41 protein-coding genes and 6 rRNA genes (2 of these 47 running past the window's edge) are annotated in these 57,671 nt (G+C 44.9%); 32 read left to right on the top strand and 15 right to left on the bottom strand.

Annotation, left to right across the window (positions count from 1 at the left end):
• The 8 genes from ileS to AC0L46_RS09530 form a co-directional block, all read left to right on the top strand.
• Nucleotides 1-1,910, top strand: partial view of an isoleucine--tRNA ligase gene (ileS, locus tag AC0L46_RS09495; RefSeq protein ID WP_473503139.1) — the 3' portion only. The gene continues 913 nt to the left of window position 1, outside the view; 1,910 of the gene's 2,823 nt are visible here — the last part of the coding sequence; its start codon lies off the left edge, out of view; it ends in the stop codon at nt 1,908-1,910.
• A 15-nt stretch (nt 1,911-1,925) separates the two neighbouring features.
• Entirely contained in the window at nt 1,926-2,414 is a 489-nt protein-coding gene (lspA, locus tag AC0L46_RS09500; RefSeq protein WP_473503141.1) for a signal peptidase II, read from the top strand.
• Nucleotides 2,411-2,842, top strand: a complete 432-nt coding sequence (locus AC0L46_RS09505; RefSeq protein WP_317005356.1) for an FKBP-type peptidyl-prolyl cis-trans isomerase — start codon at nt 2,411-2,413, stop codon at nt 2,840-2,842. The genes lspA and AC0L46_RS09505 overlap by 4 nt, the downstream gene beginning before the upstream one ends.
• Nucleotides 2,839-3,789, top strand: a complete 951-nt coding sequence (ispH, locus tag AC0L46_RS09510; protein ID WP_473503143.1) for a 4-hydroxy-3-methylbut-2-enyl diphosphate reductase — start codon at nt 2,839-2,841, stop codon at nt 3,787-3,789. The genes AC0L46_RS09505 and ispH overlap by 4 nt, the downstream gene beginning before the upstream one ends.
• Nucleotides 3,790-4,229: 440 nt before the next feature.
• Nucleotides 4,230-5,768, top strand: a 16S ribosomal RNA gene (locus tag AC0L46_RS09515).
• A gap of 271 nt (nt 5,769-6,039) precedes the next feature.
• Nucleotides 6,040-8,923: ribosomal RNA gene (locus AC0L46_RS09520) — 23S ribosomal RNA — on the top strand.
• Nucleotides 8,924-9,082: 159 nt separating this feature from the next.
• Nucleotides 9,083-9,197 (top strand): 5S ribosomal RNA (gene rrf / locus AC0L46_RS09525).
• Together the 16S, 23S and 5S rRNA genes form the textbook arrangement of a ribosomal RNA operon.
• 547 nt (nt 9,198-9,744) lie before the next feature.
• Nucleotides 9,745-10,740, top strand: a complete 996-nt coding sequence (locus AC0L46_RS09530) for a phosphotransferase (RefSeq protein ID WP_473503145.1) — start codon at nt 9,745-9,747, stop codon at nt 10,738-10,740.
• Here the strand turns inward: AC0L46_RS09530 and hrpB are convergent.
• On the bottom strand, nt 10,726-13,236 hold the full coding sequence (gene hrpB, locus AC0L46_RS09535; RefSeq protein ID WP_473503147.1) for an ATP-dependent helicase HrpB: 2,511 nt from the start codon (nt 13,234-13,236) through the stop codon (nt 10,726-10,728). The two genes, AC0L46_RS09530 and hrpB, sit on opposite strands and share 15 nt — an antisense overlap.
• Before the next feature lie 168 nt (nt 13,237-13,404).
• Between hrpB and AC0L46_RS09540 the strand changes: the two genes are divergently transcribed.
• The 3 genes from AC0L46_RS09540 to AC0L46_RS09550 all read left to right on the top strand — a co-directional run bounded on the left by AC0L46_RS09540 (nt 13,405) and on the right by AC0L46_RS09550 (nt 15,280).
• The gene (locus tag AC0L46_RS09540; protein WP_473503149.1) at nt 13,405-13,956 is read left to right on the top strand and encodes a mechanosensitive ion channel domain-containing protein; all 552 of its coding nucleotides are present in this window, start codon (nt 13,405-13,407) and stop codon (nt 13,954-13,956) included.
• Nucleotides 13,957-14,043: 87 nt separating this feature from the next.
• Nucleotides 14,044-14,319: a hypothetical protein gene (locus tag AC0L46_RS09545; protein ID WP_414682833.1), complete on the top strand. Its 276-nt coding sequence runs from the start codon at nt 14,044-14,046 to the stop codon at nt 14,317-14,319.
• Between the two features lie 118 nt (nt 14,320-14,437).
• The gene (locus tag AC0L46_RS09550; protein ID WP_473503151.1) at nt 14,438-15,280 is read left to right on the top strand and encodes an ion transporter; all 843 of its coding nucleotides are present in this window, start codon (nt 14,438-14,440) and stop codon (nt 15,278-15,280) included.
• A 2-nt stretch (nt 15,281-15,282) separates the two neighbouring features.
• Here AC0L46_RS09550 and AC0L46_RS09555 read toward each other — a convergent pair whose 3' ends face one another.
• Together AC0L46_RS09555 and AC0L46_RS09560 are read right to left on the bottom strand one after the other, a co-directional pair.
• A complete protein-coding gene (locus AC0L46_RS09555; RefSeq protein ID WP_473503153.1) occupies nt 15,283-16,179 on the bottom strand; it encodes an EamA family transporter in 897 nt (298 codons plus the stop codon).
• A gap of 195 nt (nt 16,180-16,374) precedes the next feature.
• Nucleotides 16,375-17,187, bottom strand: coding sequence for a helix-turn-helix domain-containing protein (locus AC0L46_RS09560; RefSeq protein ID WP_317004988.1), 813 nt, complete (start codon nt 17,185-17,187; stop codon nt 16,375-16,377).
• A gap of 229 nt (nt 17,188-17,416) precedes the next feature.
• Here AC0L46_RS09560 and AC0L46_RS09565 point away from each other — a divergent pair, with 229 nt between their 5' ends.
• Both AC0L46_RS09565 and AC0L46_RS09570 read left to right on the top strand, forming a co-directional pair.
• Nucleotides 17,417-18,820: a Na+/H+ antiporter NhaC family protein gene (locus tag AC0L46_RS09565; RefSeq protein WP_473503155.1), complete on the top strand. Its 1,404-nt coding sequence runs from the start codon at nt 17,417-17,419 to the stop codon at nt 18,818-18,820.
• 9 nt (nt 18,821-18,829) lie between these two features.
• Nucleotides 18,830-19,528: an aspartate/glutamate racemase family protein gene (locus tag AC0L46_RS09570; protein ID WP_473503157.1), complete on the top strand. Its 699-nt coding sequence runs from the start codon at nt 18,830-18,832 to the stop codon at nt 19,526-19,528.
• 84 nt (nt 19,529-19,612) lie between these two features.
• Here the strand turns inward: AC0L46_RS09570 and AC0L46_RS09575 are convergent, their stop codons facing one another.
• Genes AC0L46_RS09575 through AC0L46_RS09585 form a run of 3 tightly spaced genes read right to left on the bottom strand, consistent with a single transcriptional unit; the run spans nt 19,613 to nt 22,211 of the window.
• Nucleotides 19,613-19,747: a hypothetical protein gene (locus tag AC0L46_RS09575; protein ID WP_473503159.1), complete on the bottom strand. Its 135-nt coding sequence runs from the start codon at nt 19,745-19,747 to the stop codon at nt 19,613-19,615.
• Nucleotides 19,747-20,760 (bottom strand): cytochrome d ubiquinol oxidase subunit II, encoded by a 1,014-nt coding sequence (cydB, locus tag AC0L46_RS09580; RefSeq protein WP_317004985.1) that lies wholly within the window; start codon nt 20,758-20,760, stop codon nt 19,747-19,749. Before cydB ends, AC0L46_RS09575 begins: the two co-directional genes overlap by 1 nt.
• Nucleotides 20,760-22,211, bottom strand: coding sequence for a cytochrome ubiquinol oxidase subunit I (locus AC0L46_RS09585; protein WP_473503161.1), 1,452 nt, complete (start codon nt 22,209-22,211; stop codon nt 20,760-20,762). Before AC0L46_RS09585 ends, cydB begins: the two co-directional genes overlap by 1 nt.
• 365 nt (nt 22,212-22,576) lie before the next feature.
• On the opposite strand from AC0L46_RS09585, the gene AC0L46_RS09590 reads away from it, so the two are divergent.
• Nucleotides 22,577-24,487: a sensor histidine kinase gene (locus AC0L46_RS09590; protein WP_473503163.1), complete on the top strand. Its 1,911-nt coding sequence runs from the start codon at nt 22,577-22,579 to the stop codon at nt 24,485-24,487.
• Nucleotides 24,477-25,844: a sigma-54-dependent transcriptional regulator gene (locus AC0L46_RS09595; protein ID WP_473503165.1), complete on the top strand. Its 1,368-nt coding sequence runs from the start codon at nt 24,477-24,479 to the stop codon at nt 25,842-25,844. The genes AC0L46_RS09590 and AC0L46_RS09595 overlap by 11 nt, the downstream gene beginning before the upstream one ends.
• 145 nt (nt 25,845-25,989) lie before the next feature.
• Here AC0L46_RS09595 and AC0L46_RS09600 read toward each other — a convergent pair whose 3' ends face one another.
• From AC0L46_RS09600 to AC0L46_RS09610, 3 genes are all read right to left on the bottom strand, one after another.
• Nucleotides 25,990-27,564: a KAP family P-loop NTPase fold protein gene (locus AC0L46_RS09600; RefSeq protein WP_473503167.1), complete on the bottom strand. Its 1,575-nt coding sequence runs from the start codon at nt 27,562-27,564 to the stop codon at nt 25,990-25,992.
• 186 nt (nt 27,565-27,750) lie between these two features.
• Nucleotides 27,751-28,122: a DUF4260 family protein gene (locus AC0L46_RS09605; RefSeq protein WP_473503169.1), complete on the bottom strand. Its 372-nt coding sequence runs from the start codon at nt 28,120-28,122 to the stop codon at nt 27,751-27,753.
• The gene (locus AC0L46_RS09610; RefSeq protein ID WP_473503171.1) at nt 28,123-28,650 is read right to left on the bottom strand and encodes a hypothetical protein; all 528 of its coding nucleotides are present in this window, start codon (nt 28,648-28,650) and stop codon (nt 28,123-28,125) included.
• Nucleotides 28,651-28,812: 162 nt separating this feature from the next.
• On the opposite strand from AC0L46_RS09610, the gene AC0L46_RS09615 reads away from it, so the two are divergent.
• A complete protein-coding gene (locus tag AC0L46_RS09615) occupies nt 28,813-29,709 on the top strand; it encodes a LysR family transcriptional regulator (protein WP_473503173.1) in 897 nt (298 codons plus the stop codon).
• 76 nt (nt 29,710-29,785) lie between these two features.
• Here the strand turns inward: AC0L46_RS09615 and AC0L46_RS09620 are convergent, their stop codons facing one another.
• The 3 genes from AC0L46_RS09620 to xseA all read right to left on the bottom strand — a co-directional run bounded on the left by AC0L46_RS09620 (nt 29,786) and on the right by xseA (nt 34,692).
• The gene (locus tag AC0L46_RS09620; protein WP_473503175.1) at nt 29,786-31,123 is read right to left on the bottom strand and encodes an ABC transporter substrate-binding protein; all 1,338 of its coding nucleotides are present in this window, start codon (nt 31,121-31,123) and stop codon (nt 29,786-29,788) included.
• A gap of 6 nt (nt 31,124-31,129) precedes the next feature.
• Nucleotides 31,130-33,160 carry a methyl-accepting chemotaxis protein gene (locus tag AC0L46_RS09625; RefSeq protein ID WP_473503177.1) on the bottom strand — a complete coding sequence of 677 codons (2,031 nt, stop codon included), beginning with the start codon at nt 33,158-33,160 and terminating at the stop codon, nt 31,130-31,132.
• A gap of 182 nt (nt 33,161-33,342) precedes the next feature.
• The gene (gene xseA / locus AC0L46_RS09630) at nt 33,343-34,692 is read right to left on the bottom strand and encodes an exodeoxyribonuclease VII large subunit (RefSeq protein ID WP_473503178.1); all 1,350 of its coding nucleotides are present in this window, start codon (nt 34,690-34,692) and stop codon (nt 33,343-33,345) included.
• 93 nt (nt 34,693-34,785) lie between these two features.
• Between xseA and guaB the strand changes: the two genes are divergently transcribed.
• The 11 genes from guaB to ehuA all read left to right on the top strand — a co-directional run bounded on the left by guaB (nt 34,786) and on the right by ehuA (nt 48,606).
• Nucleotides 34,786-36,252 (top strand): IMP dehydrogenase, encoded by a 1,467-nt coding sequence (gene guaB / locus AC0L46_RS09635; RefSeq protein ID WP_414682849.1) that lies wholly within the window; start codon nt 34,786-34,788, stop codon nt 36,250-36,252.
• A gap of 136 nt (nt 36,253-36,388) precedes the next feature.
• Nucleotides 36,389-37,966: a glutamine-hydrolyzing GMP synthase gene (guaA, locus tag AC0L46_RS09640; RefSeq protein WP_473503180.1), complete on the top strand. Its 1,578-nt coding sequence runs from the start codon at nt 36,389-36,391 to the stop codon at nt 37,964-37,966.
• A gap of 106 nt (nt 37,967-38,072) precedes the next feature.
• On the top strand, nt 38,073-38,792 hold the full coding sequence (sfsA, locus tag AC0L46_RS09645; protein ID WP_473503182.1) for a DNA/RNA nuclease SfsA: 720 nt from the start codon (nt 38,073-38,075) through the stop codon (nt 38,790-38,792).
• Between the two features lie 275 nt (nt 38,793-39,067).
• Nucleotides 39,068-39,334 (top strand): hypothetical protein, encoded by a 267-nt coding sequence (locus AC0L46_RS09650; RefSeq protein WP_473503184.1) that lies wholly within the window; start codon nt 39,068-39,070, stop codon nt 39,332-39,334.
• A gap of 475 nt (nt 39,335-39,809) precedes the next feature.
• Nucleotides 39,810-41,348 (top strand): 16S ribosomal RNA (locus AC0L46_RS09655).
• A gap of 271 nt (nt 41,349-41,619) precedes the next feature.
• Nucleotides 41,620-44,503: ribosomal RNA gene (locus tag AC0L46_RS09660) — 23S ribosomal RNA — on the top strand.
• A gap of 129 nt (nt 44,504-44,632) precedes the next feature.
• Nucleotides 44,633-44,747: ribosomal RNA gene (rrf, locus tag AC0L46_RS09665) — 5S ribosomal RNA — on the top strand.
• Between the two features lie 974 nt (nt 44,748-45,721).
• Nucleotides 45,722-46,486, top strand: a complete 765-nt coding sequence (ehuB, locus tag AC0L46_RS09670) for an ectoine/hydroxyectoine ABC transporter substrate-binding protein EhuB (RefSeq protein WP_473503185.1) — start codon at nt 45,722-45,724, stop codon at nt 46,484-46,486.
• A 16-nt stretch (nt 46,487-46,502) separates the two neighbouring features.
• Complete coding sequence (gene ehuC / locus AC0L46_RS09675) at nt 46,503-47,162, top strand: ectoine/hydroxyectoine ABC transporter permease subunit EhuC (RefSeq protein WP_473503187.1); 660 nt, start codon at nt 46,503-46,505, stop codon at nt 47,160-47,162.
• The gene (ehuD, locus tag AC0L46_RS09680) at nt 47,162-47,839 is read left to right on the top strand and encodes an ectoine/hydroxyectoine ABC transporter permease subunit EhuD (RefSeq protein WP_473503189.1); all 678 of its coding nucleotides are present in this window, start codon (nt 47,162-47,164) and stop codon (nt 47,837-47,839) included. Before ehuC ends, ehuD begins: the two co-directional genes overlap by 1 nt.
• Nucleotides 47,836-48,606, top strand: coding sequence for an ectoine/hydroxyectoine ABC transporter ATP-binding protein EhuA (gene ehuA, locus AC0L46_RS09685; protein ID WP_473503191.1), 771 nt, complete (start codon nt 47,836-47,838; stop codon nt 48,604-48,606). The genes ehuD and ehuA overlap by 4 nt, the downstream gene beginning before the upstream one ends.
• Before the next feature lie 99 nt (nt 48,607-48,705).
• Here ehuA and AC0L46_RS09690 read toward each other — a convergent pair whose 3' ends face one another.
• Nucleotides 48,706-49,665: a class 1 fructose-bisphosphatase gene (locus AC0L46_RS09690; RefSeq protein WP_473503193.1), complete on the bottom strand. Its 960-nt coding sequence runs from the start codon at nt 49,663-49,665 to the stop codon at nt 48,706-48,708.
• Between the two features lie 147 nt (nt 49,666-49,812).
• Here AC0L46_RS09690 and AC0L46_RS09695 point away from each other — a divergent pair, with 147 nt between their 5' ends.
• Nucleotides 49,813-50,781 (top strand): zinc transporter ZntB, encoded by a 969-nt coding sequence (locus tag AC0L46_RS09695; protein WP_473503195.1) that lies wholly within the window; start codon nt 49,813-49,815, stop codon nt 50,779-50,781.
• Nucleotides 50,782-50,840: 59 nt separating this feature from the next.
• Here AC0L46_RS09695 and rpiA read toward each other — a convergent pair whose 3' ends face one another.
• Nucleotides 50,841-51,512 (bottom strand): ribose-5-phosphate isomerase RpiA, encoded by a 672-nt coding sequence (rpiA, locus tag AC0L46_RS09700; protein WP_473503197.1) that lies wholly within the window; start codon nt 51,510-51,512, stop codon nt 50,841-50,843.
• Nucleotides 51,513-51,793: 281 nt separating this feature from the next.
• On the opposite strand from rpiA, the gene ilvA reads away from it, so the two are divergent.
• The 4 genes from ilvA (at nt 51,794) to AC0L46_RS09720 (ending at nt 57,201) form a co-directional block, all read left to right on the top strand.
• Nucleotides 51,794-53,299 carry a threonine ammonia-lyase, biosynthetic gene (gene ilvA, locus AC0L46_RS09705; RefSeq protein ID WP_473503199.1) on the top strand — a complete coding sequence of 502 codons (1,506 nt, stop codon included), beginning with the start codon at nt 51,794-51,796 and terminating at the stop codon, nt 53,297-53,299.
• 136 nt (nt 53,300-53,435) lie between these two features.
• On the top strand, nt 53,436-55,169 hold the full coding sequence (argS, locus tag AC0L46_RS09710) for an arginine--tRNA ligase (RefSeq protein WP_473503201.1): 1,734 nt from the start codon (nt 53,436-53,438) through the stop codon (nt 55,167-55,169).
• A gap of 126 nt (nt 55,170-55,295) precedes the next feature.
• Nucleotides 55,296-56,282 carry a type I asparaginase gene (locus AC0L46_RS09715; protein WP_473503203.1) on the top strand — a complete coding sequence of 329 codons (987 nt, stop codon included), beginning with the start codon at nt 55,296-55,298 and terminating at the stop codon, nt 56,280-56,282.
• A gap of 52 nt (nt 56,283-56,334) precedes the next feature.
• Nucleotides 56,335-57,201, top strand: a complete 867-nt coding sequence (locus AC0L46_RS09720; RefSeq protein ID WP_473503204.1) for a DMT family transporter — start codon at nt 56,335-56,337, stop codon at nt 57,199-57,201.
• Here AC0L46_RS09720 and AC0L46_RS09725 read toward each other — a convergent pair.
• Nucleotides 57,088-57,671 carry the 3' portion of a ubiquinone biosynthesis accessory factor UbiJ gene (locus AC0L46_RS09725; RefSeq protein WP_473503206.1) on the bottom strand. 148 nt of this gene lie beyond the right edge of the window, so the window shows 584 of its 732 coding nt (coding positions 149-732); the start codon falls outside the window, past its right edge; the stop codon is at nt 57,088-57,090. The genes AC0L46_RS09720 and AC0L46_RS09725 overlap by 114 nt on opposite strands.

The raw sequence follows: 57,671 nt of genomic DNA on the forward strand, positions 1-57,671 counted from the left end.
TAAAAGGCACTTTGCTAGATCATCCATTCTTGGAGCGCGATATCCCCGTAATTCTTGGTGAGCACGTAACGACAGAAGCTGGTACAGGTTGTGTTCATACAGCACCAGATCATGGTGTAGATGACTTTAATGTTGGCCGTGAAAATGGCATTGGTACGATCAACCTTGTTCAAGACAATGGTGTGTATTCCGATGCGGCTGGCGAATTTGCTGGTTTGCACGTTTATAAAGTGGATGGTGCTATTTTAGAAGCGCTTAATCGCAATGATGCTTTGGTGTTTGAATCGAAGATTTTCCACAGTTACCCACATTGTTGGCGTACAAAAACACCGCTTATCTTCCGTGCTACGCCACAATGGTTTATCAGCATGACCAAAGAAGGTTTGTTGGATGCGGCTAAACACGCTGTTGAAGGTGTTAAATGGGTGCCAAGCTGGGGACAAAACCGCATGGAAGGGATGTTGAATAACAGCCCTGACTGGTGTGTGTCTCGTCAGCGTACTTGGGGTGTGCCGATTGCTTTGTTTATCAACAAAGAAACGCAAGAGCTTCACCCTGAAACGCCTCGTTTAATTGAAGAAGTAGCGAAGCGTATCGAAGTAGAAGGTATCGACGCTTGGTTCGAAATGGAAGCAGAAGAGTTGTTAGGTGCAGATGCGGATAAATACAGCAAAGTCACTGATACGCTCGATGTTTGGTTTGATTCTGGTGTAACGCATTATTCTGTTATCGATCAGCGTGAAGAGCTAAGCTTCCCAGCAGATTTGTATTTGGAAGGTTCTGATCAGCATCGTGGCTGGTTCCAGTCTTCTTTGAAAACATCGATTGCTGTTCGTGGCGTGCCTCCGTATAAGCAAGTACTTACTCACGGTTTCACTGTTGATGGTGATGGCCGCAAAATGTCTAAGTCTTTAGGGAATGTCTTATCTCCTCAAAAAGTGATGGACACTTTGGGGGCAGACATCATTCGTCTATGGGTTGCAGCGACAGATTACACAACTGAGATGACGGTTTCTGACGAGATTCTTAAGCGTGTTGCTGACTCTTATCGCCGTATTCGTAATACTGCTCGTTTCATGATGGCGAACTTGAATGGCTTTGATCCAGCAAAAGACATGGTTCCTGCTAGTGACATGCTTGCATTAGATCGTTGGATTCTTGACCGTGCTTCCTTGTTGCAAAAAGAATTGGACACAGCTTATAACGAATACCAATTCCACACGGTTAATCAGAAAATTCAGAACTTCTGTTCGGTTGATTTAGGTGGTTTCTACCTTGACGTAATCAAAGACCGTCAATACACAACGCAAGAAAACAGCTTGGCTCGTCGCTCAGCACAGACTGCTTTGTATCACGTTATGGAAGCCTTCACTCGTTGGATTGCGCCAATTTTGAGCTTTACTGCCGATGAAATTTGGCAAACATTACCGGGTAAGCGAGGAGAGTCAATCTTCTTAGAAACTTGGTATGAAGGTTTAGAAGAGTTCTCTGGCGAAGAAAAATTAGGTCGAGACTTCTGGAAGCATGTTCTTGAAACGAAAGTCGCTACTAATAAAGTGATCGAGGCTGTTCGTGGAGAAGGTAAGATAAAAGCGAGTTTGAGTGCTGAGATCACCTTGTATTGTGATGAAGCATTGCAGACAACACTGAACCTTTTGGGTGAAGAGTTGCGATTCGTTTTAATCTCCTCTGATGTGAAAGTATTGCCTTTAGGTGAAGCTGGAGCGGATGCGGTAGATACAGATCTAGAAGGCCTAAAAGTACATGTTGCATTGAGCGAAAATGCTAAGTGTGTTCGTTGCTGGCATCACCGTGAAGAGGTTGGCAAACGTGAATCTCATCCAGAGCTTTGTGATCGTTGTATCTCTAATTTACCGGATGGGGAAGGTGAACAACGCCTGTACGCATAAATGACAGTCTCTACTATGTTTAAAAGAGTTCAGCGCTGGTGGGCGCTGGCTCTTATTTTGTTCGTATTAGATTGGGTGACTAAGCAAGCTGTTGAGGCGTATTTGTCTTATGGGCAGGAAATTCCTCTGTTGCCGTTTTTTGATCTGACGCTTAGATACAACACGGGTGCCGCTTTTAGTTTTCTTGCGCAAGCTGGCGGCTGGCAGCGTTGGTTTTTCTCTGTGATTGCCTTGGCGGTTGTGGTGGGGATTAGTTGGCGGTTGATTAAGATTGCGAATGAAAATCGCTGGGAGGCGTTGTCTCTTAGTTTTATTCTCGGCGGAGCCATTGGTAATTTATATGATCGACTAGTTTATGGTCATGTAGTGGATTTTATTCAACTGCATTGGCAGCAGTCTTGGTATTTTCCTGCTTTTAATGTGGCAGATAGCGCAATAACGGTTGGTGTTATTTTGATGTTGCTTGAAAGCTTTTTTGTTAAGAAAACAGAAGGTGGCAAATGAGTGTAATTACAGAGAGTAGCCGAGTGACACTTCATTTTGAATTGTCTCTTGAAGACGGTTCTATTGTGGATTCTAACTTCTCTCAAACGCCTGCAAGTTTTGTGTTTGGTGACGGAAGTTTGTTGCCTGCATTTGAAGAAGCGCTTTTAGGGATGTCAGTAGATCAAGAATCCTCATTGGTTATGCCTCCAGAAAAAGCCTTTGGCGTTCACAACGAAAGTAATATCCAGCGTATGCCTCGTTCTCAATTCGCAATGGATTTAGAAGAAGGTATGGTGGTTTCTTTTGCGGATATGAGCAAAAACGAATTGCCTGGTGTGATTGCAGAGATAGGCGACAAAGAAGTTGTGGTGGATTTTAATCACCCATTAGCGGGTCGTTCGCTTACTTTTAAAGTGCGCATTGTCGCAATAGAGGATGCAGCATGAGTTTTGCTATTCAGCTTGCGAATCCTCGCGGCTTTTGTGCTGGTGTTGATCGTGCCATTGAAATTGTTAATCGTTGCTTGGATCTATTTGAAGCACCGATTTATGTGCGCCATGAAGTTGTCCACAATAAATTTGTTGTTGAGTCATTAAAAGCACGCGGAGCAGTATTTGTTGATGAGCTGGATCAGGTGCCAGACGACCATATTGTTATCTTTAGTGCACATGGCGTTTCAAAATCGGTTCGTGACGAAGCGACTAATCGAGGGCTAAAAGTTTTTGATGCAACTTGCCCGCTTGTTACTAAGGTGCATTTAGAGGTGCTTCGTTACTCTCGTGACGGAATGGAATGTATTTTGATTGGTCATGATGGTCATCCAGAGGTGGAAGGGACCATGGGGCAATATGATAATCGACAAGGTGGCGCGATTTACCTTGTTGAAACACCTGAAGATGTGGCTAACCTAAAAGTCAAAGATCCAGAGCATTTGGCGTTTGTGACTCAGACTACTTTATCAATGGATGACACTTCAGTCGTTATTGATGCATTGCGCCGTCATTTTCCAAAGATCCGTGGTCCTAAAAAAGATGATATTTGCTATGCAACACAGAACCGCCAAGATGCAGTAAAAACATTGGCTGAAACATCTCAGCTTGTGTTGGTTGTTGGCTCTGTTAATAGTTCTAATTCGAATAGATTGAAAGAATTAGCGGAGCGAATGGGAGCTAAAGCTTTTCTGATCGACAATGCTAGTGAAATTAATGTCAATTGGTTCGATGGTGTGTCGAGTGTTGGTGTCACCGCGGGGGCATCGGCTCCTGAAGTTCTGGTTAATGAAGTGATATCGCGATTAATTGATGAAGGCGGTAATGTGCCTGAAGAATTGCAAGGTAGAGAAGAAAACGTTTCTTTTTCTATGCCGAAAGAGCTTCGTATCGTTGAAGTGTAGTTTTTAAGTATTCAGAAAGCCCTGTTACTTAGCTGTAGCAGGGCTTTTTTGTTATGGTTTGATCAAAAAACACTCTAAAAAGGGTGTTTTTGTTTGTTAAGTGAACAAAAAGGGTTGGTTGTTAAATTAATCGTCTTTTTTGTCAGAAAAGGGTTGCACAAAATCTGTAGATCCTTAATATACGCCCTCGCTGACACGGACAGGGCTTAGCATCTTAATTAGGTTTAAGAGGTTAAGTGGCTTAAGTGTAACGGCAACGCTCTTTAAAATAGATAATCAGATAATTTGTGTGGGCGCTCGCTGGAGACTTCAGAAGATCGGCTGCTGACTTTTAGTTAGTAAGTTGATCAAAAAAATTGAAGTCTTACGAGACGTCAAACACGTCAATTCGCTTTATAAGTAAATTGTTAGTGTTTCGATACTTGAGTAAGCAAACTTTTTAACTGAAGAGTTTGATCATGGCTCAGATTGAACGCTGGCGGCAGGCTTAACACATGCAAGTCGAGCGGAAACGATGATAGCTTGCTATCAGGCGTCGAGCGGCGGACGGGTGAGTAACGCGTAGGAATCTGCCTAGTAGAGGGGGACAACATGTGGAAACGCATGCTAATACCGCATACGCCCTTAGGGGGAAAGGAGGGGATCTTAGGACCTTCCGCTATTAGATGAGCCTGCGTGAGATTAGCTAGTTGGTGGGGTAAAGGCTCACCAAGGCGACGATCTCTAACTGGTCTGAGAGGATGACCAGTCACACTGGGACTGAGACACGGCCCAGACTCCTACGGGAGGCAGCAGTGGGGAATATTGGACAATGGGCGCAAGCCTGATCCAGCCATGCCGCGTGTGTGAAGAAGGCCTTAGGGTTGTAAAGCACTTTCAGGAGTGAGGAAGGGCGTTTGGTTAATACCCAAATGTTTTGACGTTAGCTCCAGAAGAAGCACCGGCTAACTCTGTGCCAGCAGCCGCGGTAATACAGAGGGTGCAAGCGTTAATCGGAATTACTGGGCGTAAAGCGCGCGTAGGTGGTTTGTTAAGTCTGATGTGAAATCCCAGGGCTCAACCTTGGAATGGCACCGGATACTGGCAGGCTAGAGTACGGTAGAGGAGTGTGGAATTTCCTGTGTAGCGGTGAAATGCGTAGATATAGGAAGGAACATCAGTGGCGAAGGCGACACTCTGGACTGATACTGACACTGAGGTGCGAAAGCGTGGGGAGCAAACAGGATTAGATACCCTGGTAGTCCACGCCGTAAACGATGTCTACTAGCCGTTGGGTTGTAATGACTTAGTGGCGCAGCTAACGCAATAAGTAGACCGCCTGGGGAGTACGGCCGCAAGGTTAAAACTCAAATGAATTGACGGGGGCCCGCACAAGCGGTGGAGCATGTGGTTTAATTCGAAGCAACGCGAAGAACCTTACCTACTCTTGACATCCATAGAACTTAGCAGAGATGCTTTGGTGCCTTCGGGAACTATGAGACAGGTGCTGCATGGCTGTCGTCAGCTCGTGTTGTGAAATGTTGGGTTAAGTCCCGTAACGAGCGCAACCCTTATCCTTACTTGCTAGCAGGTTATGCTGAGAACTTTAAGGAGACTGCCGGTGACAAACCGGAGGAAGGTGGGGACGACGTCAAGTCATCATGGCCCTTACGAGTAGGGCTACACACGTGCTACAATGGCGTATACAAAGGGCTGCGAGCTAGCGATAGTGAGCGAATCCCATAAAGTACGTCGTAGTCCGGATTGGAGTCTGCAACTCGACTCCATGAAGTCGGAATCGCTAGTAATCGTAGATCAGAATGCTACGGTGAATACGTTCCCGGGCCTTGTACACACCGCCCGTCACACCATGGGAGTTGATTGCTCCAGAAGTAGCTAGCTTAACCTTCGGGATGGCGGTTACCACGGAGTGGTCAATGACTGGGGTGAAGTCGTAACAAGGTAGCCCTAGGGGAACCTGGGGCTGGATCACCTCCTTAAACGATAGAAGCTCTGGTGAGCGTTCACACAAATTATCTGATACCTATCTTAAGACGTTAGAACAGAGTTCTAAGCAAGATGTTGATAACTCAATGTCTGACTTAGTGCTTTGCACTAAACTTGCTCTTTAACAATTCAAATTTTGAAATAACGATGAATCAAGCGTTAAACCGGTGGAAGTTCACTTTAACCTAGTGGCTTCTATTATCGTAAATCCTAAGAGGTACAAAAGCTCTTAGGTATGTGATCCGAAACTATTTTGGGTTATATGGTCAAGTGACCAAGCGTGCACGGTGGATGCCTTGGCAGTCAGAGGCGATGAAGGACGTGGTAATCTGCGATAAGGTTCGGGGAGTTGATAAACAAACTTTGATCCGAACATTTCCGAATGGGGAAACCCACCCGCTTGCGGGTATCGTTAAGTGAATACATAGCTTAACGAGGCGAACCCGGGGAACTGAAACATCTAAGTACCCGGAGGAAAAGAAATCAACCGAGATTCCCTAAGTAGCGGCGAGCGAAAGGGGATTAGCCCTTAAGTTGATTTGGTGTTAGTAGAAGACTCTGGAAAGGGTCGCCATAGTGGGTGATAGCCCCGTATACGAAAACGCCATTTCAATGAAAACGAGTAGGACGGGACACGTGTTATCCTGTCTGAATATGGGGGGACCATCCTCCAAGGCTAAATACTCCTGACTGACCGATAGTGAACCAGTACCGTGAGGGAAAGGCGAAAAGAACCCCTGTGAGGGGAGTGAAATAGATCCTGAAACCGTGTACGTACAAGCAGTGGGAGCGGACTTGTTCCGTGACTGCGTACCTTTTGTATAATGGGTCAACGACTTATTTTCAGTAGCAAGGTTAAGCGATTAGCGGAGCCGTAGGGAAACCGAGTCTTAATAGGGCGTTTAGTTGCTGGGAATAGACCCGAAACCGGGCGATCTATCCATGAGCAGGTTGAAGGTTGGGTAACACTAACTGGAGGACCGAACCCACGTACGTTGAAAAGTCCGGGGATGACTTGTGGATAGGAGTGAAAGGCTAATCAAGCTCGGAGATAGCTGGTTCTCCTCGAAAGCTATTTAGGTAGCGCCTCGTATCTCACCATTGGGGGTAGAGCACTGTTTGGGCTAGGGGGTCATCCCGACTTACCAACCCCATGCAAACTCCGAATACCAATGAGTGCAATTACGGGAGACACACGGCGGGTGCTAACGTCCGTCGTGGAAAGGGAAACAACCCAGACCGTCAGCTAAGGTCCCAAAGTTACAGTTAAGTGGGAAACGATGTGGGAAGGCTTAGACAGCTAGGAGGTTGGCTTAGAAGCAGCCATCCTTTAAAGAAAGCGTAATAGCTCACTAGTCGAGTCGGCCTGCGCGGAAGATATAACGGGGCTAAACTGTACACCGAAGCTACGGATGCATATTTATATGCATGGTAGAGGAGCGTTCTGTAAGCCGTTGAAGGTCAAGCTGTAAGGCAGGCTGGAGGTATCAGAAGTGCGAATGTTGACATGAGTAACGATAAGGGGAGTGAAAAACTCCCCCGCCGGAAGACCAAGGTTTCCTGTCCCATGTTAATCAGGGCAGGGTGAGTCGGCCCCTAAGGCGAGGCAGAAATGCGTAGTCGATGGGAAACAGGTTAATATTCCTGTACTCGTACATATTGCGATGGAGAGACGGAGAAGGCTAGGCCAGCACAGCGATGGTTGTCTGTGTTTAAGGCGGTAGGTTTGGGACTTAGGCAAATCCGGGTCCCTTTAAGACCGAGAACTGACGACGAGCCCTCTTTTGGGCGAAGTGGTTGATGCCATGCTTCCAGGAAAAACTTCTAAGCTTCAGATATGATCGAACCGTACCCCAAACCGACACAGGTGGTCAGGTAGAGAATACCAAGGCGCTTGAGAGAACTCGGGTGAAGGAACTAGGCAAAATGGTACCGTAACTTCGGGAGAAGGTACGCCGGTTAGTGTGAAGGACTTGCTCCGTAAGCATTGATCGGTCGAAGATACCAGGTGGCTGCGACTGTTTATTAAAAACACAGCACTCTGCAAACACGAAAGTGGACGTATAGGGTGTGACGCCTGCCCGGTGCTTGAAGGTTAATTGATGGGGTTAGCTTCGGCGAAGCTCTTGATCGAAGCCCAAGTAAACGGCGGCCGTAACTATAACGGTCCTAAGGTAGCGAAATTCCTTGTCGGGTAAGTTCCGACCTGCACGAATGGCGTAACGATGGCCACACTGTCTCCACCCGAGACTCAGTGAAATTGAAATCGCAGTGAAGATGCTGTGTATCCGCGGCTAGACGGAAAGACCCCGTGAACCTTTACTATAGCTTCACAGTGAACTTTGAACCTACTTGTGTAGGATAGGTGGGAGGCTTTGAAGATAGGACGCCAGTCTTATTGGAGCCAATCTTGAAATACCACCCTGGTATGTTTGAGGTTCTAACTCAGGTCCATTATCTGGATCGAGGACACTGTGTGGTGGGTAGTTTGACTGGGGCGGTCTCCTCCCAAAGAGTAACGGAGGAGCACGAAGGTGTGCTCAGCATGGTCGGAAATCATGCATAGAGTGTAAAGGCAAAAGCACGCTTAACTGCGAGACAGACACGTCGAGCAGGTACGAAAGTAGGTCTTAGTGATCCGGTGGTTCTGTATGGAAGGGCCATCGCTCAACGGATAAAAGGTACTCCGGGGATAACAGGCTGATACCGCCCAAGAGTTCACATCGACGGCGGTGTTTGGCACCTCGATGTCGGCTCATCACATCCTGGGGCTGAAGCCGGTCCCAAGGGTATGGCTGTTCGCCATTTAAAGTGGTACGCGAGCTGGGTTTAGAACGTCGTGAGACAGTTCGGTCCCTATCTGCCGTGGACGTTTGAGATTTGAGAGGAGCTGCTCCTAGTACGAGAGGACCGGAGTGGACGAACCTCTGGTGTTCCGGTTGTCACGCCAGTGGCATTGCCGGGTAGCTATGTTCGGACGGGATAACCGCTGAAAGCATCTAAGCGGGAAGCCTCCCTCAAGATAAGATCTCACTGGGACATAAGTCCCCTAAAGAGCCGTTCGAGACTAGGACGTTGATAGGTTGGGTGTGTAAGTGCTGTGAGGCATTGAGCTAACCAATACTAATTGCTCGTGAGGCTTGACCATATAACACCAAAGTGGTTTTACACATATTACGATACAAACCAAAAGCTGGTTTAACCTTGATACACGTTATTTCAAAATGAATTGTTAAAGATCCAAGCATGTCTTCGCGTGTTTTGGTAAGGCAATAAAAAAGCCACCAAAACGAACGCAACCGAATTGCTTGACGATCATAGAGGCGTTGTACCACCTGATCCCATCCCGAACTCAGAAGTGAAAAGCGCCATCGCCGATGGTAGTGTGGGAGATCCCATGTGAGAGTAGGTCGTCGTCAAGCTTATAATACTAAGAGCCCCACATAGCCAACGCTGTGTGGGGTTTTTTATTGCAGATATGCATGTGATAGCAGTAAGTCGACAAGCTTATAATTAAGAAAGCCCTGATAGCTAAGCTGTCGGGGCTTTTTTTCGTCTGTTGGAAATGGAAGGTCTGAAAGGGAATAGAGACAGGAACAGATCAGATTAGAAACAAGAGCGTCTTAGTGGTCATTTACTTGCGCTTGTTTCGTGCCTCAACGCGTCTGCGTAAATGACAACCAAGACACTCGAGGGCTTAGCCTATTTCGTAATTCGATGGGTCTGTTAAGTACTCTGCTTCCTCTAAGACTTCTCTATATCGCCTGCTTTCTTCCTCGACAGGTCGGCGTTAATGAAAGCACCGTTAACTATGGTATTGGAGATGACAGGAGTTTTGTGTGTTGTCTAGCAAAGTATAAGTAGTCCTTTAAGAAAGCTGGGATGGCTAGGCTGTAGAGTCTTTTTTATGTCTATCACTCTATTTTTATTCAGTTATTATAAGCGTCTACTCTTAATTAATTTGATGTTATGACACCTGAAATATTTATTAAACGTGCTCTTAATGCGTCTTTAGTGACTCGTACTGAAACGATTCAAGGCTTATGGAGCGGTTATGGAGAAATCATTCGTTTCTCTGTCGAAGGGTCTGACATTGCTAAGAGTGTTGTTCTTAAGTCTATTCAATTCGGACAAATTCAAAACCACCCTCGAGGTTGGAAGTCTTCATTTGCTCATGATCGTAAAGTGAAGTCTTATAAAGTTGAAGCGAATTGGTATCAAGAGTGGTCTGCTGCCTGTACTGAACATGAGCGTTTGCCTAAGTTGCTTGCTTCTTTTTATCAGGAAGGTGAAACCTTTCTTTTATTAGAAGATTTAGATGCAGCAGGCTTCGAGCGTCGTTGCGATTTCCTCTCTGTGGAAGAGTCCACGATTGTGATTAATTGGCTGGCGAGTTTCCATGCTCGTTTTCTACAGACTGAGGTGCGAGAAGATTGGCCAGAAGGTTTATGGGCTAGAGGTACTTATTGGCATTTGGCTACTCGCCCTGATGAATGGAAGTCTATGTCTGAGGGGGAATTAAAAGAACAAGCTGGAAGAATCGATAAAACTATTGATCAAGCGTGTTATCAAACCTTGGTTCATGGTGATGCAAAACTGGCAAACTTTTGTTTCAGCGATGATTTAACCTCGACGGCCGCCGTGGATTTTCAATATGTTGGGCGGGGGATTGGTGTCCAAGATCTAGCTTATTTTCTTGGTAGCTGTTTCTCTGAATCTGAATTGAATGAGCATCTTGATTATCTGCTTGAACTGTATTTTTCGGAATTGTCTCGATGCATTCTTGCAACTGGTGAATCCCCCGATACAGCAGAAGCCGTTGCCGCTGAATGGCATGGATTATTTTCCATCGCATGGGCTGATTTCCATCGATTTATTCTAGGTTGGTCGCCCACTCATAAAAAGAACACGCTGTTTAGTCGCAAGATGACAGAGCAAGCGCTTTCTCAATTAAGAGGAGCGTAGCGCTCGGTTTGTTTTTGCTGTTGCCTGTGCCTCCAAGGGATTCTCTGGCCATGGGTGTTTTGGGTAACGTCCACGCATTTCTTTACGAACGTCAGGGTAAGCTTGTTGCCAAAAGAAAGCTAAATCTTGAGTGACAGCAAGCGGTCTCTGTCCTGGAGATAAAAGTTCAATCCGCACAATTTGATTTAATACTTTAGGGCTTTCAGTACAGCCAAACATTTCTTGTAACTTTACTCTTAACGTAGGATTTATCTCACAGTAATCAATTGCATGACTTGACCCTGATGGCGCTGTGATACGCGCAGGAACGCTTTTATTGAGTTGCTGTTGTTGGTTCCAGTCGAGTCGGCTCAATAAAATGTCTGCCAGAGAAAGCTTATTCATTGCTTGTTGTGTGGTGACTTTACCAAGGTAGGGGGCAAGCCATTCTTCAAGAGAATTTAATAGCACCTGATCTGAGCTTTCAGGCCAAAGATTGTTATGGTCATGGGTGAAAGCAAATTGCATCCTGGCTTTTAGCTGCTCGCTTGCTGAATCCCAAGGTAAAACAGATAAGCCTTCCTGTTTTATGTATTGGCATACAGCATCAGCGATGTCGGCTTCAGAAGGCGACTTGAGCTTCTGTGAGTCTATGCATATTTTGCCAATCCAACGTTGGGATTCACTGATCAGTCTGCCTTCTTTTTTAGACCATGCGAAATGTGTTTTTAGTGATATTAAGTCTGGGGTGTTGCTTGTAATGGCCGATAACTGGAGCGCTGTGCTCAGGAAAACTCGATCTTCTTGGCCATTATGCCCTCCAATATCCAACGCAATTATCCATTCACTTTGTGCGACAGGGTCTTCAATGGATAGGCTTGCCATACGGCCGTTTGCCAATTTATAACGGACTTTGCCTTGTTCGTGGTTAACTCTTTGGGCGATACGATCGGCAAAGGCATGTAGCAATAGTTGTGTTATTTCATTAGAGGTTTGATCAATGCTTTCAATGGCGATTTTTTGGCTTTGTTGCTGCCATTGTTTCAGAGCTTTTCGATAGGGCTTTTGTTTGTGTGGATTAATCTTTGTATGAGCGTTATCTAGCCAATCAAGTCGATCAGTAAGGTCGCTGTGATGCTGGGTTAAAGGGTCGCCTTCAGACAATATGGTACAAATAGCACAGGCTACTTCTGCCATATTCAGGCGTCTTCCTTCGATTAGAATTCGTGCTAATCTCGGTTCGATATTAAGGTTGCTCATCTGTGTTCCGAGCGTGCTTAATTGTAGATCTTTTTGCCTTTTTAAGGCGGTGAGATTGGTTAGTAAATCGACGGCTTGTTGCCAATGGCTGTTGGGTGGTGGCGTGATCCAATCGAGTTCCAATCTATTTTGTACGCCCCACTTTACCAACTCCATAACAAGGCTGCTTAGGTCGCTGATTTCAATTTGAGGTTGAGCTTGAGAAGCAAGCTGGTATTGCTGATTCTCGCTCCACCATCGATAGCACACGCCCGGTTCTGTTCGCCCAGCTCGCCCCATTCGCTGTATGGTTTCAGCTTGAGTAGCACGACGAGTATGAAGTCTCGTGGTTGCTGTGTTTGCATCAAAACGCGCCTCACGACTCAAGCCGCTGTCGATGACCACTCGAACACCTTCTATGGTCAAACTTGTTTCAGCAATGGAAGTGGCGAGTACAATTTTTCGGGCAGGCGCAATTGCCGGCTGAATAACGGCTTCTTGCTCTTTTAGGTTTAACTCGCCATATAACGGAAGAATACTTAAGTGAGGCTCATGTCCGAGGCGTTCTTGCAGTTGGTTCGCCACACGACGAATCTCTCTTTGACCGGGAAGGAAAACAAGCAAGCAGCCAGATTCTTCAGAGAAAGCTTGGCAGGTGAGGCGTATCACTTCATCAACCACCTGATCTGTTTTTAAGGCAAGGTTGGCGTAGCGTGTTTCAATTGGAAAGCTGCGTCCTTGGCTGGTTAATACAGAGCAACCGAGACGAGCTTGGAGTGCTTCTGTATCAAGCGTAGCGGACATGACTAACAGTTTGAGCGGATCTTCATCCCGATACAAATCACGAGCCTGAAGACATAATGCAAAAGCGAGATCAGAATGTAGATTTCGTTCATGAAACTCATCAAAAATAACCAGAGCGACGGAATCAAGACTTGGGTCGTCTTGAAGCATTCTGGTTAATACGCCTTCTGTGACGACTAACACCTGAGTGCGTTTGCTCTCTTTATTTTCATGACGAATGCGATAACCAATGCGCTCACCAAGCGGCTCGTTCAAAGTATCGGCAAGACGTTTTGCAGCAGCTTTCGCGGCTAAACGGCGAGGTTCCAACATAATGATCTGCCGACCTTTTAACCAACTTTCTTCCATTAAAGCGAGAGGAACCACGGTAGTTTTACCTGCACCTGGCGCGGCTTCTAATATGGCTTCATGATGCTGACTCAGCTGGTGTTTCAGGTCAGGAATCAGTTGGAAAATAGGCAGTGCGTTAGACATAAAATCGCTCGTTGGTGTGCTTCGTCTATCATAGCGTTTTTCAGTGGCTAACGCAGATCAAAATGAGCTTTACAGAGTCATTTAGAGGGATTGGCAATTTGCTAAACTCAGGTATAGTTCGGTTTTACTTCGTTACTTGTGCTTTTAAAAAAGCCATAGGACAAAAATATGATGGTACAAATTGGTTTGCTCATTTTATTGGTTGTGGGTTATGTAATGTTTTCCCGCTTTCTTAAATCCTCTATTACCTTACTAGGCCAGAAGAAATCGGTTAACGAAGTGCGTGTGACCTATGTTTCCAAAATGCTTAATCTTGGCTTTACAGCTGTTTTCATTTTGTTGGTGTGTTTAGTTTTGGGCGTAGGATATGGGCAGTTGGCGATTTTCTTTTCGTCTGTTTTTGCTGTTGTCGGTGTTGCTCTGTTTGCCCAATGGTCAATTCTTAGCAACATTACGGCCAGCTTGATTATCTTCTTTGGCTTTCCTTATCGTGTGGGAGATTGGGTGAAAGTAGTCGATAAGGACGATGAAATTTTAGGTCAGATTATAGAAATCTCGACTTTTCATGTGATCATCAAACGCTTATCTGACGATATCGTAACTTATCCAAATAGTCTGATATTACAAAAAGCGGTAGTGCGCTTTACTGACCAGAAAGCTGCGGAAGCCGTGAGCCAATTCAACAAAGAAGAAAAAGAGCCAAAAGACTCAGCCGAATAGTGTTGAACAAAAAACAATCAATTTTTTAAGATCTGGCTTACTTATGTCATACTAAGAGACTTTCATCGTATTGAAGGAGAAAGTCTCGTGAAATCTGATCCAGAATCTCTGCTAAAAAATAACGATGCGCTTATTCATTCTGATGCAATGAAAGTAAAGTCTCATGCGCAACGACCTCAAGAAGATTGGGTGCTTCATACCTTAATGATAGAAGGTTATGACGTACCATTTCGATTCAAGCGCCAAGGAAAGTACCGTACGTTACGAGGTGCTCGCGTAAATTTAACCTACTACCCGACTCAAGAAATGGTCGCGGGTATTCCTGTCGAAATCATGAAAGTTGTGCGCGTAAAACGCACTTAATTGGCAAACTTTACAGCTAAAATCACTTCTACTTTTATTTTTGATGATATGAACTTAATATGGCGTCACCTTGTCTTTTAGATGAGCTATTTTGTTTTATATTAGGTGTGAAAAAATAATGGAAACGGTATTTTCTGGACGCTTGCTAGCTAAGATGAAGCGCATTGAGCGAAGCGTTTGGTTTCAAGGTTTTATCATCGCTATCATCGTTGTTGCTGCGTTAACCGTAGGAGCAAAAACCTATCCTCTACCTTACAGTGTTGAACTGGCGATCAATTATCTAGACGCTTTCATCACGGTATTTTTCTTGGTAGAAATCAGCTTGCGTTTCATGGCTTGCGACGACAAACGTCGATTCTTAAAAGACCCATGGAACTTGTTCGACACTATTATCGTGATTGGCAGTTTGGTGCCTCTCTCAGACACAGACATGATTCTGGTTGCTCGTTTATTGCGAGTTTTCCGAGTGCTACGTTTGGTTTCGATTATTCCCGATCTGCGCTTTTTAATTAATGCCTTGCTAAAAGCCATTCCTAAAATGGGCTATATTGCGCTTTTGATGTTTATCATTTTCTACATCTTTGCGGCGGTTGGTTCTATCTTCTTCGATCAGGTTAATGACGAATTATGGGGCGACATCGCCATTTCCATGCTGACTCTGTTCCGCGTTGCCACCTTTGAAGACTGGACAGACGTAATGTATGAAACAATGGAAGTTTATCCAATGAGCTGGATCTTCTACATTGTCTTCATTTTCTTAACTGCGTTTGTGTTTTTAAATATGATGGTCGGTGTCGTGCTTGATGTCATGACCAGAGAAACCTCGGAAAAAGAGCAGGAAAACCAAGACAATCATCACCATGCCTTGGTTCAACAGATCGCGGAGTTACAAGCTCAGGTCGCGCGATTGTCCGATAAAATCGATGATTCACACAAAGCATCATCGCAAGATAAAGAATAAGTCTAAGCTTGCTGGTTGGCTCGACGAGCTAACCAGCGCCCGCCTAATGTATTCATAATTAATCCGGCCAACACCAAGGCGATGCCAATCCACTGATACGAGCCGATTTTCTCATCTAATATCCACGCGGTAGACGTGAGTCCGACAACCGGAACACCAAGCGTCAGTGGTGCAACGGTTCCTGCGGAATAACGGGACATCAAATAGCTCCATAAGCCGTAACCCATAATGGTCGCAACGACAGATAAGTAGGCGAGAGTGGCCATGGTTTGCCAATCAATCTGAATGATATTGCTCCACATAACATCGCTGCCATCGATAAAGTAAGAGCCGATAAAGAAGGGAATAGGTGGAAACCAGCACGACCAAACAATGAGGTTTACGTTCGACTCATAACCTTTTCGACTGATGGTTTTTGTGACTATATTACCGAATGCCCAGCTGGATGCCGCCGCTAAAGTGATACCAAAACCTATCGCTGTCATGCTTGTGTCTTCGCCATGTAAGCCAATAACCGCTAAACCCGAAGCCGCCACACCAATGGACAACAATTGATAAGGGCGCACGTATTCTTTGAAAAATAGAGCGGCAAACAACAGAGTGAAAATCGCTTGAGATTGCAGAACTAAAGAAGCGAGTCCAGCAGGCATACCAAATTCCATAGCGGTAAATAGAAACGCAAATTGCCCGAAGTTTAAGGACAAACCGTAGGCGAGCATCCACTTTAGCGGCGTTTTAGGGCGAGTGAAAAAGAAAGAACCAATCATCGCAATCACAAGAAAGCGTAAGCCACCCAGCATCATTGGGGTTAAGTCATCGAGTCCCCAACGAATCACCACAAAGTTAAAGCCCCAAGCAAAAATAATAGCGAGACCGAGTAGCATATCTTTTGGTGTCATGGGGAACCTTAACGTTGAATAAAAAGGAATCGCATACTTTAAGTGGTTTCGTATGAGAATCCCATGTACACATCAAGGAAAAATTAAGCAGACAGATTAGAGGCGTTTTTTGAACCTGTCTGCTGGGTCTTAGGAAGGTATTATAGGGCAGGCTGTGTGTTTACCATGAATGATGAAATATTTTGATTTTTTAGATTATTTGGCTCTAAATTGCCAATGTTCGTTTACTCCCTGATTGTTGATCATATCTAACAATGTTTTATCTAATTTTGGGTCGTCTGGGGAGTAAAACCGGCATTCCGCAAGCGCTTTTCGCAAAGGAATATCTTGCCCCAAAAATTCCATTGAAACCCTTGCACTACAAGGCATGCGATCATCGTTAGAAGATACTCCCATACGCAAACCATGAAGCCAATGAATTCGGTTTTTAAAGGTAGGGTATAAAATGGTTTGGGTAATTTCATTGACGGTTAAAGACTCATAATCTGTCATAAAAATACGGTCGGAGAGAAAGTGTGCGACCCCTAAATATTTACAATGGCAAACTTCTTTATTTTGTTCCCCTGCTTCGACTAAGCGTTCAGTACGTTGGTAGAGAATTTTGTCTTCCACTTTTGAAAAGCATACAAGAGATTTGAGTATCTTACCTGGGTTACTCATGGAGTAGTAATACTCAAAGTAGTAGCCCAAATATTTGTCTAATTCTGGACTGGATTTGTCCATCAATCTTTTTAAATGGTCGAGCTCTACCTGACCACTCGTTAGGCTGTCTTGTCGAGGGTTGCGTTGTACTAATTGTTGAAATTGCTCGTGAGGCAATTGTAGTTCATATTCTGCCACATCAAAGAACTCACAAATTCGTCTTAATGTATTGGCTGCTGGGCGATGGCGGCCACTCAAATAACGGTTAAATTGTGACCGACTTATCCCTAAACGTTGAGTCACATCACTGATAGATTTGTAATAGCTGCACAACAGCCTGAGGTTTAATGCAACGTCTTGATTCATTATTTGAGCCTAGAAGAGGGGATAGATAATTTATAAGCATAGCAATTAGTTCACGCCCTATGAAAGAGGCATTTTGATGCACAAAGCGCGTCAAAGTACGTCAACTCAAGCCAGAGTGTCAAATGTCTTAAAAAGTCTTCATTTGCTCTACTTAAAAACTCCATGTCGCCCAGTGTGTCATTCAACTGCCAGGTCGATGTAAGTATGAGCAAAATCATGAGGAATTTTTATGACTGAAAAATCGAATTTGTCGTTTTACGGTGGCCCATGGCTGTCCTTCTTACCCATTATCAGTTTTGTTAGTGTGGCGATTTATGTAGCCACAGCGCTTGAAGAAGCGACGATACAAGGCATGTGGGTAGGAATACTTGCGGGTTTATTAGTGACCTTCTTATTTGCCAGAGACAAGTCTCTATACGCAGAAACAATAATGAAGGGAATGGCCAGTAAAGTGGCGATTGCTCCGGTAGCCGCTTGGATTTTTGCGGGTATTTTTGCCACCGTGTTACGCTCTTCAGGTTTGGTAGATGGTGTACTTTGGGCTGCGTATCACACTGGTGCTACGGGCACGGCTTTTGTCGTTGTGAGCTTTATTGCCAGCGCTTTATTTGCGACAGCGGCGGGTACAGGTTTCGGAACCATAGCCGCAGGTATGGGTGTACTGTATCCAGCGGGTGTGTTGCTTGGAGCAGACCCTCTACTTATGGCCGGAGCCATCGTTGGCGGTGGCGCTTTTGGTGATAATCTAGCGCCTATTTCAGACACCACTATTTCGTCTGCGGCCAGCCAAGACACTGATATCGGTGGAGTGGTTCGTTCACGTCTTAAATACTCTGCCACTGCTGGAGTGATTACACTGGTGTTGTTGGTGGTATTCAGTCTTGCCAATTCAGGCATTACAGCGCAAGTGCCTTATGAAGTTTTAGCCGAACATATGGATCCGAAAGGTTTGTTCATGCTGATTCCAGCCCTTGCTGCTATTTATGTGGCAATGCAGAAGGGCGATGTTATTTTTGCCACCACGGTTGGTATTTTACTCGGTATGTTGGTAGCCGTTGTGACAGGCTTAAATACGGTTGAGGGCTTTTTATCAGTAGAAAACGGAGCTCTGATTAACGGTGTGGCAGGTTGGATGTCTGATTTGTCTATCCTTGTATTACTGCTCGCTGGTGGTATTCGAATCATGCTGGACGGTGGCGGTAGCGATAAGCTTATTGAAGGTTTAAAAGGCTATGTTACAACTCCTCGTGGTGCCGAAGCTTCCTCTGCTGGGTTGTCTTTGTTCCTATCGGCGATGATGAGTATCAACGCTCCGGCAATATTAGCGGTGGGTCTGTCCTATGCCAAACCTGTGGGCGAGCGTTTCAAACTACATCCTTACCGTCGTGCCAACATTATCGACAGCATGGCTTGTACCCTAGTTTATTCTCTACCTTGGTCGGCCGCTTTGTTGTTTGCTTCAGGTTTGTCTGCAAAAGCTGCGGAGTCTTTCGCGGGTGTGCCTGCGTTAAGTCCAATTGAAATGACCCCTTGGGTTCTATATGCCTGGGTATTATTGGTGGTGATGAGTGTGTCTATCCTTACTGGTTTGGGTCGTAGCTTTGTTGATGATCAAGAAGTAGTAGGGAAGTAGAAGCGAGTGATGAAGCAAGAAAATCGAGCGAAATTGGGCATTATCACAGGCTCAGGCCCTGAAGCTGGTGTGGATATGTGGCAAAAAATTCTTTCTGCCAATAAGCAAATGATGCAAGAAGCCTTTCAAGGGGATTTAGATGCCCCTACGGTGAGTATTATTTCTGAGCCTCAGCTTGGTCTCTCCATGGAATTGGAAAAAAACGATGCCATTGTCTGGGAAAAGCTAGCAAGAGTGGCACAGCAACTGGATTCACAAGTCGATTACTATGCCATTGCTTGTAATACGCTTAACTACTACCAGCCACAATTAGAAGCCCTTGGGTTAAATGCCACACTGGTGTCTTTTGGTGATGTTTTAAAAAAGAAGATAGTGACAGAAGGTTTGACCAAAGTGGCCTTATTAGGATCTGATTCGGTGACCAACTTAGGTATTTGGTCACCTTATCGTGTGCTGAAAGAGGTGGTGGAAATCGAAGTGCCTAAAGCTGATAGTGGCTTACATCAACTGATTTATGATGTGAAAACCTATGGTGGTGAAAGAGTTGATATAGTGCAGCGTTTTACCAAGCTAGTTGATGAGCTGGAAGCCGATGTTGTGCTACTTGCTTGTACTGAATTACCTTTAATTCAGATACAAACCCATAAACAACTGATAGATGTCACAGAATTGGTTGCGGAAGAGTTGGTGACTTTATCTTTAATATAGAGAAGTAACCATGATTCTTACAAAGGGCTGGTTCGATGAACCGGCCCTTTTTTATGAATGAATGTGGCTTTTCAATCAGTGCTTTTAAGGGAGCACCTTGATAAATAGCTTGAGCAAATAAGAAGTCGTGACCAAGCTAATAAAGCCAACCAAATACAGCAGCAAAAACCATTGCCAAGATTTAAGATAAGCGAGTTTGTTTTTCAGTCGTTTCGCCATTAGTAACCCTCCTGATAATCTTCGACCTTGCCTGCGAATACGCGATAACCCCAAATGGTATAAGCGCAAATCAGCGGGACGAAAATACACACGCCCGGCAGCAAGAAGAGCAAGCTGCTGTCTGGAGATGCGGCGTCCATAAAGGTTAATTGTCTTGGAATCAGGTAAGGAAACAGTCCAACCACCAAGCCAGCGAAGCCTAATAAAAATAAAGATGCAGTCGCCCAAAATGGACGACTTTCTCTGCTGTGCTCTTGGTGTGATTCATGTGCGCTTAGATCCTTCCATACAAAGAATGCAGCGGCCAAACTTAAGAGTGGCAAAGGTGACAATAAGAGGAAGTTGTAATCGCTGAACCAGCGTTCACGGATTTCCACTTCGTTAATCACTGTCCATAGACTCACGGCGATCATGGCCAAGACAGTGATGATGAGAAGTCGTTTCCCCAAGTGCGCTGCATGTTGCTGAATCCTTCCACGACTTTTCATAAACAAGTAACACGCGGCCAGCAAGGCATAACCTGCCATCACAGAAAATCCGGTCAAGATGGAAAAAGGTGTTAGCCAATGCAAGCTAGACAAACTGCTCGTGTCTGAGGGAACGCCTTGAACCAAAGAACCCAGCAATAAACCTTGGCAAAAGGCCGCAATGGCAGAACCTGAACTGAACGCCAAATCCCAATAAGGTCGAGAAGTGTCGGATTTGAAACGATACTCAAAGGCCACACCACGGAAGATCAAGGCAAACAGCATCAGCATGATTGGCAGATAAAAGATGGAGAGAATATCGCCATACGCCTCAGGAAAGGCCGCAAACAGAATCACGCCGCCGAATACTAACCAAGTTTCATTACCATCCCAAACGTGTGAGATAGAACGCATTAAATGATCTCTCTCGCCACCTTGATTGAACCATGGATACAAGATCCCAATGCCCAAATCAAAGCCATCGAGCAAGACGTACATAAAGATGGCGAAGCCTAAAACGAGGAAGTAGAAAAATGCCAAATCCATTATTGCTCTCCTTCTTTGTTTCGTACTTGTGTATTGGGAGTGCCTTTATTCTCAGCATCGTTTTCTTGTAAAAGCTTCACCCACGCCAAGGCGTAACCGGGCGCTTTCATGCCGATTAATTGTTGTTCTAAGGCGGCCATGCTCGGCGGGCCTTTCTTGATTAACTTACGCATGAAGTACAGATAAACCCCAAGCAGCAAGGTATAAATCACCACGAAGACGATAAGAGTGAATAAGACTCGCTCGGCCGGTAATGGCGAGACGATTTCTGAGGTGCGTACCAAGTTGTAAACGATCCAAGGCTGTCGGCCGATTTCCACCACGTACCAGCCAGCCAACACCGCAATCACGCCAGCAGGTGTAAATAAGCTGACTAACGCGAGGAAAGGTCTGTTTTCGAACAAGCGACCTTTGCGGCGCAATAACAAGGCGAGTAGGGCGATACCCATCATCCCAAAACCAATGCCAACCATGACGCGGAATGACCAAAACACCAAAGGCACATTCGGTCTGTCTTCTGGCGGAACGGTTTTTAATCCTTGCACTTCGCCATCCCAAGAATGCGTCAGAATCAAGCTACCAAGGTTGGGAATACCCACTTGGTAATCGTTGGATTCGGTTTCCATGTTCGGCATGGCGAATAACAACAAAGGCACATTGGCTTCTTTTTCTGGCCAAATACCTTCCATCGCGGCGAGTTTTGTTGGCTGATGCTCTTGCACGTTCAAGCCGTGCATGTCGCCAATCCAGGCTTGCATTGGCGTCAATATCAAGGCGAACCACATGCACATAGACAAACCTTTTTTTGCAAAAGGAATGTTCTGCTTTTTCAATAAGTAATAAGCGCAAATGCCCGCAACAACAAAGATGGCTGTGATAAAAGCCGCCATTAACATATGCGTAAATCGGTAAGGCATGGACGGATTGAAAATGATCGCCATCCAGCTTTCTACTTCAAATTTGCCATCGACGATTTTGTAACCCGCAGGCGTTTGCATCCAAGAATTCGCCACAATGATCCAAAAGGCTGAAATCCAAGTGCCTGTCATCACCACGAGAGTTGAGAAGAAATGCAGTTTGCGACCGACCCGCTGCCAACCAAAAAGCATGACGCCGAGAAAGCCCGCTTCCATGAAGAAAGCCGTCAGTACTTCGTAGGCCATGAGCGGCCCTAAAATCGCTCCCGTCATTTCAGAGAATTTAGAAAAGTTAGTGCCAAATTCATAAGACAGTACAATGCCAGACACCACGCCCATGCCGAAGGTGATGGCAAAAGGCTTGATCCAAAACTTGGCCAATTGAAGGTAATAGGGGTTGTGTGTTTTCAGCCACAAGCCTTCCCAGATCGCAATTAAGGTCGCAAGACCAATCGTGATACTGGGAAAAATAATGTGGAAACTCACCGTAAAGGCGAATTGAATACGAGACAAAATAGCAACGTCGAGATCCATAACCATTCCTAGTAAAAGTTGAATGTTAAAAAAGACAAGCGATGGTTATTCGTCGTTCTTGATGGCGATGGTGCGTATCTGTTGAAACGCCAAAGGAAAAACCGCCAAGCCCACAATGCTAAAAAGCGCGATGGCCTCGGTTAGAAAAAAACTCATGTTCATAATGTCTGCCCCATTAAGAATGTGTGATTAAGTCAGTAAAAATTGATCTAGATCAATCTATTAATAATGCTTATAGCAAACGAGAGGCCAATTTATGAGTGTTTTTATCTTATTGATTTTAAAGGAATAAAATTTAACTTTGCGTGAGCCGTAAAAGAGGTTTACGATTTTGTCTTATTTATAGTGTAAACGAGGTTTACGGTTTGACCCTTTCATTGATGTTTGAAATCGCCATGTTGGTGTCCAGCGTCTGCGGTATTTTGGTCGCGATTTGGCTTTTATGGCGAGCGAAAAAGCAGGGCGATTTACGCGCCTTGGCTGGCTTTGCCATCATGATGGCGATTTGGTGTTTTGGTCACGTTGCCTTGTTTCAAGGGTTTGAAAACCTTGGCATTCACATCATTCTCGCGAATCCTCTTATGCCGACTTTCTTCCTGCATTTTGCCATTGTGTTTGTGAACTCTGGTGCCGCGAAAGAAGCCATGCTCGACCGACTTCATAAGGCGTTGCCTTGGTTTTACGCCACCAGTTCGGCCGTTGTTTTGCACAGCTGGTGGATTGGCGCGGGCGACGTTGTCAGCACATTCGACACCCGTTCTTTTTTCGTTTTTACAGACGCAGGCACAGGGAACCTCGCGTATACGGTTTTAGTAGGGATCTTGGCTCACGGGGTTTTGCTCTTCGGTTGGTATCGTCATTCGGGCAATAAAAAACGCTCTATCTTGGCGATGTTTGGTGTTGGCGCGTGGGGGCTTTTGCTGGCAACCAGCTTTGTGTTTCCGTCCTTTGGCATCAGTTGGTTTCCTTATCCTATGTTGCTGTTGCCAAGCTATTTGCTCTTGCTGGTTTATGGCGTGGTGCGTTATCAAATCTTATCGGTGAATGCCTTTGCGAACAGAGCCTTACTTTGGCTTGCCATGATGCTGGTGATTCTTTGCTTGATCGCGGTGATCAGTGTGGTGTCTGGACGACTGGGTTTGCAAGCTTTAGCGGACGTTCCAAGCTGGCAATTGTGGCTCTATTCTTTGCTTCTTTTAGTGACGACGGCGGTGATTTACCAGCCATTGAATCGTCTGATTTCTCGTTTGATTTATCCCGGCGCTATGTTGAATGAGCAAGTGCTGGAAAACTGGTCGAGCCGTTTAAAAGAAGCCCAAGATTGGCCCGCTCTTATCGCGTTAGGCGAAGGCTTGTTGTCTGCACAAATTCGTCGAACGGTTCAGATTAACATGCCATTTAGTGGCGAAATGACGACAAAGAGTGATTTGGCGATCACGCTTTCACAAGACCAAAATGGCTGGCGTTTTAGCTTAATCGGCTGGGAAGACGCCAGCCCAGGAATGCGCTTAACCGCGGAAGTCTTTGCGTCTCTTTATGCCAACAGTTGTGGCTTGTTGGATCGATCTCTTGCCTTGGCCGCGGCGGAACGAAAACGTCTGGATGAACAACATCTTGTGGAACTTGGAGGTTTATCCGCCGCCATGGCTCACGAACTGCGCAACCCTTTGAACATCATCGCCATGGCGTCGCACGATACGCCGCCTGACACTCGTCAGCACATTCAAACGCAATTAAACCGAGCCGATCGTCTGGTGAGCGACATGCTGGTGTATTCCGGCGGTTTGACACTGCAATTGTCTCCTACGCCATTGCGAGCGCTCATCGCCAGCGTATTAGCACAAGCGCCATTGGGGGATATTGGTCATGACATGAAGGTGGACGAGACTTTGGAGTTGGACGCCGATCCTCAACGTCTTCAGCAAGTGTTTATTAATTTGATCGATAACGCCACGGCGTTTTTGCGCAATCAGCCAGACGGTAAGTTGTCTATCGAGGCGAAAGCGGAAGCCGAATCCTTGATTATCCATATACACAATAATGGCCCAGAGATTGATAAAACCCTGCAAGGTGACGCTTTGTTCCAGCCGTTTGTGACTAAACGCGCTGGTGGAAGTGGTTTGGGGTTGGCGATTGTGCGGCGCATCATTGATGCTCATGGCGGTCGCATTTTTCATCGCGCCGATACGGATTGGCCAGTGACGTTCGAAATTGTTCTACCTAAAACACAAGCTCATAAAAAACCACAAGAACAGGAACAACAGAATGCAGAATAAAATTTTATTAGTGGATGACGAACCTGCATTCCGTGAGTTAGCAGGGCGCTGGTTAGCGAAGCAAGATTATCATGTTAAAGCGGTTGGCAGCTTAGAAGAGGCTCGTGATGTGATCGGCAAATTTGACGCGGATTTGGTCTTGCTGGATTTGTCTATGCCGCCGCATTTTGATCCTCAAGTGACATTAGACGCCATGCCGGAATTTGAAGGCCGACCTGTGATTATTATTACCGGCCACGCGGATCGTGAACTGGCGCTAAAAGCCGTTGAATTGGGCGCTTGGGACTTTATCGCCAAACCCATTGATCCAGACATGTTGGCGGTCGTGGTGCGCCGAGCGATTACCAAAACCACGTTAGAGCGGGAATTAAATCAGCTCAAACAATCCACACAACAAAACCAAGGCGCGGCGTCTTATATTGGACATTCCGCCAGCTCGCAAAAAATTCGCGCTTTAATCGAACGCATTGCGCCAACGGACGTGCGTGTTTTAGTGACTGGGCCATCGGGCACAGGCAAAGAAGTGATTTCACGCACCTTGCATGACTTGAGCCACCGAGCGAGCAAAGCGTTTGTTTCTGTTCATTGCGGCGCGATTCCAGCGGACTTATTAGAAAGTGAATTGTTTGGCTACGTGAAAGGCGCGTTCACTGGTGCGGAGAAAGACAAAGTAGGCTTACTGAGCTTGGCCGATGGCGGCACATTGTTTCTTGATGAGATTGGCGAAATGCCACTGGCGATGCAAGTCAAACTGCTGCGAGTGTTGCAAGAAGGCACGTTTTTCCCTGTTGGCGGACGAGAGCAAAAACATATCGACATTCGAGTGGTCTCCGCGACCAATGCTGACTTACTGAGCAAGGTGCAAGAGGGCAGCTTTCGGGAAGATTTGTATTACCGCATCAAAGGCGTGAACATTGAAACTCAAGCCTTATCAGAGCGATTGGAAGACGTTCCCGTGTTATTACAAGCGTTTCTCAAACACCTAGAAACACAGCAATCTAAAACCCTGCAACTCACGCCAGACGCCATGCAATGGTTTCGTGAGCAAACATGGCAAGGCAACGTGCGGGAACTCAGAAACGCCTTAGAAAGCGTCGCTTCTATCTGCCCAACAGGGCGAATCGCCATGGAAGACATTCAACTGCTTTACCCAAATGTCACCGCCATCAACCAGAAACAAACGCACGATCATACCGCCAACAGTGACACCACATTAGACGAACAAGTCAAAGACCTTGAAATCCGCCTCATCCACAGCGCCTTAGAAAAACACCAAGGAAATCGAACTCAAGCCGCCAAACAACTTGGCATCTCACGGCAAGGGTTGATCAAGAAAATAGAGCGATATGAGGTGTGATTGTGACTGATTCGGGTGGCTATATAGAAGCGTTTGGTTTGGAGCGCTAGACAGGAACATAACAGGTTCGCTCCACGCGCAAGCGCGAAAAGTCGCCGAACTCTGCTATGTTCCTGTCTAGCTGTTTGCCTTTAAAGACATTTACTTAATCGTCATCGGAACCTGTGTCGCCATCGATCCAATCTAAAGCAGAAGCAAGTTCGACGTAGTCTTGGTATTGAAAAGGTGTAATATCAGTGTATTTTTCCATGTCGTATAGGTGTTTAAAATAGTTAATGGCAATATCAGAATCGGAGGAGCAGTCTTCTAGAGACTCAATAAAATTATGGTAAGATTGCTTTATTGGTGAGTAATCCCTGAATTGTAGATCTAAAAAACCAACAGGTTCATTCGTGCCGAAATGTGATGAGAATATCTCTGTTAAGTATGATGTAAATGGTGTTTGACATACTTTATTTTCAAGATAGGAAAGCGTTCCTCCAAATTGCCTAAAGTTTATTTCAACTAAGATATTAGGCTTATATTTATCGAATCGATTGTTCAGGTAAGTTGTTAATTTTTCTTCGACCTTTTCCCCAAATGATTCAGAAATGATCTTTAAAAATTGTTCACTATCTTCTTCATAAAAACATAATAATGTCGTCAGCATCAAAATATCGATCTTAGAGTCTTTAGGCATGTTGGATAGCGTGGCGATAACGCGATCTGCTATTTGGATGGCTGTTCTTGGTGGCATTTTGAACGCATCTAAAATCACTGCAATGTTTCGTAGAGTGACCTTGCCATCAGGGTTGGGCGGCAGAATCTTTATGCCTTTTTCGTCTAAAGCATCACCCGATAATTTAGCGTGATCAACATGGACTTCTAAGAAGTCTTTTAAGTCTGGCGCTTTTAAACTGAAGCGGCTGTTAAAGAAACGGCCAAGATAAAGTTGAGCATTGAAGCCTTCACCATAAATGGCTTTGACCGCGTGTTGCAGTTGCTCCGTGTCGGTTGCCACAACAAAGACAATGCCTTCAATATCAAAAATATGTTTGATGGTTTCCAGCATTTCTACTGCATAACTTGGACGACAGCGGTCTAACTCATCGATGAAAATAAAGGCTGGGTATGTTTTGTCGTCTTCTGAATTGTCTGTAATAAAAGAAACCCATTTAGCGACGCTATCTTTTAAATCATCAATTGCTTGCGACTTCTCTTCATGTTCATCGAGTAAATGCGTCACCGCATCTGCTGCGACATCACTTAAATCGATGAAGTCTTCGTCACCGAAGTACTTTTTAGAAAATGTTTTTATAAGGGCTGGTGCGGCGGCTTTTAATAAACCAACAACCCTGTTAGGAATTGCAAAATCAGATTTCTCTACATCTATGCTAGCTTGCTCTCTTAGCTGATTTATCACAGACGATATCACGGTCATCAATGGATCGTCGGAGTAGTCTTGTTGCCATGCATCAATGTACACAGTAGGGAAAGACTTTTTTAAATCTGCTGACCAACGCTTTAGGAAATAGGTTTTCCCTGAACCCCACTCGGAATTGAGATTCAGTACGTAGTTGCGTCTATCTTCGACACCTTCTTGAGTTGAGCCTTTAGCTTGACCGATTAAAAATTGTGTTAAGAACCGCGCGTATTTCTCTCGACCGAGCGTGTCTTGTGGAAAGTTCTCATTGTCTATTGTTGTAGGGTCAGACCAATCTAGAGTGAATTCTTCAGACATGTTATTGCTTCCTTTCATTAACCTGATATGAGTTATCTCTACTAAAAGAGTTTAAAAATCTTAAGCATTGAAAGAAACGATAACACAGTTCAGCGACTTCTCGCGCTGGCGCGTGGAGCGAACGTGTTTTGTTTCTTTGATCAACCAAATAGAGTGTTCGGCCGATCATGCGGTATTCAGGAAAGCTTATCTGCCAATGATTCCCAAGTGCGTGTGTTTAAAGCCGCTGGCGTATTTGAGTCCGTAGCCTAATGTGCGATCAAAGCCCACGTGTGCGAACCAAATAAGGCCAATAGAAATGCCCAGTTCACTCTTGAGCACTAACCAACTGATGCCAAGGCACAAAGCTGGGCCGATTAATGAATGGGTGATGTTGTACAAGATTGCGCCTATTTTATTGCTTGCTAGATAACCCAATATCGCCAAGTCAGGCAGTAAGAATAAGAGGGCGAAAAGTAGCCAATCTGGGTTGTATTGAAAGTAGGCGATACTGGAGAAGGTAAATATCACCGCGGCTTCAAGGCGCAGCATGCCTTTGAGGTTTCTGCTAATCATCATTTAAAACTTCCAACCAAGGTGAACCGCAGGGAAGAAGGTAACGGCTTCGCTGTCTGCGCGTTCACCATCCAATATCACATCGTCATGTTCAAGATTTAAGTTGATGCCCAACCATGGCGTGATGGTGATGTTTTGCGTGTACATGATGCGATAACCGAACCTTGGCCCTAATGAAAATTGTTGTCTTGTGGCCGTTTCATTGGTGGATTTTCGAGTGTAAGTGACCTCGTTCGAGTTGGCTTCAACGCCAACAAACCATCCTGCGTAGTTGCCGAATAGATAATCTAATTTGATGCCAACGCCTTCAAATTCTAGGTCGTAGTTTTCGTCTCTATGAAAGGCTTCTGGCGCCTCCAGCCCAAATGTACCTATATCAAAACGGAAGTTATCGCCACCAAATCCAAAGTGAACGGAATGCCCGCTGAAAAGATAAGCGGTTGGGTCTATTTCAATATCAAACGCGGACGCTTGTGTTGCCATAGCGCTAAGGAGTAATCCGGTTGCAATGTGTGTGATGTGCTTTTTCATGCTGTTCCTCTCTGTGTTAGGTAAGGCGTCATTTGATGAAACTATGGAGAGTGTGAAGGATTAATTAACAAATAAAAAACAGTACTTTTTTAACTTTTTTTAAATTTTATTTGTGTTAAGTTGTTTTTATATGAAGTGATGGAAGAAAGGGTAGGAGTTTGAATGCGTCATTTAAATAATCTGGCGACTTTCGTTCAGGTGGCAAAATATGAAAGTGTGACCAAGGCGGCGAGTCGTTTGTATTTAACTCAGCAAGCGGTCTCTCATCAAATTAAAAAGCTTGAAGAAGAGTTGGGGATTGTTCTGTTTAAAAGAGCCAATCGAAAAATCTATCTGACGCCTGAGGGAAGAGAGCTGTTGGTGACCGCGGATAAGCATTTGTCAGCCCTTGAAGAAGAGATGATTAAGGTGAAGCGGGACTCTGGGAGTTTGTTTGGTACTTTGTCGATCGCTTGTACGATGGAACTGGCGACCTTGCTTCTTGTTCCTGTCATTGATGCATTTAAAAAAGCGCACCCACACGTCAATATTGAGATTGAATTGCAAGACGATGCAACGACGGTAAATGGTGTGGTGAATGGTAAAACAGACGTTGGCATCGTGGTGTTTTCTTCAGACAATCGTTTGTTAGAGGTTTGTCCTTTTCGCTCTGAAGTGTTTGTTACCGTTGCGAGTCGTCAATTTATCGCGGAACACGATGAGATAACCGATTTTAAGCAAGTGGTGGATCTCGATATTATTGATTATCAAATGGATTGTCCGTCCATGAAAACCTGGTTAGGAAAGAACGATAAAAAGTTAGTAAAACGCTTGGAGGTGAAGAGCGCTTCCATTGCCGCGAACGACGATCGCTTGGTCAAAGATTTTGTGATGGCTGGGCTTGGTATCGCGAATTTGCCCAGAGTGCTGGTGGAGAAGGAGCTGGCCAGTAAAGAGGTTGTTGAAATACTGCCTGATTCCAAATCCATTTCAGCCGGAATAGATTTGGTGACGATGAAAGATCGAGTGCTTCCAGCGCACATTGTTGCTTTTATTGAGTATTTAAAAAGTGCCAGTTAGAGTCTTGCCGCGAGAGCACAAAAAAGCACGCATGACGCGTGCTTTATATTAAATGCCATAAAGAGGTAAAGCTGAGTTAATATTCTGCTCGTTTCATTTCTCTCACGGCGGTTTTTTGTGCGCTTGATAAGGCTTCTTGTACTGACATATTGCCTTCCAATACTTCCGCTATTTTTTGCCCTGTGTTACCGGCAATAGGAACAAATTCTGGAATAGGGACGAACTGAATTCCAGAATAGGGCGACGCAGGTAATGTGCTGTTATCTGGTGTGGCTGTTCGTAAGGCTTCTAGTTCTGCATTGGCAAAAACACCCGCGACAGACAGGAAGTTCTGCTCTTGATAGGTGGATGTTCGAGTGCCTGTTGGAATGTTTTTCCAACCGTTTTTCTTCGCTATCAAACCTATGTAATCTTTTGAGGTTGCCCAACTAATGAAGGTTTCTGCTGCTTCCAATTTTTTGGTATTTTGCGGGATAGCCAAAGACCAAGCCCATAGCCAATTCGCACCTAAGCTGGTTTCTTGATAAGGCGACTGGGCAAATTTCCAATTATTGGCGTATTGGCTTTCGTCTTGATTGGTTATAAACGAAGCGGCAACGGAGGCATCAATCCACATGGCGCATTTGCCTTCACGGGATAATGATAAAATTTCATTGAAGCTGTTTTTCTCTGAGTTTGGCGGCCCGTAGTTTGATAGAAGATCTATATAAAAGCTGACGGCTTTTTGCCAAGCTGAGCTATCTATTTGAGGTGTCCAGTTCATGTCGAACCATTGTCCACCAAAGCTGTTTACCATGGTGGAGATTAAGGCCATGTTATCTCCCCAGCCAGGCTTTCCTCGTAGACAAATGCCATAAATATCATTTTCTGGGTCGTGCATTTTTTGTGCTGCGGTGTAGACTTGATCCCAACTAGGGCGACTGCTAAATGAGAGATTGGCTTTGCTGAGTAAGTCTTCTCTGTACATCAGCATGGAGCTTTCACCATAGAAGGGCGCTGCGTATAACTCACCTTCGTAAGATAAACCTTCTCTGACAGAAGGCAGAAGGTCGTCTACGTCATAAGATGCGCTAAAATTAAGAGGCTTTAGCCATCCGTGTTTTGCCCAAATAGGCGCTTCATACATACCAATGGTCAATACGTCGTAACGTCCACCACCAGAAGCAATGTCGGCAATGGCTCGCATGCGTAAACTGCCTTCATTGTAAACGTGCCATTTTAATTGAATGTCTGGATGTAAGGTTTCAAATTCGTTGCTGAGTTTCTGCATTTCAATCATGTGCCCATTATTTACCGTGGCGATGTTTAGTTCGACCGCGTGGGCGCTGGTAGCTGACAAGGCGATAGTAGAAAAAGTGCCAGCTAAAATTGATGCGTTTATTAAGGTCTGTGTGTTCTTTAGTATTTTAGTCATGCTGAATTAGACCTCATCAATAACGAATTTAGAGACATTTTCTTTTAAAGAATTGACGACTTTAACTTGAGACACGGCAACGTCTTTAGCGGATTCTGCTTTTTGGTTTGTTTCATCAGTTAGATTGGAAATTCGGGTTAGGTTGCCTTCCAGCTCTGCTGTGGTTTGAGCTTGTTCTTCTGCGGCGGTGGCAATGAGGTAACTGAGCTCGCGAACTTCGTTCATTTTTTCTTCGAATTGGGCGATGGTGCTGTCTGAGATTCGCGCTTGTTCTAGACTCAGGGCGACTTTTTCTTCGCTTTGGTTTATTACGTCAACTGCGCGTTTGGAATCTGCCACCATGGAGGATATTTTTTCCTGTATTTCCAATGTGGATTCCTGTGTTTTTGTTGCGAGCGTGCGTACTTCATCGGCGACGACGGCAAAGCCTCGACCTTGTTCTCCAGCTCTTGCGGCTTCGATTGCTGCGTTTAGCGCGAGTAGGTTGGTTTGGTCTGCGATGTCTGTGATGGCACCAATAATGTCTTCAATGCTGGTCACTGAGGAATCGAGATTTTTAATGACTTCTATTGCTTGGCCTGTTTGCTCTGAAATTTTCTCAATACTTTGATAGCTTGCTTGTACACAAGCTCGGCCTTCTTTTGCAAGTTCTGCTGCTGACAACACTTCTCTGTGAGTTTTCTCTGTATGAGTGGCCACTTCGTTGGCTGTCGCTGACATTTCGACAAGCGCTGCTGAGACTAAGTCGATTTCAGATTTTTGCTGCTGAACTATTTCTAACGTGCTTTGGGAGCTGTTCACAACGCTGGAGACGGATTTTTCAACAAATTGAGAAGAGTCATCAATGTTTAGGACGGTTTGTCTTAGATTATTTACGACCATCACCATGTAGCGGTTTAACTCACCAAATTCATCGGTTTTGTTAGTGGCTTGCACACGGTTTAAATAACCTTGGGAAAGGTCGTTTAGCTCTTTCATTAATTGTCTGATAGAGGTCTTCAAGAAACGGCTAATCCAGATAGAAAGGATTAAAATCATGCTCAGAATGACTATGCCTATCATGACGTTGTTACGGTTTTGATCGACAGCATCCTTACCTAAAGAAACAGAAAGGTTAGTGTTAATTCGGAACGCGGTGTCCAGTAAGCCTTGAGTGGCTGTTTCTGCTTCTCGTATTTTCTTTTCTAGCTCTAAAGTGTCGATACGTGATTGCTCTGCTAGAGCCAATCGCTCGTTTTGAATGGCGATGAGGCCGGTATCGCCTTCTACGGCATCAAGAATGGAGAGGGTTAATAGGGATAATTCAGAGACAAAGTTTTTAAAGTAGTCTTCATTAGAAGAGAAAATCAATTTAGGTAATAAATTGGAGTGCATGTTTTGCCAGTCAACAAAGTGCTCTTGATTGCTCTTTAGTTCACTTATATTTCTTGTGTTAACCAACTGCTCAATAACTAACATGCCTGACGAAATAGAAGCGTTAGTTTCATTGATAACTGAAATGACGTTGTCTTCTTCCACTTGAAGGAGGATGTTGGCTAATAAAGGCAGTACTTCATCTCTTAATTGAGTTAATTCATCAGAAATGGATTTTGCTTGCATGCTTAGATCAATAAAAGAATGCTGATGCTTTTCTATTTTTCCAGTCAGCTCAAACATTTGAGTGATAGCAAGATCCAGCGAATCAATGTCTGGAATTATTTCATCTTGTAGGTTGCGGTCTACGCCACTAGCAGCAGTTTTAAGCTCAGCTAAAGTTGTTAGTGCTTTACTTTTGTTCTGATTGATCTGACTTAGTTGCTCTGAGTGTTCTGCTGGCGTTGTTGTGTTGAGTAGCTTTAGTAATAGAATTTCAGCGCTGGTTACTGACTCTGTTACGTTAGAAGCCAGTTTTACAATAGGAGTTGAGGATTCATTAATAGTATCCAATCCGCTAATGACTTTTAATCGGCTTTCATAATTTAGCCAAGAAGACCCTATGAATAATAAGCCGATGCAAGAAAAGCAAAGTACTATTTTGGTGGAGAGTTTTAATGTCATATAAACCAACCTTGGTGATCATTTTGTGTTTGGTAAACAAAATGGAAAAAGTAAACATCACTTTTACCTTATCGCTCAGAATATAAAAGCCTTGGTTTTATATTCAATTAAAGCTTGAGTTTAGAAGCTTTAATCTATTTTAGCATCGAATCTTTGCCTAGAAGCATTATTCTTCTACTTGGTTAAATTTCTCTACCTTCACTGACCTCACATAATATTTCACCATCCTGAACTCGGACTGTTAATGCGTCACCTTTTTCTACTTCTTCAATAGAACGAATCACTTGTTTGTCTTTCGAGGCAATGGCGTAGCCACGGGACAAGGTATTGAGCGGGCTAACTAGGTTGAGTTTGTCGATGATGCGAGCAAAAGCCGTTTGTTTGTTGGTTAGGTTATTACGCAGGGCGTGCGCAAGTCGTGTGTCTATATTGCTGAGCGCTTGCCTTTCTTGGCTAATACGACGAGCAGGGCTGTTTCTTTCAAGTCGATGAGCGAGATTGCTTGTCTGAATGTGCTGCTCTGACACTTTGCGCTGAATGTTTTGCTGTAGGCGATGCATTAATTGATTGAGCTGGTTCTGTTGTTGCTCAATACGCTCTTTCGGGTGGCGAATGCGTTTTGTTGTGAAGTCGAGCTGCTGTTGGCATTGTTCAAGAATGCGAGACATGCGTCGAGTGAGTTGTTTTTCCTGTTGCTCGATTTGTCGAATCAGCTGATTTCGATCTGGACTCAATAGCTCGGCGGCCGCTGTTGGGGTTGCGGCGCGTACGTCTGCGACAAAGTCTGTAATGGTAAAGTCGGTTTCGTGTCCTACGGCAGATACGATAGGTGTTTGAGCGTGAAAAACGGCTCTGGCCAATGCTTCGTCATTGAAACTCCATAAGTCTTCCAGTGAGCCGCCACCGCGACCCAGAATAATTGCATCGAAGTGACCGCTGCTGTCTGCTCGCTGCATTTGCTTCAATATGTTCTTAGCGGCATCTTGGCCCTGTACTAATGAAGGCAAAATAGTGAGTTCGGTGAGTGGGAAGCGACGACGGAAAGCAATGATCATGTCTCGCACAGCGGCGCCAACAGGCGACGTGATGATGGCAATGCGTTCTGGTTTGCTTGGCAGCGGCTTTTTGTGAGAAGCATCAAATAATCCTTCAAGCTGCAAAGTGTTTTTTAATCGTTCAAACGCTTGTTGAAGTGCGCCTTCTCCGGCGGATTCCATACTTTCGACGCTGAGTTGGCAGTCTCCACGAGGGCCATAAAAAGTCACTCTGGCACGGAGTCGAACTTTGTCGCCATCTTTTGGACGAAAACGGACGGCGTTGTTTTTGCTTTTGAACATGGCGCAGCGGATTTGTGCTTTGTCATCTTTAAGTGAAAAGTACCAATGTCCCGAACCTGGTTTGGCTAAATTGGAGATTTCACCTTCCACTAAAATCCAAGGCAAACTGGCTTCAAGTAGCTGTTGAATCTGCTTATTTAGTTGCGAGACGCTAAATGCAGTTTCTTGTGGGGAAGAAGTTGTAAAAATATTCATCAATCTCTCGTTGTTTTGATTTACCGAATGCAACTATAGGAGTAGAATTACTTGCCATCTTAACACCCTGTTGGCATTGGAAACCCCTCTATTATGTTACGAATCGTGCAAGAAGCTCTAACGTTTGATGACGTATTGCTTATCCCCGGCTATTCCGAAGTTCTTCCTAAGGATGTTAGCCTCAAAACCAAAATCACGAAAGACATTGAGCTGAATATTCCGCTTACGTCTTCTGCAATGGATACTGTTACCGAACATCGCATGGCGATTGCTTTGGCTCAAGAAGGCGGCATAGGCATTGTGCACAAAAACTTGACCATCGAAGAGCAAGCGCAAGAAGTTCGTCGTGTTAAAAAATACGAAAGCGGTATTGTTCGTGATCTTGTAACCATTAATCCAGAAGCGACTGTTGAAGAGCTAATGGCATTAACGGCTGCTAATAGCATTTCTAGTGTACCTGTTGTTCAAGGTACAGATTTGGTTGGTATCGTTACAAGTCGTGATGTTCGTTTTGTAAAAGACTTCGACAAAAAAGTTTCTGACATCATGACGCCAAAAGAGCGTCTTGTTACTGCTCTTGAAGGTGCGTCTTCTGGTTCCATCCGTAAATTGCTTCACGAAAACCGCATTGAAAAAGTGCTGATCGTGAATGAGCAGTTTGAATTGCGCGGCATGGTAACGGTTACTGATTTTAATAAAGCAACAACTTACCCGAATGCTTGTAAAGATGACCAAGGTCGTTTGCGTGTTGGTGCGGCTGTTGGTACTGGCGCAGACACAGCTGAACGTGTGAAAGCACTTTCAGATGCGGGCGTTGATATTATTGTTGTTGATACCGCTCACGGTCACTCAAAAGGTGTTATCGATCGCGTTCGTTGGGTGAAGGAAAACTTCCCTCACATTCAAGTGATTGGCGGTAACATTGCGACAGCTGAAGCGGCGATTGCGCTTGCTGATGCGGGTGCTGATGGCGTGAAAGTAGGTATCGGCCCAGGTTCAATTTGTACAACTCGTATTGTTGCTGGTGTGGGTGTTCCTCAAATCAGTGCAGTAGCGAATGTTGCAGAAGCAATGAACCCTCGCGGCATTCCAGTTATTGCTGATGGCGGTGTTCGTTTCTCTGGTGATATTGCTAAAGCGATTGCCGCTGGTGCAAGTGTCATCATGGTTGGTGGCTTGCTTGCTGGTACAGATGAAGCGCCTGGTGAAGTGGTGTTGTTCCAAGGGCGTTCATTTAAAGCGTACCGCGGTATGGGCTCGCTTGGTGCTATGTCTCAGTCTCAAGGTTCAAGCGATCGCTACTTCCAAGATTCAAGCAGCGTTGAGAAGCTTGTTCCTGAAGGTATTGAAGGTCGTGTGCCTTCGAAAGGACCAATGGTTGCGGTTGTTCATCAGTTGATGGGCGGTGTTCGCTCTTCTATGGGCTACACAGGTTCAGCTGATATTGAGACGATGCGTACGAAAACTCAGTTCTCTCAAATTACCGGTGCTGGTATGCGTGAGAGTCATGTCCATGATGTGACCATTACGAAAGAGGCACCAAATTATCACGTGGGTTAATCGCTTGATAATTTAATATTTGGATGGGGCGTATAACACGCCCCATCTTTATTTTTTGCTCTTACTATCTATTGATTAATTACTTCTATTTTAAAGGGCGATGTTCTTTGGGATAGAGTGAAAGGAATGGCTAACAATGTCGCAAGATATCCACGCTCATAAAATTCTTATTCTTGATTTTGGCTCCCAGTACACTCAGCTGATTGCACGCCGTGTTCGTGAAATTGGCGTTTACTGTGAAGTTCGTGCTTTTGATATGGAAGATCAGGAAGTTATTGATTTCGCACCTAAAGGCATCATCTTAGCTGGTGGCCCTGAGTCTGTTCCTGAGCCAGGTTCTCCTCGCGCTCCAGAAGCTGTATTCACTTTAGGTGTGCCTGTTTTCGGTATCTGTTACGGCATGCAAACAATGGCAGAACAATTGGGCGGTAAAGTTCAAGGTTCTGAGTTGCGTGAATTTGGTTATGCTCAAATCCGTAAGCACGAAGGCTCTTCTTTACTAGAAGGTATTCAAGATCACGTAGCGAACAATGGCGTTGCTGCATTAGATGTTTGGATGAGCCACGGTGATAAAGTATCTGCAATGCCTGCAGATTTCTCTTTGATGGCGTCTACGGAAAGCTGCCCAATTGCTGCGATGTCGAACGAAGTTAAGAAGTTTTACGGCGTTCAGTTCCACCCTGAAGTGACTCATACGAAACAAGGTGGAAAAATTCTATCTCGTTTCGTTGTAGATATTTGTGAGTGTGACACGTTATGGACGCCAGCTAACATTGCTGAAGATGCAATCGAAAGAATGCGTGAGCAAGTGGGCGACAAGCAAGTTCTGTTGGCTTTGTCTGGTGGTGTGGATTCTTCTGTTGTGGCGGCCTTGTTGCATAAAGCAATCGGCAGTCAGTTGACGTGTGTTTTCGTTGATAACGGTTTGCTTCGTTTGAACGAAGGCGATCAAGTGATGAAGATGTTTGCTGATAACATGGGCGTGAAAGTGATCCGTGTTGATGCGGAAGACTTGTTCCTTGGTAAGTTGGCTGGTGAAGCGGATCCAGAGAAGAAACGTAAGATCATCGGTAATACATTTATCGAAATCTTCGACGAAGAGTCTTCTAAATTAGACGGCATTGATTTCCTAGCTCAGGGTACGATTTATCCTGACGTAATCGAATCTGCTGCCTCTAAAACAGGTAAGGCGCATGTTATCAAGTCTCACCACAATGTAGGTGGTTTACCTGAAGACATGAAAATGGAATTGGTTGAGCCGCTTCGTGAATTGTTTAAAGACGAAGTGCGTAAACTGGGTGTGGCACTTGGTTTGCCTCATGACATGGTTTACCGTCACCCGTTCCCAGGTCCAGGCTTAGGTGTTCGTATCTTAGGTGAAGTGAAAAAAGACTACGCAGACATTCTTCGTCGTGCGGATGCTATTTTCATCGAAGAGCTTCGTCGTTCTGGTTGGTACGATAAAACAAGTCAGGCATTCGCTGTTTTCTTGCCAGTTAAATCTGTTGGTGTGGTTGGTGATGGTCGTCGTTATGAATATGTTGTGGCACTTCGTGCAGTTGAAACCATCGACTTCATGACAGCGCGTTGGGCTCATCTTCCATACGAGTTATTGGAGACGGTTTCTGGTCGCATCATTAACGAGATCGAAAACATTTCTCGTGTAACTTACGATGTTTCCTCTAAGCCGCCAGCAACGATTGAGTGGGAATAATTCTCACCGATTAACTGCTTAGTTTAAGAGTATAAAAAGCGGCTTCTTTTGTTATGAAAGAGAGCCGCTTTTTTGTTTCGTATAGAAAGAATGTTGGAGTTATGTTTTGGATTTTTCTACCTCATTAATAGAAGGGCGTTTGATTAAACGCTATAAGCGGTTTTTATCTGATGTTGAATTGCCTAGTGGTGAAGTGGTTGTGGCTCATTGCCCGAATACAGGTTCGATGAAGCGTTGCCAGCAAGAGAATGCCCGTGTGTGGCTTTCCAAAAGTACGAATCCAAAACGAAAGCTTGGTTATACGTGGGAATTGGTTGAAGTCGACGGCGAACATCTAGCTTGTATAAATACCGGTTTGCCAAATAAGTTGGTTGGTGAAGCGATTGCGAATGGCGTTGTGTCTGAACTGGCTGGTTATGCAGAATTAAAGGCCGAAGTGAAATATGGTGAAAATAGTCGCATTGATTGGCTCTTAACCGGAAGCGAAGGTCAAAAGTGCTATGTTGAGGTGAAAAATGTCACCTTATTAGAAGAAGATGGTAACGGTTATTTTCCTGATGCAGTAACAGATCGTGGGCGTAAGCATTTGTATGAACTTGCCAGGATGGTTGAAGAGGGTCATCGGGCTGTTTTGTTTTTCTGTGTGAGTCATTCGGGTATTGATTCTGTTTCTCCGGCTGTTCATATAGATGAAAAATATGCCTTAGCTTTCTCTGAAGTGCTGGAAAAAGGTGTGGAAGTGCTCGCCTATAAAGTCGATATCACGACTGAAAAAATGGTTGTCAGTCATTCTATTCCTGTTATCTCTCCAAAAATTGGATCTTAAAAAGCATATATTTCTCAGGGCGCTGCCTTTAGAGTCATATTTACTAAATAAAGTGTCTGGATTCTTCTAATTTCGTCAGTTTCTCTTTACCTATTTTTACTTTAAGTCTGCGAACGAGAGTTTATTGCTTTCATTCTGAATCAAACGGGGAAGCGGCTTTCAGATGCTTTTTTAATGAAAATCTATTGCTATTATTTCTCTCGTGGGAACGCAATCGTTCTCAATAAAGACCTTTTTATTGAAAATGAAATTTAATTAGCGAATGGAGAAATATTATGAATGTATTTACTAAATCAGCGTTAACTTTTTTGGCTGCTACTGCAATCTCTACAGCGGCTTTCGCAAATGACGATGCTTTAGCTGAAGCGCAATCTCGTGTTGATGCCATTGCTGCTCAGTTGGAAAGCATGGGTGCAGAGGTTGATTCTAGTGTTGATCTAAATGCAGCTTCTACTCCTGCAGAGAAAGAAGCTATGTTAGGTGCTAAATACGAAGAGCTACAAATTCAGCTTGAAGATCTACAAGCGCAAAGCGCTCAATAATTTCTTATCGTAATCACACCGCCTTAATTTCAGTAAGGCAGTTGTGAAAAAAAGCCCTGTTACTTAACTGTAACAGGGCTTTTTTGTTTTTGTTTGATCAAAAAACACTCTGAAAAGGGTGTTTTTGTTTGTTATGTGAACAAAAAGGGTTGGTTGTTAAATTAATCGTCTTTTTTGTCAGAAAAGGGTTGCACAAAATCTGTAGATCCTTAATATACGCCCTCGCTGACACGGACAGGGCTTAGCATCTTAATTAGGTTTGAGAGGTTGAGTGGCTTAAGTGTAACGGCAACGCTCTTTAAAATAGATAATCAGATAATTTGTGTGGGCGCTCGCTGGAGACTTCAGAAGATTGGCTACTGACTTTTAGTTAGTAAGTTGATCAAAAAAATTGAAGTCTTACGAGACGTCAAACACGTCAATTCGCTTTATAAGTAAATTGTTAGTGTTTCGATACTTGAGTAAGCAAACTTTTTAACTGAAGAGTTTGATCATGGCTCAGATTGAACGCTGGCGGCAGGCTTAACACATGCAAGTCGAGCGGAAACGATGATAGCTTGCTATCAGGCGTCGAGCGGCGGACGGGTGAGTAACGCGTAGGAATCTGCCTAGTAGAGGGGGACAACATGTGGAAACGCATGCTAATACCGCATACGCCCTTAGGGGGAAAGGAGGGGATCTTAGGACCTTCCGCTATTAGATGAGCCTGCGTGAGATTAGCTAGTTGGTGGGGTAAAGGCTCACCAAGGCGACGATCTCTAACTGGTCTGAGAGGATGACCAGTCACACTGGGACTGAGACACGGCCCAGACTCCTACGGGAGGCAGCAGTGGGGAATATTGGACAATGGGCGCAAGCCTGATCCAGCCATGCCGCGTGTGTGAAGAAGGCCTTAGGGTTGTAAAGCACTTTCAGGAGTGAGGAAGGGCGTTTGGTTAATACCCAAATGTTTTGACGTTAGCTCCAGAAGAAGCACCGGCTAACTCTGTGCCAGCAGCCGCGGTAATACAGAGGGTGCAAGCGTTAATCGGAATTACTGGGCGTAAAGCGCGCGTAGGTGGTTTGTTAAGTCTGATGTGAAATCCCAGGGCTCAACCTTGGAATGGCACCGGATACTGGCAGGCTAGAGTACGGTAGAGGAGTGTGGAATTTCCTGTGTAGCGGTGAAATGCGTAGATATAGGAAGGAACATCAGTGGCGAAGGCGACACTCTGGACTGATACTGACACTGAGGTGCGAAAGCGTGGGGAGCAAACAGGATTAGATACCCTGGTAGTCCACGCCGTAAACGATGTCTACTAGCCGTTGGGTTGTAATGACTTAGTGGCGCAGCTAACGCAATAAGTAGACCGCCTGGGGAGTACGGCCGCAAGGTTAAAACTCAAATGAATTGACGGGGGCCCGCACAAGCGGTGGAGCATGTGGTTTAATTCGAAGCAACGCGAAGAACCTTACCTACTCTTGACATCCATAGAACTTAGCAGAGATGCTTTGGTGCCTTCGGGAACTATGAGACAGGTGCTGCATGGCTGTCGTCAGCTCGTGTTGTGAAATGTTGGGTTAAGTCCCGTAACGAGCGCAACCCTTATCCTTACTTGCTAGCAGGTTATGCTGAGAACTTTAAGGAGACTGCCGGTGACAAACCGGAGGAAGGTGGGGACGACGTCAAGTCATCATGGCCCTTACGAGTAGGGCTACACACGTGCTACAATGGCGTATACAAAGGGCTGCGAGCTAGCGATAGTGAGCGAATCCCATAAAGTACGTCGTAGTCCGGATTGGAGTCTGCAACTCGACTCCATGAAGTCGGAATCGCTAGTAATCGTAGATCAGAATGCTACGGTGAATACGTTCCCGGGCCTTGTACACACCGCCCGTCACACCATGGGAGTTGATTGCTCCAGAAGTAGCTAGCTTAACCTTCGGGATGGCGGTTACCACGGAGTGGTCAATGACTGGGGTGAAGTCGTAACAAGGTAGCCCTAGGGGAACCTGGGGCTGGATCACCTCCTTAAACGATAGAAGCTCTGGTGAGCGTTCACACAAATTATCTGATACCTATCTTAAGACGTTAGAACAGAGTTCTAAGCAAGATGTTGATAGCTCAATGTCTGACTTAGTGCTTTGCACTAAACTTGCTCTTTAACAATTCAAATTTTGAAATAACGATGAATCAAGCGTTAAACCGGTGGAAGCTCACTTTAACCTAGTGACTTCTATTATCGTAAATCCTAAGAGGAACAAAAGCTCTTAGGTATGTGATCCGAAACTATTTTGGGTTATATGGTCAAGTGACCAAGCGTGCACGGTGGATGCCTTGGCAGTCAGAGGCGATGAAGGACGTGGTAATCTGCGATAAGGTTCGGGGAGTTGATAAACAAACTTTGATCCGAACATTTCCGAATGGGGAAACCCACCCGCTTGCGGGTATCGTTAAGTGAATACATAGCTTAACGAGGCGAACCCGGGGAACTGAAACATCTAAGTACCCGGAGGAAAAGAAATCAACCGAGATTCCCTAAGTAGCGGCGAGCGAAAGGGGATTAGCCCTTAAGTTGGTTTGGTGTTAGTAGAAGACTCTGGAAAGGGTCGCCATAGTGGGTGATAGCCCCGTATACGAAAACGCCATTTCAATGAAAACGAGTAGGACGGGACACGTGTTATCCTGTCTGAATATGGGGGGACCATCCTCCAAGGCTAAATACTCCTGACTGACCGATAGTGAACCAGTACCGTGAGGGAAAGGCGAAAAGAACCCCTGTGAGGGGAGTGAAATAGATCCTGAAACCGTGTACGTACAAGCAGTGGGAGCGGACTTGTTCCGTGACTGCGTACCTTTTGTATAATGGGTCAACGACTTATTTTCAGTAGCAAGGTTAAGCGATTAGCGGAGCCGTAGGGAAACCGAGTCTTAATAGGGCGTTTAGTTGCTGGGAATAGACCCGAAACCGGGCGATCTATCCATGAGCAGGTTGAAGGTTGGGTAACACTAACTGGAGGACCGAACCCACGTACGTTGAAAAGTCCGGGGATGACTTGTGGATAGGAGTGAAAGGCTAATCAAGCTCGGAGATAGCTGGTTCTCCTCGAAAGCTATTTAGGTAGCGCCTCGTATCTCACCATTGGGGGTAGAGCACTGTTTGGGCTAGGGGGTCATCCCGACTTACCAACCCCATGCAAACTCCGAATACCAATGAGTGCAATTACGGGAGACACACGGCGGGTGCTAACGTCCGTCGTGGAAAGGGAAACAACCCAGACCGTCAGCTAAGGTCCCAAAGTTACAGTTAAGTGGGAAACGATGTGGGAAGGCTTAGACAGCTAGGAGGTTGGCTTAGAAGCAGCCATCCTTTAAAGAAAGCGTAATAGCTCACTAGTCGAGTCGGCCTGCGCGGAAGATATAACGGGGCTAAACTGTACACCGAAGCTACGGATGCATATTTATATGCATGGTAGAGGAGCGTTCTGTAAGCCGTTGAAGGTCAAGCTGTAAGGCAGGCTGGAGGTATCAGAAGTGCGAATGTTGACATGAGTAACGATAAGGGGAGTGAAAAACTCCCCCGCCGGAAGACCAAGGTTTCCTGTCCCATGTTAATCAGGGCAGGGTGAGTCGGCCCCTAAGGCGAGGCAGAAATGCGTAGTCGATGGGAAACAGGTTAATATTCCTGTACTCGTACATATTGCGATGGAGAGACGGAGAAGGCTAGGCCAGCACAGCGATGGTTGTCTGTGTTTAAGGCGGTAGGTTTGGGACTTAGGCAAATCCGGGTCCCTTTAAGACCGAGAACTGACGACGAGCCCTCTTTTGGGCGAAGTGGTTGATGCCATGCTTCCAGGAAAAACTTCTAAGCTTCAGATATGATCGAACCGTACCCCAAACCGACACAGGTGGTCAGGTAGAGAATACCAAGGCGCTTGAGAGAACTCGGGTGAAGGAACTAGGCAAAATGGTACCGTAACTTCGGGAGAAGGTACGCCGGTTAGTGTGAAGGACTTGCTCCGTAAGCATTGATCGGTCGAAGATACCAGGTGGCTGCGACTGTTTATTAAAAACACAGCACTCTGCAAACACGAAAGTGGACGTATAGGGTGTGACGCCTGCCCGGTGCTTGAAGGTTAATTGATGGGGTTAGCTTCGGCGAAGCTCTTGATCGAAGCCCAAGTAAACGGCGGCCGTAACTATAACGGTCCTAAGGTAGCGAAATTCCTTGTCGGGTAAGTTCCGACCTGCACGAATGGCGTAACGATGGCCACACTGTCTCCACCCGAGACTCAGTGAAATTGAAATCGCAGTGAAGATGCTGTGTATCCGCGGCTAGACGGAAAGACCCCGTGAACCTTTACTATAGCTTCACAGTGAACTTTGAACCTACTTGTGTAGGATAGGTGGGAGGCTTTGAAGATAGGACGCCAGTCTTATTGGAGCCAATCTTGAAATACCACCCTGGTATGTTTGAGGTTCTAACTCAGGTCCATTATCTGGATCGAGGACACTGTGTGGTGGGTAGTTTGACTGGGGCGGTCTCCTCCCAAAGAGTAACGGAGGAGCACGAAGGTGTGCTCAGCATGGTCGGAAATCATGCATAGAGTGTAAAGGCAAAAGCACGCTTAACTGCGAGACAGACACGTCGAGCAGGTACGAAAGTAGGTCTTAGTGATCCGGTGGTTCTGTATGGAAGGGCCATCGCTCAACGGATAAAAGGTACTCCGGGGATAACAGGCTGATACCGCCCAAGAGTTCACATCGACGGCGGTGTTTGGCACCTCGATGTCGGCTCATCACATCCTGGGGCTGAAGCCGGTCCCAAGGGTATGGCTGTTCGCCATTTAAAGTGGTACGCGAGCTGGGTTTAGAACGTCGTGAGACAGTTCGGTCCCTATCTGCCGTGGACGTTTGAGATTTGAGAGGAGCTGCTCCTAGTACGAGAGGACCGGAGTGGACGAACCTCTGGTGTTCCGGTTGTCACGCCAGTGGCATTGCCGGGTAGCTATGTTCGGACGGGATAACCGCTGAAAGCATCTAAGCGGGAAGCCTCCCTCAAGATAAGATCTCACTGGGACATAAGTCCCCTAAAGAGCCGTTCGAGACTAGGACGTTGATAGGTTGGGTGTGTAAGTGCTGTGAGGCATTGAGCTAACCAATACTAATTGCTCGTGAGGCTTGACCATATAACACCAAAGTGGTTTTACACATATTACGATACAAACCAAAAGCTGGTTTAACCTTGATACACGTTATTTCAAAATGAATTGTTAAAGATCCAAGCAACGTATTCGCGTGAAAACGCAACCGAATTGCTTGACGATCATAGAGGCGTTGAACCACCTGATCCCATCCCGAACTCAGAAGTGAAAAGCGCCATCGCCGATGGTAGTGTGGGAGATCCCATGTGAGAGTAGGTCGTCGTCAAGCTTTATTACACGAGAGCCCCACATAGCCAACGCTGTGTGGGGTTTTTTATTGCAGATACGCATGTAAAGAGAAGTAAGTCGTCAAGCTTCTAATTAGAAAGCCCTGATAGCTAAGCTGTCGGGGCTTTTTTTCGTCTGTTGGAAATGGAAGGTCTGATAGGGAAAAGAGATAGAAATGGATTAAAAAGGCGTTGAACCACCTGATCCCATCCCGAACTCAGAAGTGACTCTTTATCCGCCGCAGGCGCTCGCCATCGCTGAAGGTAGTGTGCAGACACGTATGTGAGAGCAGGTTGTCCCGCAAAGGGGATAAGCATCGTCAAGCTTATATTTAAGAGCAGCCTGTTCTGCTAACGCAGAGCGGGCTTTTTCGTTTTGGCTCATTTGGAAATGGAAAGTCTGATTTAGAAACAAGAGCGTCTTAGTGCTCATTTATTACTTGCGCCTGTTTCGCAAGCTCAACGCGTCTGTGTAAATGGTAACTAAGGCGCTCTACTACTTCGCTTTTCTCCTCCTTCTAGGTATCTGCATTAATGTAAAGCCATACCTTCACTTTTTTAAGTGTTTCAGCGAAGAGGCTAAACCGCTCTTTTTAAGTTTTGCTATTTTTCCTCATATATCCTTCTGTGAATATGGCTTTTATTGTGTCTGATGCTTCTTTTGAGTGATTTTATACTCAGTTTTAGGGTTAGGGTGCGCTGATGTTTAGCTGTTGACTTGAGGGCTTGTATTAAATCTGAGAGGAGATAGGGTTTTGCATCTAGAGCAATTATTAATAGCTAAAATATTTAGATAACTAATGTTTAGTTGAATAACTATTTCCTTTTATATAAGGTAAATAAGGATTTATTAGGAATTTAATCTATTATTACACACTGCAAGAGGCTTTTTATGTGCTTTTCTATAAGAAATAAAGTTATATCTCTAACTATATTTTTCTTTTCTATTTTTAATGTTTCAGCTTATGCCGATACTTTGTCTGATATCAAAGAAAGCGGTAAGGTAACCATTGGGGTTGCGAATGAAGTGCCTTACGGTTACACGACTTCAGATGGTAAACCTGCAGGCGAAGCACCAAGTATCGCGGTACATCTCCTAAACGAAATGGGGGTTACTGACGTTGAGGTTGTTGTCACCGAGTTCGGTTCTTTAATTCCAGGATTGCGAGCAGGTCGGTTTGATGTAATCGCAGCTGGTATGTACGTTACTCCACAGAGATGTCGCCAAGTTCTATTTTCAAATCCTACTTATAGCATTGGGGAAGGTTTCTTAGTCAAGAATGGGAATCCAGAATCTTTAAATGGCTATGGCGATATTCAAGAAAAAGACGTGAAGTTAGGTGTTATGTCTGGTGCGGTTGAATATGGCTATGCTCGTGAGTTTGGTATTGATATGAGTAAAGTAGTCACTCTGCCGGACTATCCATCTGGTGTAGCGGCGCTTAAGTCTGGTCGTATTGATGCTTTAGCTGGAACAAGCTTAACAATGGCGACGCTTGCGTCTAAAGATTCTAATGTGGAATTGGCTCAGCCTTTTGATGCTTTGATCATCAAAGGTGAATCAGTTAAAGGTTATGGTGCTTTTGGCTTCCGCCCAGGTGATGAAACCTTGCGTGATGCATTCAATGCTAAATTAGATGGCTTTATCGGTTCTGATAGTCATTTAGCGATGGTTGAGCCATATGGCTTTGGTAAGCATACGCTACCTGAAGGCATGACTGCTGCGAAGCTTTGTCAGTAATACGAGGAAGCAAAGCATGGAATTTGGAGAGATAGTCTCCGTTTTATTGGGTGGCGCAATCGTGACGTTGAAAATTGTTGCGATGGCGTTGCCACTAGCGGCCATTATGGCATTTATTTTCGGGATAGCCCGCTTATATGGCGGGTTTCCTATTAAACAACTGGCGATTTTTTACATAGAGTTTTTCCGTGGAACATCGGCTTTAATTCAATTGTATTGGATGTATTTTGTTCTGCCGTTATTCGGGTTATCTATTGATGCGATGACTGCAGGTGTGATTGCCTTGGGTTTAAATATCGGTGCTTATGGTACTGAGGTAGTACGCGGTGCGATTCAATCTTTACCTAAAGGGCAATATGAAGCGGCCGTCGCTTTAAACTTTACTCCAGCTCAAAGGCTTTGGCGCATCATGTTGCCTCAAGCCTTGGTGAATATGATTCCCCCTTTTGGCAATTTAGCCATTGAATTAGTGAAAGCAACATCCTTGGTTTCGTTAATTACGATTGCTGATTTGACCTTCAAGGCAAAATCTTTAGCGGATATGACGCTGCAAGTTGGTGAGATCTTCGGTGTGGTGTTGGTGCTGTACTTTGTTATGGCGCAGGTGTTGTCATTATTTTTCCGTCTTCTTGAGAAAAAGCTCAGTAAGGGTTTAGGCCGAGGAGGGATTCAATAATGGTCGTACTAGACTGGGATTGGGCATTTACCTGGATGACTCTGCCGATGCTGCTGTCTGCCGCGAAGGTTACTTTGTTAGCGACTTTATTAGGCAGTGTTTTAGCGATTTTCTTTGGTTTAGCTTTTGCGCTATTACGCCGAAACAATCACAAAAGCATACGTCTGACGAGCTATTGGGTTGTCGAGTTTATTCGCAGTACGCCCTTATTGGTCCAGATATTCTTTCTTTATTACGTGATGCCTGAATTTGGTGTCAGCATGTCGCCGCTTGCGACGGGTGTGTTTGCTCTTGGGTTGCATTATGGCGCTTATTTATCGGAAGTATTTCGTAGTGGCATAGAAGGCATTGATAAAGGTCAATGGGAAGCGTCTCGTGCCTTGAACCTAAGCCGGTTTGATACTTATCGAGATGTTATTTTGCCTCAAGCCATCCGTCCAATGATACCTGCTACGGGTAATTACATTATCGCGATGTTCAAGGAAACGCCTCAACTTTCCGCAATTACCTTATTAGAAATGTTGCAGGTAGCCAAGATTATTGGTTCGGAAAATTTCCGTTATCTAGAACCTTTTACCATGGTCGGAATTTTGTATTTAATTTTTAGTTTGGTGGCGGCTTATGGCATCCATCTTATGGAGAAGCGCTTTCCCAGAGAAGGAATCAATTTACAATGAAGAAGCCAATTATCGAATTTAAAAATGTTGAAAAGCGTTTTGGTGATACTCAAATTTTTAAGCAATTTAATTTCTCAGTGGAAGAAAATGAGATTGTTTCTATCATCGGCCCAAGCGGCTCAGGCAAAAGTACTTTACTCAGAATCTTGATGACTCTTGAAGGGATCGATGGCGGTTATATTAATGTCGCTGGTGAGTCTCTTTGGCATATGCCATGGCAAGGAAGCTATGTGCCAGCTTCTAATAAGCATTTGCATAAAATGCGAGATCATCTTGGGATGGTGTTTCAGCACTTTAACTTGTTTCCTCATATGACAGTGAAGCGAAACATCACAGAAGCACCGATGCGAGTAAAAGGTATTTCTCGGCAAGAGGCAGAAAAAAGTGCGGAAGAATTATTGGAGCTAGTTGGTCTATCGGATAAAGCGGACAGTTATCCAAACGATTTGTCAGGCGGACAGAAGCAGCGGGTTGGTATTGCTAGAGCGCTTGCCATGCGACCGTCTATATTATTGTTGGATGAGATTACCTCTGCGCTCGATCCCGAGCTGGTAGATGAAGTACTGGATGTGATTCGTAACCTCGCAAAAGAGCAGCGTTTCACCATGTTGCTGGTGACTCATGAAATGTACTTTGCAAGGGAAGTGAGTGACAGAGTCTGCTTCTTTGATAAAGGTCGTATCGTGGAAGAAGGAAAGCCCGAAGACATATTTACTAAGCCTCAGGAAGAGCGGACTAAAGCGTTTTTGAATGCTTACTTGAGTTAATGTATTTCTACTTGTTCCGAAAAACAAAAGGAGCCTTTTTCTAGGCTCCTTTTTTATTTATCCACACTGAACGTAAAATCATTCAATGCTTTTTAAGTGTTAATAACTTAGGCACTTATCCACTTCGTTTGCTGCGCCAAGAATGACGGCGACTCGTTGATGAATCGCTTCTGGTTGTATGTCTAAAATACGTTGTGTATGTGTATGAGCTTTACCGCCGGCTTGTTCAAGTAACATTGCCATTGGGTTCGCTTCGTACATTAGGCGCAATTTTCCAGCTTTAGAAGGGTCTTTATTATCCCAAGGGTAAATAAAGACACCACCACGACAAAGAATACGATGCACATCGCCTACCATAGCGGCTACCCAGCGCATGTTGAAATCTTTGCCGCGAGCGCCGTCTTTACCTTTAACTAAATCATTCACGTAGCTTTGCATGCTTTCAGACCAAAAGCGTTGGTTTGACATGTTGATCGCGAATTCTTTTGTTTCTTCAGCGACTTGGATATTTTCATGAGTAAGTACGAACACGTTTTTGGTCGGGTCAAAGGTGAACATATTGACGCCATCGCCCGTTGTTAGCACCAGCATGGTGGATGGGCCGTAAAGTACGTAACCTGCAGCAACTTGTTCTTTACCAGGAATCAGAAAGTCCGCTTCTGTTGCTGGCTTATCACCTGTTTGGTGGTAAATCGAAAAGATAGTGCCCACCATGGCGTTGATGTCGATATTTGAAGAACCATCCAATGGATCAAAAGCGATAAAATATTCGCCGTCAGTGTTAGCAGGAACGATGTAATCTTCTTCTTCTGATGCGATGGCTCTTACCGCAGGGCAGGCTGCTAGCGCGTCTTTCAACATATCATTAGAAATGACATCGAGTTTCTTTTGTTCTTCACCCTGAACATTTTCATTGCCAGCCATGCCCAGTATTCCCGCCAAAGAACCTTGTTTTAGCGCATCTGAAATCGCTATACAGGTATCAGTTGTAACGGTTAAAACGGTTTGTAATGCTTGCGGTGTAGAGCTCGATGCTAAAACATCTGATAGGTTTTGCATGGTCTGGCATTTCCTTATTATTTAGGGTTTTAGAAATTATGCCATTCTACAAACAGAGTGTCAGCCAAGCTGTCTATTTAGCACTAAAATAAATAGGGAAAGTCGGAGTTTTCAGCTAATCTACGCGAACTATTGAGAGGGAAAGATATGTCTGCGTTTGTTGTATATAACTTAGAGCTTGACGGTCAGGGCGGTGCGACAGCATTAATCGATTCTGATTTGCCAAAGTCCTTACCAGACCATGGCTGCCGCTGGGTGCATTTGGATGGTTTAGGGGAAGAAGGCCGAGAGTGGTTATCCACTTTGGAAGGCGTGCCTGAAACCGTTATTGAAGCTTTGTTTGCGGAAGAAACTCGACCACGTACCGTCAGAATGGGCAAAGGTTTATTGTTGACGCTGCGAGGCGTTAATTTAAACCCTGAATCCAATCCATCAGACATGGTGTCTTTGCGCCTTTGGGTGACAGCAAACTTTATTATTTCAACGCGTCGTCGAAGATTGCTGTCAGTTCAGGATGTAGTTCAAGACCTTGAAAATAACGAAGGGCCAACGAGTACAGCTGATATTGTGGCGACTCTAACCGAAACTCTGACGGGGCGTATGGCATCTGTTATTACCAATTTGGAAGATGAACTGTCGGATTTAGAAGAAAGCATCAGTGAGCAAATTGAAGCAGGGCAGCGAGATTTGTTGATGAAGCGTCGCCTTGAGATTATTCGTTTACGACGTTTTCTTGTACCGCAAAAAGAGGCCATTCATAAGCTTTCTCAGGAATCTCAAACTTGGATGACAGCAGACCAAATTGCTCAGGTGCAAGAAGCGGCCAACGACATCACGCGCTATGTAGAGGGGCTTGAGTCTTTGCGTGAACGCTGTCTCTTGATGCAGGAGGAGTTCGCCAACCTTCAAGCGGAGAAGATGAACGCTCGAATGTATGTGCTTTCTATTTTGTCTGGGATCTTTATGCCGTTGGGATTTTTAACGGGATTGTTTGGGATCAACATTGCCGGTATGCCTGGAACAGACAGTGATCTGGCATTTTGGGTGTTTTGTGCTGTATTGGTTGTGTTAGGCGGCGGCCAGTTTTGGCTCATGAGAAAGAGCCGTTGGTTCTAACTTTGTCATTGATAAACCAAGGCTTTGCTCCAAAAGAGCAAGCCTTGGTTTGAGCGTTACTATCTTTTCAGTGTTTTCACACCGTCTTTGGTCGCCAGTAATAAAATATCAGCAGGGCGTTTTGCGAACAGGCCATTAGTAACAACACCAACAATTCCGTCAATGCTTTGTTCTAGCTTCGTTGGATCAAGAATGTCCAAGTTGTAGACGTCAAGAATATGATTGCCATTGTCTGTCACAACGCCTTCTCGGTAGACTGGGTCGCCACCAAGTTTAACTAGTTCTCTTGCAACATGGCCACGTGCCATTGGGATGATTTCCACAGGCAAAGGGAAGTCACCTAATACTTTGACTAGTTTTGACTCATCGGCAATACAAACGAACTCTTCGCTGCAAGCCGCCACGATTTTCTCGCGAGTCAAAGCTGCACCACCGCCTTTGATAAGATGTAAGTGATCATTGGTTTCGTCGGCACCATCGACATACACTCGAATAGCATTAACACTGTTTAAGTCATAAACCGGAATGCCGTGTTTTTTAAGGCGTTCTGCAGAGGCTTCAGAGCTTGCTACTGTGCCATCAAAATCAAGTTTGTGCTTTGCCAATTCATCAATAAACAAATTCGCAGTCGAGCCTGTACCAACACCAACAATAGTGTCTGATTCCAGCATAGGAAGTATGTAATCTACAGCGGCTTTGGCGACCGCTTGCTTTAGTTCGTCTTGAGTCATGGTGTTCAGCCTTTAGTTATTTTTTGGCATTGCTTACTTTAAGACAAAATTGCCTCTGATAGGGAGGCTATTATAGGCGCTTCATTTTGTGATTGTTACCCTGTTTGGTCATGTATTCCTGCACTTTAGCTTGGCTTTCCGTGGAACGGCCTTTGCGTGAAGAGGGGCGAAAGAGTATATTTCATGTTCGGTTTTTTTGACTTGCCAAGTCCGTATTTCTATCGCAACAAATGCCAGATAAAAAAGAGTACGGACGGCTTACATTTCGTTTAGGAAGCACTATGCCCCATTCCATGATTAAAAAGATTCTACAGGCGCGCGTGTATGACGTTGCCGTAGAAACACCACTGTCTCGCGCCAATCAATTATCGAATCGATTAGGCAACGAGATTATTTTGAAGCGAGAAGATTTACAGCCAGTTTTCTCGTTCAAGATTCGTGGGGCATACAACAAAATTTGTCAGTTAACGCCAGAAGAACGAGCAAAAGGTGTAATTGCTGCGTCGGCGGGAAATCATGCACAAGGTTTGGCTTTGGCCGCGAAAAAGCTTGGTATTCAAGCGACGATTGTTATGCCAGCAACCACACCAGAAGTGAAGGTTAGCGCTGTTCGTAACCATGGTGCAGAGGTTGTGTTATTTGGTGATGCTTTTGATGAAGCGTCTGCTAAGTCTCGTGAAATCATGGCGCAAACCGGCCAAGTTTATGTTCACCCGTTTGATGACTTAGATACCATCGCAGGCCAAGGAACGATTGGCATGGAAATCCTTCATCAACACGAAGGAAAAATTGACGCGATTTTCGTTCCTGTTGGCGGCGGTGGTTTAATCGCAGGCGTAGCGGCTTACATCAAATATTTACGCCCAGAAATTAAGATCATTGGTGTTGAGCCAGTTGATGCGGCTTGTCTAAAAGTGGCTTTGGAAAAAGGAGAGCCAACACGTTTGGCACAAGTGGGTATTTTCGCAGAAGGCGTTGCTGTAGCGGAAATAGGTCAAAACACCTTTAACATCGCGAAAGACACAGTCGATGAAGTTATTACGGTAACAACCGATGAAATGTGTGCGGCGATTAAAGACATTTACGATGACACCCGTGCCATTACAGAACCGGCTGGCGCTTGTGCATTAGCGGGTCTGAAAAAATACATTGAACGTGAAGGGGCAAAAGATCAGATATTGATTGCCATTAACAGTGGCGCGAATGTTAACTTTGACCGCCTTCGTCATGTGTCCGAACGTGCAGAATTAGGCGAAAAACGAGAAGCCATTATCGCAGTGAAAATCCCAGAAACACCAGGCAGCTTTAAAGATTTTTGTCAGGCTTTGGTGGGGCGTAGCATTACCGAGTTTAATTACCGTTATGGTGATGACAAGCAAGCGGTGATCTTTGTTGGTGTTGCTTTGGGTGGCAGCCCTCATAGTCGTCAAGAATTATTGGATGATTTGAAAGGCTACGAAATCACGGATTTAACCGATGATGAAACGGCAAAAGTTCATGTTCGTCACATGATTGGCGGGCATTTGCGCAGCGATAAAGGCGAATTGCTTTACAGTTTTGAATTCCCAGAACGTCCAGGTGCTTTGTTGAAGTTCCTGAATATGTTGGGCGGACAGTGGAATATTTCCATGTTCCATTACCGAAACCATGGTGATGCTTATGGTCGAGTTTTGGTTGGTCTACAAGCCGTGGGTGAAGAAACCGACGTAACCCATTATTTGGATGAACTGGGTTACCCTTATCAAGACGAAAATAACAATGACGCCTGCAAGCTGTTCTTTCGCTAAAAGCGTGAAAATCAGGTATTATTAGCGCCATTATTTTATTAAATTCAGCCCTTTGATTGCACAAGTAGTCAAAGGGCTGTGTGATTTTAGTGTGTTGTTATGAAGGCAACACTCACACTGTTTAAAGGTTTCTTTAGTGAATATTCAAACTCTTCTTAATCAACGTATTCAAGCTGCAATGGTGGCTGCTGGCGCATCGGACACGGCTTCAGCTTTAGTTCGTCAATCGGCAAAAGTACAATTTGGCGATTACCAAGCAAATGGCATCATGGGCGCAGCGAAAGCTTTGAAAATGAACCCGCGTGAATTTGCTCAAGCGACTTTGGAAAAGCTGGATTTATCAGACATCGCCGATAAGGTCGAAATCGCGGGTCCTGGTTTTATCAATATATTCTTGAAAAACACTTGGTTGGGTAAAGAGCTTGCTGAGCTTCGTAAGAGTGAACGTCTTGATGTGAGCGAAGTGGCTTCTCCTGAAACTGTGGTTGTTGATTACTCTTCGCCAAACCTTGCGAAAGAAATGCACGTTGGTCACTTACGTTCTACCGTCATTGGTGATGCGGTTGTACGTACTCTGGAATTTCTTGGACACAGTGTTGTTCGTCAAAACCACGTAGGCGATTGGGGAACTCAGTTTGGTATGTTATTGGCTTACATGGAGCGTTTACGTTCTGAGTCGGCTGAAATCAGCATGGTTTTATCGGATCTTGAAACCTTCTACCGCGCTGCAAAAAACTGCTTTGATGAAGATGAAGTCTTCGCCGCTCGCGCTCGTGAATTAGTGGTTGCATTGCAATCTGGCGACAAAGAATGTTTGGCGCTTTGGGACGAGTTTATCGACATCTCGTTGAACCATTGTGAAGAAACTTATCGAGCGTTAGGTGTTTCTTTGGAGCGTCAGCACGTGATGCCAGAGAGTGCTTATAACGATGATCTACAAAACGTCGTGAATGAATTAACTGAGCAAGGTTTGTTGCAAGAATCAAATGGCGCACAGTGTGTCTTCATGGAAGAGTTTGCCAATAAAGAAGGCGAGATTACGCCAATTATCGTGCAAAAAACCGGTGGTGGATTCTTGTACGCCACAACAGATTTGGCAGCGGTTCGTTTCCGTCAGCACACATTAGGTGCTGACCGTGTTTTGTATTTTGTGGACGCTCGTCAGTCTTTGCACTTTCAACAGATTTTTACTTTGTCTCGCAAAGCGGGCTTTGTTAAACCAGAAACACAATTGGAGCACATGCCATTCGGAACCGTAATGGGCTCTGATGGTAAGCCATTTAAAACTCGTTCTGGTGGTGTTGCCAAACTGTCTGATTTGCTGGAAGAAGCTCAAGACCGCGCCTACAAACTGGTGGCGTCGAAGAATGCTGACATGAGTGAAGAAGAGTTGCGTAACATAGGTCGCGTTGTGGGTATTGCGTCTGTTAAATACGCGGACCTGTCGAAAAACCGTACCAGTGATTATGCGTTCAACTGGGATACCATGCTGAGCTTTGAAGGCAATACAGCGCCTTATCTGTTGTACGCTTATTCGCGTGTGGCAAGTATCGTAAAACGCTCTGAAATCGATGTGGCTAACCTAACGGGTGAGATTTCGATTGTTGAAGATCAGGAACGCGCTTTGGCGGTTAAACTATGCCAATTTGAAGAAGCCATTCAGCAGGTTGCCAATGACGGTATGCCACATTTCTTATGTGCTTATCTATATGATTTGGCTGGCACCTTCATGACGTTCTATGAAGCTTGCCCAATCTTGAATGCAGAAGAAGATGTGAAACTTAGCCGTCTTCAATTAGCCTTGAATACAGCGTCAACATTGAAGTTAGGTTTGTCATTGCTAGGCATTGAAACGCTAGAACGTATGTAATGTGTGTTTTATAGATGAATAATAAAAAGGCGCTTTTTCTCTTTGATAAGCGCCTTTTTTAGTCATAATGCAGCATCACTTAATCTGTGATTGAAAATAGACACAAAGAACTAGGAAGAGAAATAGATGAAAATTTACATCGCTTACACAGGCGGAACCATCGGCATGACACCATCAGAAAATGGTTTGATACCAGATGCCGCGTTTGCTGATCATCTTTCTAAGCAGCTAGCAGAAGCGAGCGAATTGACTCATGATTTTGTAATAGAGAGTTACGCAGAGTTAATTGATTCCTCAAATGCCACGCCAAAAGATTGGGCAATGATTGCTCGTGATATTGAGAGTAAATGGCAGGAATACGACGCTTTTATCGTATTGCATGGTACAGATACCATGGCTTACACAGCGGCTGCTTTATCTTTCATGTTTGCGAATAGTGATAAACCCATCGTAGTTACTGGCTCACAGGTTCCTATGTTCAAAGCACGCACAGACGCGATGATAAATGTGTTGGGTGCTATCTCTGCTTGTGAAGCTTCAGAAGAGGAAAACGCAGCGAAGGGCGTGTCTTTATTCTTTGGTGGCCGTTTGATCCAAGGTGATCGAGCACACAAAGCACACACTAGCGATTGGCAAGCATTTAGCTCACCAAATTGCTTAGAGCGCGGAATCTTAGGAATTGATTGGCGTTGGCAAGAAAGCTCACAGAAAATATCTTCCATGACTGTTCAGATTCCAGATATGGCGGAAGATGCGGTGACGATTTTGCCTGTTTTTCCTGGCGTACAAGCTGAGCATTGGCAAGGTCTATTAAACGAGAATGTGAAAGGTGCCGTGTTATTAAGTTACGGTGCTGGCAATGCGCCGGATAAAAATGCTGATCTACTGTCGCTGCTAAAAACAGCAACGGATCGTGGCGTGGTGGTTGTTAATGTCAGTCAATGTGGTGCTGGCAATGTTGCTGCAGGTGCTTATGCGGCTGGCTCTGCTTTGGTTGCTGCTGGCGTTACGTCAGGTCGAGATATGACGTATGAAGCGGCGTTTGCCAAATTACACTTTTTGATTGGCTTAGGGTTTAGTAGCCGAGAAATTCGTGGAATCTTTGATCGTTAAATCATATTAGCGACTGAGGTCGTTTATTCAGCCAAGGTAAAAGGGAAGTAACATGGCATTTCTGTATGTGCTCTTAGTGCTCATTTGGTCGATGGGTTTTATTACGGGAAAATTCATCGTTGGCTTGATCGACCCAAATGTCTATCTCAGCATTCGTTTTTTGTGTGCAGGTTTATTATTTGCCGCAATTGCTTTAGTGCTGCGCCGACCTTTTCCTAAGTGGAAGGAGCTACCCAAGCATATTGTTGCTGGCTGCTTGATGAATGGCTTTTACCTTGGTTTGGCTTATGTGGCGATTGCCAAGGGGCTTCCGGCTGGAATCATGGCGTTAATTGGCGCATTACAGCCTGCTTTAGTGACACTGTTGGCGTTTTTGTTAATTAAAGAAAAGACCTCGCTTAAAGGTATTATCGGAATATTCATCGGAATGTTTGGTTTGGTTCTCGTGGTGAGTCCTGCTTTGGATCTCGACATGGGAAATAGCGGCGTATCATTGCTGACTTTGATATTGGGATGCAGCGCAATATTGGTTCTATCTCTCGGCGTCACTTACCAAAAGACCTCCATTTCCTCGTCTGATATTTTTAGCTCTTTAGCGATACAAAACCTTGCAGGCAGTTTGGTTTCCCTTGGCTTTGTATTCTTCCTTGGGGAACGTTTGTTCGTCATGCAGTGGGAATCTTTCGTGCTGGTTGCGTGGGGGATTTTCGTCTTGTCAGGCGGTGGGGTTTTCTTAATGGTTTTACTGCTAAGAAAGAGCAGGAGAGCATCTCAAGTCTCGGCTATGTTGTTACTTGCGCCACCTTTAGCCGCAGTAGAGAGCTATTTTTTGTTTAGTGAGTCTATGACCAGCATTCAGATTGTTGGCTTTATCATAACCATTGCAGGTGTTTATTTGAGTCTGGCGAAAGCTAATTAGATAGCTTTTTTCTGCCATTCTCAATTTGGCTTCAAAGCGATCAAGCTGAGTGCCAAATTTCTCTAAGTTGTCGATATGGTGTTCGACTTCGATTTTACTTGGTAGAAGCTGGCTGTCGGTTTGTAGGTGATGAACAAGCTGCATGCGTGCTGCTGTGGTGAATTCTTTGCTCCAAGACCATTTGGCGCGTAGTAATCGAGCTAAAGCGGAGGCTGGTAAGTCGCCGATGTAATCCGCGAGTAATCCTTCCCAGTCGAATTCAAAGTTTTCCATGACTTTATGCAATGTCATCAAGGCTTGTGCGTTACCTTGAATACGCAAGTCACCATCAAAGAATCCATCACCTTCAAGCAACTTTCGGTAAGCTGAACTTGGGCCTTGTACTAGCGTGTCTAGTTTTGGGTCAAGCTCCACTTCATCCATGCTTTCTGGGCGATGCAACATGACCCCTTCTTCCAAAATATGAATTT

Source organism: Marinomonas sp. 15G6-16, from assembly GCF_055809555.1.

Bases quoted from the DNA above. Each gene is read 5' to 3' on its own strand.
- lspA (WP_473503141.1), top strand. From the start codon at position 1,926: ATGTTTAAAAGAGTTCAGCGCTGGTGGGCGCTGGCTCTTATTTTGTTC.
- AC0L46_RS09505 (WP_317005356.1), top strand. From the start codon at position 2,411: ATGAGTGTAATTACAGAGAGTAGCCGAGTGACACTTCATTTTGAATTG.
- ispH (WP_473503143.1), top strand. From the start codon at position 2,839: ATGAGTTTTGCTATTCAGCTTGCGAATCCTCGCGGCTTTTGTGCTGGT.
- AC0L46_RS09530 (WP_473503145.1), top strand. From the start codon at position 9,745: ATGACACCTGAAATATTTATTAAACGTGCTCTTAATGCGTCTTTAGTG.
- hrpB (WP_473503147.1), bottom strand. From the start codon at position 13,236: ATGTCTAACGCACTGCCTATTTTCCAACTGATTCCTGACCTGAAACAC.
- AC0L46_RS09540 (WP_473503149.1), top strand. From the start codon at position 13,405: ATGATGGTACAAATTGGTTTGCTCATTTTATTGGTTGTGGGTTATGTA.
- AC0L46_RS09550 (WP_473503151.1), top strand. From the start codon at position 14,438: ATGGAAACGGTATTTTCTGGACGCTTGCTAGCTAAGATGAAGCGCATT.
- AC0L46_RS09555 (WP_473503153.1), bottom strand. From the start codon at position 16,179: ATGACACCAAAAGATATGCTACTCGGTCTCGCTATTATTTTTGCTTGG.
- AC0L46_RS09560 (WP_317004988.1), bottom strand. From the start codon at position 17,187: ATGAATCAAGACGTTGCATTAAACCTCAGGCTGTTGTGCAGCTATTAC.
- AC0L46_RS09565 (WP_473503155.1), top strand. From the start codon at position 17,417: ATGACTGAAAAATCGAATTTGTCGTTTTACGGTGGCCCATGGCTGTCC.
- AC0L46_RS09570 (WP_473503157.1), top strand. From the start codon at position 18,830: ATGAAGCAAGAAAATCGAGCGAAATTGGGCATTATCACAGGCTCAGGC.
- AC0L46_RS09575 (WP_473503159.1), bottom strand. From the start codon at position 19,747: ATGGCGAAACGACTGAAAAACAAACTCGCTTATCTTAAATCTTGGCAA.
- cydB (WP_317004985.1), bottom strand. From the start codon at position 20,760: ATGGATTTGGCATTTTTCTACTTCCTCGTTTTAGGCTTCGCCATCTTT.
- AC0L46_RS09585 (WP_473503161.1), bottom strand. From the start codon at position 22,211: ATGGATCTCGACGTTGCTATTTTGTCTCGTATTCAATTCGCCTTTACG.
- AC0L46_RS09595 (WP_473503165.1), top strand. From the start codon at position 24,477: ATGCAGAATAAAATTTTATTAGTGGATGACGAACCTGCATTCCGTGAG.
- AC0L46_RS09600 (WP_473503167.1), bottom strand. From the start codon at position 27,564: ATGTCTGAAGAATTCACTCTAGATTGGTCTGACCCTACAACAATAGAC.
- AC0L46_RS09605 (WP_473503169.1), bottom strand. From the start codon at position 28,122: ATGATGATTAGCAGAAACCTCAAAGGCATGCTGCGCCTTGAAGCCGCG.
- AC0L46_RS09610 (WP_473503171.1), bottom strand. From the start codon at position 28,650: ATGAAAAAGCACATCACACACATTGCAACCGGATTACTCCTTAGCGCT.
- AC0L46_RS09615 (WP_473503173.1), top strand. From the start codon at position 28,813: ATGCGTCATTTAAATAATCTGGCGACTTTCGTTCAGGTGGCAAAATAT.
- AC0L46_RS09620 (WP_473503175.1), bottom strand. From the start codon at position 31,123: ATGACTAAAATACTAAAGAACACACAGACCTTAATAAACGCATCAATT.
- AC0L46_RS09625 (WP_473503177.1), bottom strand. From the start codon at position 33,160: ATGACATTAAAACTCTCCACCAAAATAGTACTTTGCTTTTCTTGCATC.
- xseA (WP_473503178.1), bottom strand. From the start codon at position 34,692: ATGAATATTTTTACAACTTCTTCCCCACAAGAAACTGCATTTAGCGTC.
- guaB (WP_414682849.1), top strand. From the start codon at position 34,786: ATGTTACGAATCGTGCAAGAAGCTCTAACGTTTGATGACGTATTGCTT.
- guaA (WP_473503180.1), top strand. From the start codon at position 36,389: ATGTCGCAAGATATCCACGCTCATAAAATTCTTATTCTTGATTTTGGC.
- AC0L46_RS09650 (WP_473503184.1), top strand. From the start codon at position 39,068: ATGAATGTATTTACTAAATCAGCGTTAACTTTTTTGGCTGCTACTGCA.
- ehuC (WP_473503187.1), top strand. From the start codon at position 46,503: ATGGAATTTGGAGAGATAGTCTCCGTTTTATTGGGTGGCGCAATCGTG.
- ehuD (WP_473503189.1), top strand. From the start codon at position 47,162: ATGGTCGTACTAGACTGGGATTGGGCATTTACCTGGATGACTCTGCCG.
- ehuA (WP_473503191.1), top strand. From the start codon at position 47,836: ATGAAGAAGCCAATTATCGAATTTAAAAATGTTGAAAAGCGTTTTGGT.
- AC0L46_RS09690 (WP_473503193.1), bottom strand. From the start codon at position 49,665: ATGCAAAACCTATCAGATGTTTTAGCATCGAGCTCTACACCGCAAGCA.
- AC0L46_RS09695 (WP_473503195.1), top strand. From the start codon at position 49,813: ATGTCTGCGTTTGTTGTATATAACTTAGAGCTTGACGGTCAGGGCGGT.
- rpiA (WP_473503197.1), bottom strand. From the start codon at position 51,512: ATGACTCAAGACGAACTAAAGCAAGCGGTCGCCAAAGCCGCTGTAGAT.
- ilvA (WP_473503199.1), top strand. From the start codon at position 51,794: ATGCCCCATTCCATGATTAAAAAGATTCTACAGGCGCGCGTGTATGAC.
- AC0L46_RS09715 (WP_473503203.1), top strand. From the start codon at position 55,296: ATGAAAATTTACATCGCTTACACAGGCGGAACCATCGGCATGACACCA.
- AC0L46_RS09720 (WP_473503204.1), top strand. From the start codon at position 56,335: ATGGCATTTCTGTATGTGCTCTTAGTGCTCATTTGGTCGATGGGTTTT.